This window comes from Sphingomonas sp. ID1715 (assembly GCF_013044515.1).
Lineage (GTDB): Bacteria > Pseudomonadota > Alphaproteobacteria > Sphingomonadales > Sphingomonadaceae > Sphingomonas_B.
The window spans coordinates 503,026-558,664 of record NZ_JABEPR010000002.1 but is presented as its reverse complement, the minus strand read 5'-3'; the positions used below and the strand labels follow the sequence as shown (position 1 = coordinate 558,664).

Below are 55,639 nucleotides of genomic sequence, written 5' to 3'. Positions count from 1 at the left end.
CCTGCGGCAATGGCGTGGATCGGCTGGACCAACGCTTCCGGCTCGGGGAGGATTTCCGGTTCCGCAGTGGGTGGTACGGCGTCGACCGGCGGCGGTACGTCGATCGGGGCTGTCGCCGGGCCGGTGATCACCGGCGAGATTTCCTGCTCGACGCCGTCACGAGTCGTTGCTTCGGGTGAGCGCGATGCGCTGCTGCCGATCAGCCACCACAGGGCGACGAGCGCAACCGCCGCACCCAGGACGAGCAATATCCAATTCTGCTGCAACCAATCCATCACCTGCTCCCGCTCTGATCCTCGCGCGCGACCTCGCGCCATCCGATGTCGCGACGGCAGAACCCGCCCGCGAAGCTGATCCGATCCACGGCCGTATAGGCCGCCCGCTGGGCCCAGCGTACCGTCGGCCCTTCCGCAGTCACCGCCAGGACCCGGCCACCTGCGGCCACCAGTTCGTCGCCGACAAGGCGCGTACCCGCCTGGAAGACCAGCGCGCCCGCGGCTTCGGCTGCGTCTATGCCTTGGATCGGCGCACCCGTGTCCGGTTTGCCCGGATAACCCTTGGCCGCGAGCACGACGGTAAGCGCGGTCCGCGCGGAGAAGCGCGGCGCGGGAAGGTCGGCGAGGCGCCCTTCGGCGCAGGCTAGCATCAGCTCCAGCAGGTCGCCTTCGAACCGCGGCATCAGCACCTGACATTCGGGATCACCGAAGCGGGCGTTGTATTCGATGAGCTTGGGCCCCTGCCTGGTCAGCATCAGACCCGCATAGAGCACGCCGACAAAGGGCGTGCCCGCTTCCGCCATGGCGCGAACCGTCGGTTCGATGATATCGCGCAGGGCGGCGCGTTCGAGTTCGGGCGTCAACACGCGCGCCGGTGAATAGGCGCCCATCCCGCCGGTGTTCGGGCCGGTGTCGCCGTCGCCGACGCGCTTGTGATCCTGGGCCGATCCGAACGGCACGACGGTCGTGCCGTCCGTCAGGGCGAACAGGCTCGCTTCCTCGCCCTCCAGGAATTCCTCGATAACGAGCGGGCCATCCGCTCCGCGCACGGCCTCCTCGGACTCGGCGTGGGTGAGGGCGATGACCACGCCCTTGCCGGCGGCAAGCCCGTCCGCCTTGATCACCACCGGCAGGCCGAACGGCTCAAGCTTTGCCAGCGCCTCTTCGGCATCGTTCGCCCGGACATAGCCTGCGGTCGGAATGCCGGCACGCGTGCACAAGTCCTTGGTGAAGCCCTTGGAGCCTTCCAGCTGCGCCGCCGCCTTGCCGGGGCCAAAGACCGGAATGTCGGCTTCGCGGAGATCGTCGGCGAGGCCGGCGACGAGCGGAGCCTCCGGGCCGATCACGACGAGGCCGATGTCGCGCTGTCGGCAGAAGTCGATTACCGCCCGATGGTCGGTCGCATCCAGCTTCACCAGCTCGGCGTGCCGGGCCATGCCCGGATTGCCTGGCGCCGCGTAAAGCTTGCCGAGCCGTTCGCTTTGCGCCAATTTCCACGCCAGCGCATGCTCGCGCCCTCCCGAACCGATCAGCAGGACGTTCATGGCCAACAGCTTCTCCCCAAGCGCCACGGCAGACGCCGCCGGGCGGCTGTTAGCCGACGCGCCTGCCGGGGACAACGCGCCGGCGCTGAGCGTCTCGGAACTGGCCTTTGCGCTGAAGCGGGTGGTGGAGGACCGCTTCGGCTATGTCCGGCTGCGCGGTGAGATCAGCGGCTATAAGCGCGCCGCGTCCGGACACGCCTATCTGACGCTCAAGGACGAGAATGCCTGCCTCGACGCGGTGATGTGGAAGACCGGAGTCGCCGCGCTGCCGTTCCGCCCGGAAGACGGGCTGGAGGTGATCGCGACCGGCAAAATCACCACCTACCCCGGCCGCTCCAAATACCAGATCGTGATCGAGCGGCTGGAGCTCGCGGGCGAAGGCGCGCTGATGCTGCTGCTCGAAAGGCTGAAGCAGAAGCTGACGGCCGAAGGGTTGTTCGCATCCGAGCGGAAGCAGAGGCTGCCCTTCCTGCCGCGCCGCATCGGCGTGGTCACATCGCCCACCGGCGCGGTGATCCGCGACATATTGCACCGGCTGGAGGACCGCTGCCCGAGCCATGTGCTGGTCTGGCCGGTTCAGGTGCAGGGGCAGGGCGCGGCCGAGCAGGTCGCCGCCGCGATCGGTGGTTTCTGTCGGATGCCCGAGGATCGACGCCCGGATCTGGTGATCGTCGCGCGGGGCGGCGGCTCGATCGAAGACCTCTGGGCGTTCAACGAGGAAGTGGTGGTGCGCGCCGTCGCCGGCTGCACCATCCCGATCATCTCGGCCGTTGGGCATGAGACGGACACGACCCTGTGCGACTATGCGGCCGACGTCCGCGCGCCGACGCCCACCGCTGCCGCCGAGATGGCGGTGCCGGTCAGGGCCGAGCTGCGCGCTTATGTCCGCGATCAGGGTTCCCGGATGGAACGCTGCGCCCGGCGCTACCATGAGCGCGGAACGGAGAAGCTGGTAGCTCTCGCTCGCCTGCTGCCGACACCGCAGTCGCTGCTCGATCCGCAGCGGCAGCGGATGGACGATCTCGGGGAGCGGCTGCGGCGGGGGCTGGGACGGCGCGTGGCCGACGCTCGCGGCGAGCTGGCCCGAGCGAGCGGGGCGCTGCGCCCGACCCTGCTCAGGGCGCGGCTCGATCGCGCCGGCGAACGGCTGCGCGCAGTCTGGCGGCTCGCCCAATCGGTCAATCCGGAGAGTCTGCTCGCCCGCGGCTACGCCTGGGTGGAAGGGAGGGGCGGCGCGGTGGTGACCAGCGCTGCCGCCGCCCGTGCGGCCGTCGCCTTGCGCCTCCACTTCGCCGACGGCACGGTTGACGCGCGGATCGAACGCGCCACATCGGGGGCCAAGCGTGAGGCTCCCGTTCAGCCCAGCCTGTTGTAGAGGTCCAAACGATGCTGATGTTCAACCGCAGCCAGCCGGCCCGGCTCCATTATCTGGCCAACAGCTTCCGCGTGCTGAGCAATGGCGATCATGTGGTCTGCGCGGTCTCGGGCGAGAAGATCCCGCTCGACGCGCTGCGCTACTGGTCGGTCGCGCGCCAGGAAGCCTATGCGACGGCGGAGATCGCGACCCAGGCGCTGAAGGACCAGTGACGCTGCTCCTCGGGGCGCTCCTGGCGGCACCTGCCGTCGTTCAGGTGAGCGCGGATTTTCATTTGATGGGGGTCGCGCAACAGGGCGGTGTCTTGATCGGTGTCGCGCCGGCCGGGACAAGCAGTCTCGTCCTCGACGGCAAGCCGGTGCCCCTCGCAGCGGATGGACGCTTTCTCATAGCGTTCGACCGCGATGCCGCAGCCGAGGCGCGGCTGACGGCGCGCCTGGCGGGTGGCCGGATTGTCGAGCGCATCGTCGGCATCGCGCCGCGCGCCTGGCGGATCGAGCGCGTCGACGTGCCCAAGCGGCCGAGCGTCAGCAACGAAGCGTTCGAGAGGCTGCGTGCACCTGAGATTGCGCGCATCAATGCCGCGCGTCGCGTCGAGGCAGCGAGCGACGGCTGGCGGCAGCGCTTCGCCTGGCCGGCCAAGGGGCGGATCAGCGGGCTTTTCGGATCGCAGCGCATCTATCGCGGCGGCGAGGCGGGCGCCTATCATTCGGGCGTGGACGTCGCCGGCGGCGCCGGTGCTCCGGTGACAGCGCCCGCAGACGGCGTGGTCGTGCTGGCGGCCGCGACGCCCTTCACGCTTGAAGGCCGTCTGCTGATCATCGATCACGGGATGGGACTGAACAGCGCGTTCCTGCACCTGTCATCAATAACGGTGAAGGAAGGCGACCGAGTGAAGCAGGGGCAGCTTGTCGGGGCGATCGGCAGCACCGGGCGCGCGACCGGGCCGCATCTTCATTGGGCCATCAAATGGCGGGACGCCCGGATCGACCCGATGGTGCTTGCCGGCGCGATGCCCGGTCAGCACCTGGGCAAGGTGCCGATGGCGGAGAATTGAGCGGCGGTATCAGCCGACCCGCATGCCCTTCACCGATCGGTTGCCTTCGAACTTGATGAAATAGCTGCCCATCACGCCTTTCTTGATCACCACCTTCTGCCCAACCTTGGGGAAGGCGTTGATGCCTTCGGTGGTTTCCCACAGCGCGCCGTCGTCGATGCTGAAGCGGAATTTGCCATAGCCGATGCTGCGCACCGTCTTGATGGGCGTCTCGATCTGCGTGAACTCGGGCTCTTCCTTCCCGTCGTCCTTGCCGCTGTTGAAGAAGGGCAGGCGGGGCAGCGAGAAGCCGAACAGCGAACGCTTGGTCTTGGTGACTTCCTGCTTGTCGAGCAGCACCGTTTCCTTCTTCTCGACCGAGGCGACCAGCGCGGCCGCTTCCCGATCGAAACAGGCGAGCCGTTGCGCGTCCTGGGCAATGGTCCGGCAGGCGGCCAAGCCGCGGATCGGCGCGGGCGCGTCGTCGGCGGCGACAGCGGGCGTCGCAAGCAGCAGGGCGAAGACAGACAAAGCGGCACGGATCATGGTGAGCGGAACCCCCGAAAGCAGGTGCCAAGCCTAGAGGTCCGCTGCGGAGTGGACAAGGCCGGGATCACTGTGACTGAAATGCTACACTTGGGGGCAAATTGCGCATTTGCCCCAGAGGAGCCGTTGTTCTGCTCCGTTCATTTCGCCTAGTAGCGCCGTAATAGCTTCGTTTGCAGCTATGCCACCACGTGTGTCCGGAAGGTGGAAAGCCGGGCCACGATAAAGGGGAAGAAAGACTATGCAGCTTGCTCTTCGTCGGCACCTGCTGGCTTCGACCGTGCTTCTCGGCACCTCGATGCTCGGCTCGGCCGCTTATGCGCAGACCCAGACGGCCGACGCCGCGCCCGCCGATGAGGGCACGATCGTCGTCACCGGCTCGCTCATCACCAACCCGAACCTCGAGCGCTCGACGCCGGTCAACGTGACGACTTCGGAAGAAGTCGAGCTGCGCCAGACCAACGTCGCCGAACAGCTGCTCCGCGAAGTTCCGGGCGTGGTGCCGTCCACCGGCTCGGCCGTGAACAACGGCAACGGCGGTGCGTCCTACGTCAACCTGCGTGGTCTCGGTTCCAACCGTAACCTCGTCCTCCTCGACGGCAACCGGATCGCGCCTTCGGGCCTGGTCGGCCGCGTCGACTTGAACAACATCCCTCTCGCGCTCATCGAGCGGACCGAAGTGCTGACCGGCGGCGCGTCCACCACCTACGGCGCGGACGCCGTGTCTGGCGTCGTCAACTTCATCACCAAGCAGAATTTCTCTGGCCTCGAAATCTCGGCGTCCGAGCAGATCACCGAGCGGGGCGACGGCAACATTTTCCGCGTCGACGCGACGATCGGCGCCAACTTCGACGATGGCCGCGGCAATGCGGTCTTCTCGATCGGCTACCAGGAAGCCGACCCTGTCTATCAGGGCGCGCGTGACATCAGCCGCTACAACATCAGCGCCTTCACGGGCAACGTCAGCGGCTCCGGTACGACCGTTCCGTCGCGCTTCAGCGTGCCGGGCGCCGGCACCCGCGTGATCAACCCGACCACGGGTGCGCTGGACGCCGGTTTCGTCCCGTACAACTTCAACCCGTTCAACATCTTCCAGACGCCGTTCCAGCGCTTCAACATCTTCGGTCAGGCGAATTACGAGATCACCGACGGTGTTGAAGTCTATACGCGCGGTCTGTTCTCGAAGAACACGGTTGACACGATCATCGCGCCGTCGGGTGCGTTCGGCATCGCCGTTCAGGTTCCGATCAGCAATCCGTTCCTGCCGGCCGCTGCTCGCGCGACCTTCTGCGCGAACAACGACTCCGATCCGCTGACGCCGGGCATCCAGACGCTCACCCCGGCGCAGTGCGCCGCGGCGGCAGCTGCAACCAGCGCTACCGACCCGAACTACCGCGAAGTCACGACTTCGCTGTCGCGTCGTACGCCGGAAGTCGGTCCGCGTATCAGCAAGTACACCACGACGGTGTTCGATTATCGCCTCGGCTTCCGCGGCACGATCACCGACTCGATCAACTGGGACCTCTCGGGCGGCTATGGCGAATCCGAGAACAACCAGCAGATCCAGGGCTACACGCTGAACTCGCGCTTCCGTCAGGCGCTCCGGGCGACCAACCCGAACACATGTCTCGACACCACCGGTGGCTGCGTCCCCGTGAACGTGTTCGGTCCGGAAGGTTCGATCACGCCGGCGATGGCCGCTTTCCTCAGCAGCGAGAGCACGTCGATCACGCGCACTTCGCTCGCGCAGGCTCGCGCCACCATCTCGGGCGACTTCGGGGCTTCGCTGCCCTGGGCCGAGGACGCGATCAGCTTCGCGATCGGTGGCGAGTATCGCAAGTACACCGCCTCGGTTCGCGCGGACACGCTCGGCCAGTCGGGTGACCTGGGCGGCGCCGGTGGCGCCACTCCGACCACCGTCGGTGCGTTCGACGTCTACGAAGCGTTCGGCGAGTTGATCGCTCCGCTGGTGCAGGACAAGCCGTTCTTCCAGAGCCTGACGCTCGAAGCCGGCATCCGCTACTCGCATTGCACGGTCGACGCTCCGGGCACTCCGAAGTTCAACACGACCACGTGGAAGGCGGGCGGTAGCTGGGAGCCGATCGACGCGCTCAAGTTCCGCGGCAACTACGCCCGTGCGGTGCGTGCGCCGAACATCAGCGAGCTGTTCTCGCCGCAGAACACCGGCCTGACGACCCTCGATGATGATCCCTGCGCATCGATCAACGATTCGAACCAGGTGGTTCGTCCGGCGCCGACCGGCACGCTGCGTGCGGTCTGCTTGGCACAGGGCGCTCCGGCGTTCACGCTCGGCAACATCCCGCAGCCGACCGCTGGTCAGGGTAACGCCACTTCGGGCGGCAACCTGGCCCTGAAGCCTGAGAAGTCGAACAGCTACACCTTCGGTGCAGTGATCCAGCCCGACTTCATCCCGGGCTTCTCGATGTCGGTCGACTATTACAACATCAGCATCACCGGCGCGATCACCACGCCGAGCTCGATCGACGCGATCACGGCCTGCTTCGGCACGCCGACGGGCACCACCTACACCCCGGCTGCCGGTGCGGAGAACACCGCGGCCTGTACCTCGATCCGTCGTAACCCGCTCACCGGCGGTCTGGCGGGCGACCCGGTGGCGGTGCCTGGCCTGTTCCTCGCGCTGACCAACCTCGGCCGCATCAAGACCGACGGCATCGACCTGACGATGAACTACAACACCGACCTCGGTTTTGGTAAGCTGGCGCTGAGCTTCGCCGGCAACTGGACCCGCAGCTCGCGCTTCGAAGCCTCGCCGGGTGCGGGCTTCCGTGAGTGCGTCGGTCTGTTCAGCGCATCGTGCGGTTCGCCGGGCGGCGCCGGTGCCGACGTGGGCTCGATCCAGCCGGAATTCAGCTGGACGCAGCGCACGACGCTCTCGATCGAGAATGTCGACCTGTCGCTGCTGTGGCGTCACATCAGCTCCGCACGGAGCGAGGATGGAGACTCCTACAGCGGCCCGATCCCGGGCACCAACTCGCCGGTTCCGGGTTCGCCGGCGGCCGGGTCGAAGGGGACGCGGGACCTCAACTTCATTCCGTCCTACGATTACTTCGACTTCGCGACGCGGATCGGGGTGGGTGACAACCTGACGCTGACGCTGACGGTGGCCAACCTGTTCGACAAGAAGCCGCCGCTGACCGGCCAGGACGTTGGTTCGTCCTCGTTCAACAGCGGCAACACCTATCCGTCGACCTACGACGCTCTGGGTCGTACCTTCCGCGTCGGTGCTCGCCTCCGCTTCTAAGGCGGTCGGAGCATCACCAACAAAGAGAGGGCGGGACCTGCGGGTCCCGCCCTTTTCTTTTGACTGTGGGACAGCTGCTCAGCCGAGCAAGCGGCTGCCGAGGTCGAGCGGGATGGCAGCCGCTTCCGCGACCTTCTCTGCCCAGACGATCACCTTTTCGATTTCGTCGCGATGAGCCGAGGCCGCGCCCGCATATTCCGCCTCGCGGTCGCTCCGGCCGAATGCCTCGCCAGTCTTCGAGTTGCGGCCGAAGGATGTGGCGACGATGTCGGCAATCTCGGCTTCGTCGGCCCCGAGTCCAAAGCGGCTCGCGAGCGCCGCAACTGCTCGTTGCGGGTCGTCAAGCAGCGTCTCGCTGTCGAGCGTCCGAACGCGGTCGCCGAGAAGGGGAAGCAGGTCCGCGAACAGGGCCTGTTGGGCTAGCCAGCCGGCTGCGGCAATTTGGAGATCGGTCTGGCCGAACAAGGCGGCGTCATCGAAGCCTAGGCGCTGGACCAGACCGTCGGTGCGAAAGCCTGCCATCAGCTCGCGGACCCAAAGCCTCCCATCCAGCCCCTTCTTCGCCACCGAAGTGACGAAGAGCGACAGCGGCGCATAGAGGAACAGCGCCTGCGCGTTAGGACGCAGCGCCATGATCATGCGGATATGGCCGTTGACGATGTTGGACGGCTTGACGATCACCGTCTCGCCTGTCGCGAATGGCCGGGCGAGCAACGTCAGCGCGCTGTCCGTCACCTCGGCAACATTGCGGCCGGGCGCGCCGCGGCGCCGCCAGCCGACCGTGTCGTTGAGGATCGCCGGCTCCTTGAGCCCCATGGCGAGCCCCTCTCGGTCGAACACCTGCGAGAGCAGGGTCGAGCAGCAGAAGGCGGAGTGAAAGATGAAGTGGATCGGCGCGGGCGAGGGCGCGAGGCCGATCGCAGCACGGCGATCGAATTCCAGGCGGGGCAGGCCAGGGTCGAGGTGATCCTCGGTGATGAAGGTCGCGCGGGCATGTTCCTCGCGCGGTACCTTCAGGAACTGGATCGCGTCCTTGCTCTCGACATAGCGGTGCGCCAGCCAGTTCGGGTCGCGGATGATGTCATTCAGGTCCAATGCCGCTCCTTCTCTCGTCATCCCCGCGAAAGCGGGGACCCAGTCATCTTAGCTGGGTTCCCGCTTCCGCGGGAATGACGAAGTAAGGGTCAGCCGACCGCCAGTTCCAGCTTGCCGTCGCCTTCGTCGACCCGCACCGTGCCGCCGTCGCGGATCGCGCCGGACAGGATCAGCTCGGCGAGCGGGTCCTGAAGGTAGCGCTGTACTGCTCGCTTGAGCGGCCGGGCACCATAGACCGGATCATAGCCGACCCGGCCGAGCCAGGCCCGCGCCGCGTCGGTGAGATCGAGCGTCACCTTGCGATCGGCGAGCAGCTTCTGGACGCGGCCGACCTGGATGTCGACGATCGGCGCCATATGCTCGGCAGCCAGGCGATGGAACAGGATGATCTCGTCCAGCCGGTTCAGGAACTCAGGCCGGAAGTGCCCGCGCACAATCTCCATCACCTGCGGCTCGACCGACTTCACGTCCTGGTCGTCCGCAACCTGGCTGAGGAACTGCGAGCCTAGGTTTGAAGTGAGGATGATCAGCGTGTTCGAGAAATCGACCGTGCGACCCTGGCCGTCCGTCAGGCGACCGTCGTCGAGCACCTGCAGCAGTACGTTGAACACGTCATTGTGCGCCTTCTCGACCTCGTCGAACAGCACCACCTGATAAGGGCGTCGGCGAACCGATTCGGTGAGCGCACCGCCTTCCTCATAACCGACATAGCCGGGAGGGGCGCCGATCAGCCGCGCGACCGAGTGCTTCTCCATGAACTCGGACATGTCGATCCGCACCATCGCGGACGAATCGTCGAACAGGAACTCGGCAAGTGCCTTGGTCAACTCGGTCTTCCCGACGCCGGTCGGCCCAAGGAACAGGAAGGAACCGAGTGGCCGGTTCGGATCCTGCAGGCCGGCCCGCGCGCGCCGCACGGCGGTGGAGACGGCATGCACCGCTTCCTTCTGGCCGATGACGCGCTTGCCGATCACCTCCTCCATGCGGAGCAGTTTGTCGCGCTCGCCCTCGAGCATGCGGTCGACCGGGATGCCGGTCCAACGCGACACCACGCCGGCAATGTCGTCGGAGGTGACTTCCTCACGGAGCATCGCACCGGCCGATGCGGTCTGCGCCTCGGCGAGCTGCTTTTCCAGCGCCGGGATCACGCCATAGCTGAGCTCGCCGGCGCGGGCGAGGTCGCCCTGGCGCTGCGCCTGCTCCAGGTGCAGCCGGGCCTGGTCGAGCTGTTCCTTGACCTTGGCCTCGCCCGCGATCTTTTCCTTCTCCGCCTGCCAGCGGGTGGTCAGCTCCGCCGACTGCTGTTCGAGATTGGCGAGCTCGGCATCGAGGTTCGACAGCCGGTCGCGGGAGGCTTCGTCCGTCTCCTTCTTCAGCGCCTCGCGTTCGATCTTGAGCTGCATGATGCGCCGGTCGAGATTCTCGATCTCTTCGGGCTTGGACTTGATCTCCATCTGCAGCCGCGACGCCGCCTCGTCCATCAGGTCGATGGCCTTGTCGGGCAGGAAGCGATCGGTGATGTAGCGGTTGGACAGCGTCGCCGCGGCCACGATCGCGCCATCGGTGATCCGCACGCCGTGGTGCAGCTCGTACTTTTCCTTCAATCCGCGCAGGATCGAGATCGTGTCCTCGACACTCGGCTCGTCCACGAAGACCGGCTGGAAACGCCGCTGCAGCGCCGCGTCCTTCTCGACATATTTGCGATATTCATCGAGCGTGGTCGCGCCGATGCAGTGCAGTTCGCCGCGGGCGAGCGCCGGCTTCAGCAGATTGCCGGCGTCCATCGCGCCTTCGGATTTGCCGGCGCCGATCAGCGTGTGCATCTCATCGATGAACAGGATGATGTCGCCTTCCGCCTGGCGCACTTCGTCGAGCACGCCCTTCAGCCGCTCCTCGAACTCGCCGCGATATTTGGCGCCCGCGATCAGCGCGCCCATGTCGAGCGACATCAGCCGCCGGTCGCGAAGCGAGTCCGGCACGTCGCCATTGGCGATGCGCAGTGCGAGCCCTTCCGCGATCGCCGTCTTGCCGGTGCCCGGCTCGCCGATCAGCACCGGATTGTTCTTGGTGCGGCGGGCGAGGATCTGGATGGTGCGGCGGATTTCCTCGTCGCGGCCGATGACAGGGTCGAGCTTGCCCTCGCGCGCCGCTTCGGTCAGGTCGCGCGCGAACTTCTTCAGCGCGTCATACCGGTCCTCGGCTCCGGCGGTATCGGCGGTTCGGCCTTTGCGCAGCTTTTCGATGGCGTCGTTCAGGCCGCCCGGCGTGAGATTAGCCTTGGCGAGCGCCTTGCCCGCTGCAGTCGTGGTGGCAAGCGTCAGCGCCAGCAGCAGCCGCTCGACGGTGACGAAGCTGTCACCTGCCTTGGTCGCGACCTGCTCTGCCTGGTCGAGCACGCGCACCACGTCATTGTCGAGTCCGGGAGCCTGCTGCGCGCCCGAGCCACTGACGGACGGATGCTTGGCCAGCGCCGCGTCCGTCTCCTTGAGCGCGACCGCCGGATCGCCACCGGCCGCGCGGATCAGGCCGGAGGCCAGGCCCTCATTGTCCTCCAGCAGCGCCTTAAGCAGATGCTCGGGCGAGATGCGCTGGTGCGACATGCGGATCGCAACGGTCTGTGCGGACTGCAGGAAGCCCTTGGCCCGGTCGGTGAGCTTTTCGAGATTCATGTGATCCCCTCAAATGTCTTGACCAGCATGTAGTGTGACTAAAATGCCACACAAGGGGTGACGTTCTCCGGCGTTCATTCTGCCATGGTCGGATGCTCCGGTTGCCGATTGTGACAGATTGTTTACAGCGCCTGCCTTGTCGGTCACATGCCGAAGGGCTCTCGTCGGCGTGGGCGATCCGGCGAATCTTCGCTCTTGAACAGGGTCATTGCTGCATGGCTGAGCGTTGGCGTGGCCCTATCCTTTGGGCTTTACTGCTTGGCCCAGCGGCGACTGCTATGCAGGCCCAGGCGGCCGTGGAGGACGAGCAGCTCTGGCTCCAGGCCAATACCAATGTTCCCGTCGCGCAGGATGTCCGGCTGACGCTCGAGCAGATCGCGCGCTTCAGCGATCGGCAGGGCGGGCTGTTCCAGTCGGAACTGGGCGCATTGCTTCAGTATCGGGCAACCAAGCGCATCGAGCTTGGCTTCGGCTACCGCTATGTCGGCTCGCACAACCGCAACAGCGCCGCGAATGAGAACCGGTTTCGGGTCCAGGCCGTCGGCAGCTTCGGCCGAGTCTCGACCAGGTTGAGAGTCGATGCCCGCTTCAACCCGCGCGGCGACGAGATCGGCTTCCGCATCCGGCCCCTCGTGCGATACAATCATCCGCTGGGCCGAGAGGGTGTCTTCCTGTTCGGAACCCATGAAAGCTTCCTGATTCCGAACAGCACCAGCTGGGGCCAGCGGAGCGGGTATGAGCGGATGCGGAACACGGTGGGACTTGCCTTTCCCATCGGCAAACAGGTCGCCGCCGATCTGGGCTATTTGAACGAATACAGATTTGGCCGAGGCGGAGCGCGGGACCAGGTCAACCACGCACTGAGTTTGCAGCTCACCGTCAACCTGCGCCCAGTCCACTTACGCCAGCGGCCGGACGACTCCTCCACTCACTAGCACGGCTGGTCCGCGGAGTGGGACTGGGATTTCCTCCCCTATCGTGACGCCTTGGGCGCTTTCGGGGCGAAGGCATCGCCGAAGAAGTCGCCCTTGTACCAGCGCGGTGCTTCGTCGGCATCAGCCATGGCGCGCGTGATGCGGTAGTTCACCTCCGCGAAGCGCGCGCCCGCCGCCCAGTCGATCTTCTGGTTCAGGTCGTCGCCGGGATGGTGGTAATTGCCTCCTAGGAAGCCGGTCCAGGCCTTTTCGCCGCCATTGGCGAAGCCGGTCGCCAGGAACACGGCGGGCACCCCTTGGCGCACGAACATATAATGGTCGGACCGGGTGAAGATGCCTTCCTGCGGCATCGGGTCGGGCGTGAGCGCGATGTTCATCGGCGCGGCGGCGTCGGCGACCACCTTGCCCAGCGTCGAATGCTCCGCGCCGAACGCGATCACATCGGTGAAGGGATAGAGCAGGAGCGGCATGTCGAGATCGACGTCCCCGACGATACGCTCGATCGGTACGGTCGGGTTCTGCGCGAAATAATCGGCGCCGAGCAGCCCCTTCTCCTCGGCGGTGGACGCAAGGAAAAGAAGCGTGCGGCGCGGCTTGTCCGGCGCGGTCGCGGCGGCGCGGGCCACTTCGAGCATGGTCGCGATCCCCGACGCATTATCGAGTGCGCCATTGTTGATCCGGTCCTTGCCGGACGCGTCGCCAGGCTTGGCCGGCGCCACGCCGATATGATCGAGATGGGCGGAGAGGACGACGACCTCAGGCGCGAGCTTAGGGTCGGCGCCGGGCAGGATGCCGATCACATTGGGACTGACCACGCGCTCGCTGGTCGTCGAAGCCTGAATGCGGACCGTGCCGGTGAGCGGAAATGCCCGCGGGCGACCGCCGGTGCGATCGGCTTCGGCGCGAACCGCTGCCAGAGTCGTCCGCGCGCCGGCGAACAGGGCCTCGGCAACAGTGTCGTTCACGCCTGCGCCGACGCGAATCCCAGGCGCATCGACATGTGGCGTGCCATCCTTCCCCACCCAGTTATACTCGGCCTCGCCCGCGCTGCGCTGGCGAACATTCCAGCCGGTCGTGCGGGCCGAGAGCAGAGTGTCGACCGCGATCACCCCGACCGCGCCCCGGGCCTGCGCTGCCTCGGCCTTCACGCTGTTCAGATGCGCGCCGACCTCGCTGCCCAGGCCCTTCGGATAGCCGCGCAGCATGACGGCGATCTTCCCGCGCACATCGACGCCGCGATAATCGTCGAGTCCAAGGCTTTTGTCGGCAATGCCATAGCCGACGAAGACGAGAGGCGCCGTTAGGTCGGTCGCCGGCTCCAGCGGGTTGAGGCCGATGACCACGTCTTGGCCATGCGTCCAGCGCTGCGTGCCGCCAGGCGCGGTGAGCGTCAGTGTGCCCGGCGTCGCGCCATGGCTCGTCTTCTGGAACGTGACCTGCTGATACCAACCGCCCGTGTCGCCGCCCGGCTTCAGTCCGAGCGCCTCGAACTGGGCAGCGACATAGCGGGCCGCGACCTCATGCCCGCGACTACCCGTGTCGCGGCCTTCGAGCAGGTCGTCGGCCAGGAAGGCGACGTGCGCGCGAAAGGCGTCTGGCGTGAAACTCTGGGCTGTGGCGGGCGCGGAGAGGAGGGAGGCGATCAGCAGCGAACGGAGGATCATTGGGCTTCCTGAAGAGAGGAGTGAGCGTCAGCTTGAGCGGCGGAAGTCCGGTCAGACCTTCAGCTCGCGAGCGATCGTCTTCGCCGTTGCTGCACCATAGGGCGGTTTGAGCCCGGCGAGGCGGGCAATATCGATTTTGGGCTGACGATACACGGAGCGGGCGTGGCTGAAGGTCTTGAAACCATCATGGCCGTGATAGGCGCCCATACCCGACGGTCCGATACCACCGAACGGCAGTTCTTCGGCGGAGATGTGGAAGATCACGTCATTTACGGTCACGCCGCCCGAGATGGTCCGTTCGAGCACCTGCCGCTCCTCGGCGGCATCCTGGCCGAAATAATAGAGGCCGAGGGGCCGGTCGTGACGGTTCACGAAGTCGATCGCCTCATCGATCCGGCTATAACGGCGGATGGGCAGGACGGGACCGAAAATCTCGTCCTGCATCACCGCCATGTCATCGGTCGGGTTGCGGATGATGAAGAGCGGCATCTTGCGGCCGTTCGAGGCGGAGAAATCCTCACCCGCCGGGTTGACGGCGATCACCTCGCCGCCCTTGGCGCGGGCGTCGTCGAGGTAGCCGGTCAGCCGGTCATGGTGCCGCTCGCCCAGCACCGACGTATAGTCATCATTGTCGAGCAGCCGCGGATAGAGCGCCGAGGCGGAAGAACGCAGGCCGTCGATCACCGCGGCCTCCTTTTCCTCGGGCACCAGCAGATAGTCCGGCGCGAGGCAGATCTGACCGGCATTCATCATCTTGCCGATCGCGATCCGCTCCGTCGCCTGCCGGATGTCGGCGGAGCGGCCGATGATCGTCGGCGACTTGCCGCCCAGTTCCAGTGTCACTGGAGTCAGATTGTCGGCCGCGGCGTGGAGGATGTGGCAGCCGATCGCGGTCGCGCCGGTGAAGATCAGATGATCGAACGGCAGCGCGGAAAAGGCGCGGCCGACCTCCGGGCCGCCGCCGACGAAGACGAGTTCGGTCGGTTCGAGATAGCGCGGCGTCACCGTCTCGAACAATGCAGCCGTGCGCGGCGTGTATTCGGACGTCTTGACCATCGCGCGATTGCCGGCCGCCAGCACGCCGGCGAGGGGGCCCATGGCCAGGTTCACGGGAAAGTTCCACGGCGCGATCACGCCGACGACGCCCTTGGGCTGATACCGGACCTCGGCCTTGGCGCCGAGCAGGGCCAAGGGAAATTGCAGGGGCCGCCGTTCCGGTCGCATCCAGCGCTCCACCCTGGCACGCGCGTGCTTCAGCGTGCGGACGCTCGCCAGGATGTCGGTGATCATCGACTGTTCGCGGCTGCGATGGCCGAAATCCTCTGACAAGGCGGCGCAGAAATCCTCGGCATTCTCGACGAGCATCCGGATGGCGCGGGTCAGGCGGTCCCGGCGGGTGTCCGCAGAGACGGGAAGATCGGCTTGGAAGGCCGCGCGCTGCGCCTGCAGCAAAGTGGTGAGGTCCATCGCCCGATCCTTCCCGAAAACCGAGCGTGCGACAAGCGGCAGCACCTGATCCTGGCTTCACCGGCCCCAGAGGCCGGCTTATTGCGCCGGTGGTTCTGCCGCCGGATAGTTGATCGGCGTTGGTGCCTCTACAGGGGCAATGGCGGGCACCGGCTCGGTCGGTTCCTCAGGCATCGCCGGCTCAAGCTCCAATTGCTCCGGACGGTAGGGCTCGGTGGGCTGCTCCGGCACAACCTTGGTGATCAGCAGCGGACCGCCAGAGCTCCCATAGGCGAGCTTCGGCCGCTCCTGCAGCGCCTTCATCTCCGCTTCGCATGCAGCGAGGAATTCGGCATTCATCGCGGGGCAACGGCGGAGCCCGCCTTCGAATGCCGTGCGCGCCCAGCTACGACCGGCATTGCCCTGGTCGATCGGCTCCGATGCGACTTGCTCCGTCGTCGGGAAGCGGGGTGGCGCCCGCCACGCGAGCGACGCCGTGGTGGCGCTGCTTGCGAGCATGCCCGCGGCAACGCCGCCCATGATCAGCAATGCGGCCATTGCCGCCAAAGAAGCCTTTCGGTGCACGCCGTGCATGCGTAACAAATGCTTTGCAGCCGGCGCCAGTTCCGGCGCGACAAGGGAGCAGGACATGAACTTCACCATCGTCCGCAACGGCGACGTCACGCTGAACGTCGCGGTAGAGGGTGAGGGGCCGCTGATCCTGTGCGTCCATGGCTGGCCCGAGCTCTGGTATAGCTGGCGGCATCAGCTGAGCCACTTCTCCGCGCTCGGCTACAAGGTCGCGGCGCTCGATGTGCGCGGCTATGGCGGCAGCGCCCGGCCGCAGCCGATCGAGGCCTATACGATGCGCAACATCGCGTCTGACCTCGCTGCGATCATCGATGCTCTGGGCGGGGGCGAGGCGATCCTGTTCGGCCATGACTGGGGCGCACCGATCGTGTGGAATACGTCGCTGCTGCATGCCGACAAGGTGCGCGCGGTCGCAGGCCTTAGCGTCCCCTATATGCCCCGCGGCGAGCAGTCCTTCCTGAAGCTGGCCGAGCAGATCTATGCGGGCAAATTCTTCTACCAGCTCTATTTTCAGCAGGAGGGCGTCGCCGAGGCGGAGTTCGAGCGCGACGTGCGCGATGCGCTCCGGCGGATCTATTATTCCGCCTCGGGTGATTTCCGCTCGGAGCATGCCGGTGCGTTCATGGCCAAGGCACCGAGTGCAGGGTTCCTCGACGGCCTGCCGGACCCGCAGCCATTTCCGTCATGGATGAGCGACGCGGATCTGGACGTGTTCACCGCCGCGTTTGAGAAGAGCGGCTTTCGCGGACCGCTCAATCGCTATCGGGCGCAGAATATCGATTTCGAAGAGCTGGCGGAGCTCAAGGGAAAGAAGATCGAGCAACCGGCCTGCTTCGTCGCCGGCGAGAAGGACCCGGTCCGCCGCTTCATTCCCGGCATCGACCTTTATGACCGCGCTGGCGATTTCCTGAGCGACTTCCGTGGCTCCACCATCATCCCGAACGTCGGCCACTGGGTTCAGCAGGAAGCGCCGGTGGAGACGAACCGGGCGCTCGAGGCGTTCGTGCGCTCTCTGTAATGCGCTTGTTTCGAGCGACGTCGAGAAACGCGCTTCTCGACTTCGCTCGAAGCGAACGGGTTAGGGGTTGGAGTCCCTTGCCAACCACTCCTCCAGCCACTTGATCGTGTAGTCGCCCGACTGGAAGTCCGGCTCGTCGAGTAGCGCCTGGTGGAGCGGAATGGTCGTCTTCACGCCTTCGATCACGAACTCCTCGAGAGCACGACGGAGCCGGCGGAGCGCGCCTTCGCGGCTGTGGCCCCAGACGATCAGCTTGGCGATCATCGAGTCGTAATAAGGCGGGATGCGATAGCCGGAGTAGAGCCCGCTATCCACGCGGACGTGCATGCCGCCCGGCGCATGGAAATGCTTGATCAGGCCCGGTGACGGCGCAAAGGTTTTCGCATCCTCCGCGTTGATCCGGCACTCGATGGCGTGGCCACGGAACTGCACATCCTGCTGGCGCAGCGTCAGCGGATGGCCATCGGCAATGCGGATCTGTTCACGGACGAGATCGAGGCCCGTAATCGCTTCGGTCACCGGATGCTCGACCTGCAGTCGCGTGTTCATCTCGATGAAGTAAAACTCGCCCGCTTCCCACAGGAACTCGATCGTGCCGGCGCCGCGATAGCCCATATCGGCCATCGCCTTCGTCACGATGCCGCCCATCCGCTCGCGCTCGGCGGGCGTGATGACGGGCGAGGGGGCTTCCTCCAACACCTTCTGGTGGCGGCGCTGCAGCGAACAGTCGCGCTCGCCGAGATGGATCGCATTGCCCTTGCCGTCGCCGAAGATCTGGAACTCGATATGGCGCGGATTGCCGAGATATTTTTCGATATAGACGGTGTCGTCGCCGAACGCCGCCTTCGCCTCGGACCGCGCCTGGCCCATGAGGCTTTCAAGCTGGTCGGCTGAGGGCACGACCTTCATGCCACGTCCGCCGCCGCCTGACGCCGCCTTTACGATCACCGGATAGCCGATCTCGGCCGCGATCCGCCGCGCTTCGTCGAACTCGCTGACGCCGCCGGGCGAACCGGGCACGAGCGGCAGGCCCAGCGCACCGGCGGTGCGCTTCGCCTCGACCTTGTCGCCCATCGTCCGGATATGCTCGGGCTTGGGCCCGATCCAGATCAGGTTATGGCTCTCGACGATCTCGGCGAAGCGGGCATTCTCCGAGAGAAAGCCATAGCCCGGATGGATCGCGTCGGCGCCGCTGATCTCGGCCGCCGAGATGATGTTCGGGACGTTCAAATAGCTTTCGGCAGCAGGCGGAGGGCCGATGCAGACCGCTTCGTCGGCCAGCCGCACGTGCATCGCATCGGCGTCGGCGGTCGAGTGCACCGCCACCGTCTTGATGCCCATCTCATGCGCCGCGCGGTGGATGCGCAAGGCGATCTCGCCGCGATTGGCGATCAGGATTTTCGAGATCGCCACCGGATTACTCGACGACGATGAGCGGCTGGTCGAACTCGACGGGCGCGCCGTTGCCGATCAGGATGGAGCGGACGGTGCCGCCATGCGGCGCGGTGATCGGGTTCATCACCTTCATCGCCTCGATGATCAGCAAGGTCGTGCCCGCATCGACCTTGTCGCCGACCGCGACAAAGTTGGCCGCGCCCGGCTCCGGCGCCAGATAGGCGGTGCCGACCATCGGCGAACGGATGGCGTTCGAATTATCGACCTGCGGCGGTGAGGGGGCGGCGGCGGGGGCCGGAGCCGCAGGCGGAGCAGCGGCGGGCGCGGGCTGGTAGGCGACGGCCGCCGCCGCCTGCACCTTGCGCGCGACCTTGATGCGGCGCTCACCGTCCTGCACTTCGATTTCGGTCAAGCTGGTGGCGTCGAGCAGCTCGGCCAGCTGGCGAACCAGGTCGGTATCGACCTGCATCGTCCCCTGTACGTGATCAGTCATGGGGGCGGTCCTTTTTCAGAGTTTCGCCGCCGCGTCCAGCGCGAGCAGATAGCCGAGCGCGCCAAAGCCGGCGATGGTTCCCCGGGCGGCCTTGCCGGCATAGCTGCGATGGCGAAAGGGCTCGCGCGCATGCGGGTTCGAAAGATGAACCTCGATGACGGGCACGGTGATCGACTTGATCGCGTCGTGCAGCGCAACGGAGGTATGGGTGTAGCCGCCGGGATTGAGGATGACGGCCTTTGCCTTGTCGGCATTGGCCTCGTGCAGCCAGTCGATCAGATGGCCTTCATGGTTGGACTGGCGGAACTCGACGTCGAAGCCCAGATCCCGCGCGCGATCCTCGCAGGCCCCGGCAATGTCGTCCAGCGTGTCGTGGCCGTAAATCTCCGGCTCGCGCAGGCCGAGCAGATTGAGGTTTGGGCCGTTCAGGATGAAGATGGTCGGCATTGATCCCCTTGCGCGCTCCCCATATTGCCGCCGCACTTACACGATTGGATTTGCGATGCACACCGACGGCACCATCACGATCAGCGTCAATGGCGAGCACAAGCGCGTGGCGGCCGGCCTGACCATCGCGCAGCTGGCGAGCGAACTGGGGCTGGTGCCGGAGAAGGTGGCGGTGGAACGCAACCTCGAAGTGGTGCCGCGCTCCACGCTGGGGCAGGTTGTGGTCGAAGATGGCGACGAGCTGGAGATCGTGCATTTCGTCGGCGGCGGCGACCATAGCGCCAGGATCGACGAGGACAGCTGGACCGTGGCTGGGCGGACATTCCGCTCGCGGCTGATCATCGGCACCGGCAAGTACAAGTCGTTCGAGGAGAATGCCGCCGCCGCCGAGGCATCGGGCGCGGAGATCGTCACCGTCGCGGTGCGGCGCGTGAACATCGCCGACCCGAACCAGCCGATGCTGACCGACTTCATCGACCCGAAGCGCTTCACCTATCTGCCGAACACGGCCGGTTGCTTCACCGCCGAGGACGCGATCCGCACGCTGAGACTGGCGCGCGAGGCCGGCGGCTGGGAGCTGGTGAAGCTCGAGGTGCTGGGCGAGGCGAAGACGCTCTATCCCAACATGGTCGAGACGCTCCGCGCGACCGAGGTATTGGCCAAAGAGGGCTTTCTGCCGATGGTCTATTGCACCGACGATCCGATCGCCGCCAAGCAGTTGGAGGATGCCGGCGCGGTCGCGATCATGCCGCTGGGTGCGCCGATCGGCTCCGGACTTGGCATCCAGAACGAAGTCACCATCCGGCTGATTGTCGAAGGGGCCAAGGTTCCGGTGCTGGTCGATGCGGGCGTCGGCACGGCATCCGACGCGGCGCGAGCAATGGAACTGGGCTGCGACGGCGTGCTGATGAACACGGCGCTCGCCGAAGCGAAAGATCCGATCCTGATGGCGCGGGCCATGAAGCTGGCGGTGGAAAGCGGTCGCCTTGCCTATCGCGCCGGCCGCATGGGCAAGCGCCGCTATGCCGACCCGTCGAGCCCGCTGGCCGGACTGATCTGACCGTTGCGCCTGCGCAACACTGTGCGGCGAAAGCAGCAACGCGGTGAGGGTCCCGCCTTCTCCCCTGTCAATCGGCTGAGTAGAAAAGCCGGCAGGGAATAAAGGTTGGGAGATTTCATCATGTCGGGACATGCAAGCCGTCAGGCGCTGCTGGCCGGGACCGCGTTGCTGCTGGGCGTGCTTGCCGCGCCCGCCTTCGCTCAGGCGGGGGCGCAGGGCGCCGGCGCCGAGGTCGCGGACAGCAATGACGACATCATCGTTACCGCGACCAAGCGCGCGACGTCGCTGCAGGACGTGCCGTTTTCGATTAACGCGCAGACGCAGCAGGACATTCAGCGCTCCGGCTCGGCGACGCTCGAGGACCTGTCGCGCAATGTCGCCGGCCTCACCATCCAGAACCTGGGGCCGGGCCAGAGCCAGGTCTCGATCCGCGGTGTGTCGGCCGGCCAGATTGTCCGCGACCAGCCGGGCGTGAAGGAGCAGGTCGGCGTCTATCTCGACGAAAGCGTCGTCTCGCTGTCGCTGTTCACGCCGGACCTCGACCTGTTCGACCTCAATCGCGTCGAGACGCTGCGCGGGCCACAGGGCACTCTGTTCGGCTCCGGCTCGGTCGGCGGCACAGTGCGCTACATCACCAACCAGCCGACCACCGGCCAGTTCGAAGGTCAGGTCGAAGCCAATATCAACACGATCGATGGCGGGTCGGAGGGCGGCTCGTTGAAGGGCGCAATCAACCTGCCTGTCAACGAGATGATCGCGGTGCGCGCGGTCGGCTATTACACCCGCTATGGCGGCTTCATCGACGCGCTGGGCGAAGGCGGCACGGTCCGGAAGGACGTCAATGACGGCGAGCGTTACGGCGGCCGCCTGTCGGTGCTGTTTCAGCCCACCGAGAACATCTCGATCACGCCGCGGGTCGTCTATCAGAAGATCACCACCGACGGCTTCAACCGGCAGGACGTCTATAACCTCTACGCCAACCCGTACACGACGACCCGTCCGGCCATTCAGCTCGGCGAGCGGCAGCAATATCTGCTGCTGAAGGAAGGCTTTCAGGACGAGACCTGGATCGCCGACCTGACTGCTAACGTCGATATCGGCCCGGTCACGCTGACCTCGGTCACGACCTATATCAACCGCGACATCCTCGTGTCGCGCGATGCCAGTGCGCTTACCGGCTCCGTATCGGTCGACCTGGCCTTCCCGACCGCCGGCGTGCTGTTGCCGTCCAACCTGCGCGACACCACGGACCTGGAGACCTGGACGCAGGAGGTGCGCGTCGGGTCCAACGGCTCGGGTCCGTTCCAGTGGCTGATCGGCGGCTTCTATTCGGATATCGATCGTGTCTATGCGCAGCGCCTGCCAACGCCCGGCTATGATGCGTTCACTGATGCGCGCTTCGGCGCCGGCACATCCGCTGCGGTGGCCAATGGCTTCCCGGCCAACTCGCCGTACAACGCCGACATTCCGTACAAGATCAAGCAAAAGGCCGTGTTCGGCGAGGCCAGCTACGATCTCGGTGAAGTGAAGTTCACTGCCGGCGGCCGCTATTACGACTTCAAGGAAAGCCGCAACTTCATCTCGGGCGGCCTGTTCGCGAACGGCGATCGCCGCATCGGCGATCGCACTAAGTCCGACGGCTTCACGCCGCGCTTCATCGCCACCTGGGAGCCGAGCTCGAACGTGTCGGTGAACCTGCAGGCGGCGAAGGGCTTCCGCCTGGGCGGGGTCAACGATCCCTTGAACCTGCCACTCTGCTCGGGCGGCGCCGGCGGCCCGGATGCGCAGGTCTACGGCAATCGCCCGACCTACAAGGACGAGACGTTGTGGAATTATGAGCTGGGCTTCAAGAGCCAGTTCGGCGGCCTGACCTTCAATGCGGCGGCCTTCCACAACGACATCAAGAACCTGCAGGTGACGGCAGACGCGGGCAGCTGCTCGTCGCGCGTCGTGTTCAACGTGCCCAAGGCGCATGCCACCGGCCTGGAGGTCGAGCTATCGGCACGCCCGGCGGAGGGCGTCAGCTTCAGCCTCAATGGCACCTATGTCGATTCCAAGTTCGACAGCAGCGTGCTCGATGCGAGCGGCGCGGTCATCGCGGGCATCCGCGACGGCAACCGGCTGCCGACGGTGCCCAAGTTCCAGATGTCGGCGAACGGCAATTACGAGTTCCCGCTCTCGGCCGACTGGAAGGGCTTCGTCAACGCCAGCGTCCAATATGTCGGCGACCGCTTCACCCAGCCGGCCGACCAGGAAAACAATCCGCGCACCTTCGTCCACGGCCTCCCGTTCGGCGGCGCGCCGGCCAATGCGTCCACCACGCTCAACCTGAAGCTGCCGGATTATACGCTCGTCAACTTCAGCATCGGCGTGGCGACCGAAGGCGGGCTCGAAGTGCAGGCCTATGTGAACAACCTGTTCGACGAAAACCCGCTGCTCTCGTTCGACCGCGAACGCGGCGGCCGCGCCCGGCTCGGCTTCAATGTCGGCCAGCCGCGCACCTTCGGCATCACCGCACGCCAGCGCTTCTGATCTAGGCGGCCGGGTCCTCGGGTGAGGACTCGGCCGTTATCCATTCTGCATAAGGCGCGTGCGCCACGCCGATCGGCCATGCCACGACCGCCGGCACGTCATAGCTGTGCAGCGCCGCGATGCGGGCGATCAGCGCGTTTGGGCGGCTGGTCTTGAACAACGCGGGGACTTCCTCCGCCCGCTCGACCTTGCCCTGCCAGCGATAGGTGGACCGGCAGGGCGCGAGGATGTTGGCGCAGGCAGCGAGCCGCTCGGCCACGACCGTTTCCGCGATGCGCTGCGCCTCCGCTGCGTCGGCGAACACGGCATAGACGGTGGCGATCACCGCCGCCGTCCGGCCACATGCGCGCCCCAGGCGGCGCTTGCGACGACAAGCGCGCCGACGGCTTGGTGCAGCACCGCCAGCACGATGTTCACGCCGGTCATCACCGTGGCGATGCCGAGCAGGATCTGCGTGCCGAAGGCCGAATGGATGGCGATGCTGGCGCGGCGGTCGCTGCGGCGGGCAATCCGGGCGAGAACGATCAGCGCGACGGCCGCCACCCACGCCCACCAGCGATGCGTCCAGTGAATGAGAAAGGGATCGTTGGTGAGCGTTCGCACCGTGACCGGCACTTCGGGGAAGAAACGGCCGTTCATCAACGGCCAGTCATTGGCGGCGAGCCCCGCGTTCAGCCCGGCAGTCCAGGCGCCGAGCATGATCTGCAGTGCGACGGCGATCAGGAGCAGCATGACGCGGCCGCCGAGCCGCGCCGGCCGCGCGTTCGCGTCGCGCGCGAGCAGGCGCAGGTCGAGTGACGTCCAGATCAGGCCCGCCATGATGAACAGCGCCGTCATCAGGTGGACGGCGAGGCGGAAATGGCTGACATCGGTCCGGACGCTGAGCCCTGACGCGACCATCCACCAGCCGATCGCGCCCTGCAGCCCACCGAGCAGCAGCAGGGCGGTTAGCCGCCAGCCATAGCCGCGCGGAATCTGCCGCCGAACGGCGAACCAGGCGAGCGGTAGCGCAAAGGCGAGGCCGATCACCCGGCCGAGCAGCCGGTGGAACCACTCCCAGAAGAAGATGAACTTGAAATCGCCAAGGCTCATGCCGCGGTTGATCTGCTGGTATTCGGGCGTCGCCTGATAGAGCGCGAAGGCACGCTCCCACTGCGCCTGGGTGAGCGGCGGCAGCGCGCCGGTGATCGGCCTCCATTCGGTGATCGACAGGCCGGACTCGGTCAGCCGGGTGATCCCGCCGACGACGACCATCAGAAAGACAAGGCCGGCGACGAAGAGCAGCCAGTTGGAAATCGCCCGCGGGCGCATGGTGTCGGACATCGGCCGCCCATCTGCTCCGGTCGGATCGAGGAAACAAGTCCGGTCATGTTATGTTGTAACTTAGCAGGCATGGTGCCATATGCCGGACATGGAGTCGCAGGTGCTGCAACGGCTGCCCGGAAGCGGAGCGCTGGACCGATGGGCGATCGCCCTGTCGGGCCTGTGTCTTGCGCACTGCGTGGCGAGCGTGTTCCTGCTGAGCCTGCTCGCGTCGGCGGGCGGAGTGCTGCTCCACCCGATGGTGCACGAGCTGGGCCTGGGACTGGCGATCGGACTCGGGATGTTCGCGCTGGTCCGCGGCGCGCGGGAGCATGGCTATATCATGCCCGCCGCGGTTGGCGGCCTTGGGCTCGGCGTCATGGCCGGCGCGCTAGCCGTGCCGCATGGATCCGCCGAGACGGTTTATACGATGCTCGGCGTCGCCATTCTGGCGCTTGGCCACGACCTTAACCGGCGCGCGAGTCTCTGACGACCCGCAGGCCGGCCGATCGGGTCAGGCGAAGCGCACTAAGGGGCTACGGCGAGTGCGGAGCGCTGCGCCAGCCAGCCCGAAACCACCGATCATCAGTACCCAGCTGGCCGGCTCCGGCACGCCCGCGACACGCTGCACGCTGATCTGCGATGCGTGCCAGATCGCGCCATTGCCGGAATAGAGGAAGCTCTGGATCTCCGGCGTGCCGCCCGGGTGGCGGAGGAAGAAGCCGAAGCCGGGGATCACGGGCGAGACGGTGAAGGCGGTCAGGCCGGTGATGTTGTCGCTGACCATTAGGAAGTCATTGCCCTTGTTGAACGAGAATTTCGCTTCCCGATCGAACGGCACGTTGAAGCCCGTGATCTTCAGCCCGACCGACGAGATCGGCGTGATGAACGCGGCATTGTCATAGGTGAAGCTGAACACGCCCGACGCGTTCTGCACCGGAGCGTCTGCCTCGAAGCCGGTCGCCGTGACCGCGAAATGCTGGGTAATGACAGCCGCATCGGCTTGCGCGCCGAGGGCAACGGCACTGGCCGCCGCAAGAAACATGGTGAATCGCACGAAACAAACCCCTGATCTGTTGAGAATGGGCCTTGCTCAAGAAGGCGGCCGCGCGGTTAACGTGCCGGTCGGGCGAAGCCTGCTCCGCTGCGACCCGCGCGGCGGCTCGTGCGACGCAGCATCATTGTGCGCGACCGAGGCAGCGCAACATGCGACCAAGCGACGCCAGCTTGTCGTGTGTGCCTGTCGCGCCTAGATTTAAACCATGGCCGGCCACTCTCATGCCCATCATGCGGGCGACGATCTCGTCGTCGCCGCCAAGGCCGCGCTGCAGCGGTCGGGCGAGCAATGGACGGACATGCGCCAGAGCGTGTTCGAGACGCTCGCATCGTTCGAACGCCCGGCATCGGCCTATGACATTGCCGAGGAAGTGTCGAAGCGGCAGGGCCGGCGCGTCGCGGCCAACAGCGTCTACCGGATCCTCGATCTGTTCGTCGCCGCCAACCTTGTCCGCCGGGTGGAAAGCGCCAACGCCTATGTGGCGAACGAGCATCCCGATTGCCTTCACGACTGCATTTTCCTGGTCTGCGACAGCTGCGGGCAGGCGACTCACGTCGATGACGATGCGGTCGCGTCGGGCGTGCGGATGGCGGCCAGCCGCAAGGGCTTTGCGCCGGTACGCCCGGTGATCGAGGTGCATGGCCGCTGTTCGGACTGCGCCGACGGCTGACAAGGCGATTGGCCGCAGCGGCCGGGATGGGTAAGGGACGGAAATGTCCGATCTTCCAGCGACACCTCTGCTCGACAAGACTCCCGATCCGCTCGCGCTGCGCAAGCTGGCGCCCGGCGAGTTGCGTCAACTCGCCGACGAACTGCGTGCCGAGACGATCTCCGCCGTGTCCGTCACCGGAGGTCATTTGGGCGCGGGGCTTGGTGTCGTGGAGCTGACCGTCGCGCTCCATTATGTGTTCGACACGCCGAACGATCGGCTGATCTGGGACGTTGGCCATCAGGCCTATCCGCACAAGATCCTGACCGGCCGCCGGAGCCGCATTCGCACGCTGAGGCAGGGTGGGGGACTGTCCGGCTTCACCAAGCGCAGCGAAAGCGAATATGATCCGTTCGGGGCCGCGCACAGCTCGACCTCGATCTCGGCCGCGCTGGGCTTTGCCATCGCCAACAAGATTGCAGGCAAGCCGGGCAAGGCAATCGCGGTCATCGGCGACGGCGCCATGTCGGCGGGCATGGCTTATGAGGCGATGAACAATGCGCGAGATGCCGGCAATCGCCTGGTCGTCATCCTCAACGACAACGACATGTCGATCGCGCCGCCGGTCGGCGGGCTGTCCGCCTATCTCGCGCGGCTGATTTCCTCGTCCGAATATCTGGGGCTGCGTTCGCTCGCCAAGCGCGTGACGCGCAAGCTGTCGCGTCGCGTCCACGACGCCGCGGAGAAGGCCGAGGAATTCGCCCGCGGCATGGCGACCGGCGGTACGCTCTTTGAAGAGCTGGGCTTTTATTATGTGGGCCCGATCGACGGCCACAATCTCGACCATCTGATCCCGGTGCTCGAGAATGTCCGCGACAGCGAACAGGGGCCGATCCTGGTTCATGTCGTGACCAAGAAGGGCAAGGGCTATGCCCCCGCCGAGGCGTCCGCCGACAAATATCACGGCGTGCAGAAGTTCGACGTGATCTCCGGCAAGCAAGCCGCCGCGCCGGCCGGCCCGCCACAATATCAGAATGTCTTCGGCGCGCAGCTAATCAAGGAAGCCGAGCGCGATCCGACCATTTGCGCCATCACCGCGGCGATGCCGTCCGGCACCGGCCTGTCGAAGTTCGCGGAAGCATTCCCCGAACGCTTCTTCGATGTCGGCATCGCCGAGCAGCATGCCGTCACCTTTGCCGCCGGCCTCGCCGCACAGGGCATGCGCCCGTTTGCGGCGATTTACTCGACCTTCCTGCAGCGTGCCTATGACCAGGTCGTGCATGACGTGGCGTTGCAGAACCTGCCGGTGCGCTTCGCGATCGACCGTGCCGGCCTGGTGGGAGCAGACGGAGCGACGCACGCGGGCAGCTTCGACGTGACCTACCTCGCGACCCTGCCGAACATGGTCGTGATGGCGGCTGCCGACGAGGCCGAGCTCGTGCACATGACGCACACCGCCGCCCTGCACGACTCAGGGCCGATTGCGGTTCGCTATCCGCGCGGCAACGGCGTCGGCGTGGCGCTGCCGGAAACGCCCGAGCGACTGGAGATCGGCAAGGGCCGGATCGTCCGCCAAGGAAAGACTGTCGCCATTCTTTCGCTCGGCACGCGGCTGGAAGAGGCGCTCAAGGCCGCGGATCGGCTGGAGGCCCAAGGCCTGTCGACGACCGTCGCGGACCTGCGCTTCGCCAAGCCGTTGGACGAAGAGCTGATTCGGCGGGTGCTGACCAGTCACGAAGTGGCCGTGACGGTGGAGGAGGGCGCGGTCGGCGGGCTCGGCGCGCATGTGCTGACCCTCGCCAGCGACTCCGGCCTCATCGATGCGGGGCTGAAGCTGCGCACCATGCGGCTGCCCGACATCTACCAGGATCACGACAAGCCGGAGCTGCAATATCGTGAAGCCGGGCTCGATGCCGACGGCATCGTCGACACGGTGCTGAAGGCGCTCAGGCGCAACAGCGTCGGAGTGGTCGAGGGCGCGCGCGCCTGACGGCGATCAGCGATCGACGTAGGCGATCTCGAAATTGCCCCAGCGGCGGCCATTGATCCACAGCGGCACATAGACGTTCTTGACCATCAGTGCTTCGTTGCCGCGGTCGAGCTGATACACCGCCATCATGAACGGCGCGTCGCTCCTGACGGCCCGCATGGTCGTGTCGTCGGCCAGGATCCGGCGATTGCGGCAGTTGCGGTCGTTCCACTCCCGATCGCCGGCCTTGGGCGGCTTCGAGCGGCGGCTCTGGTGGGTGGGCAGATAGCCGTTCACGTCCGAGATCACCGAACCCTCGATGGCGGGGTCACTATCGGTCACGCGATCGATGATCGGCTGCACGACGCGATCCGCCCAATCGCAAAAGTTGGTATCGAATCGCTCGGGATCGGAGCCGGGAATCAGCCGATAATCGGTGTCGAACACATCGGCTGAGCGGACTTCCCCGCGCTCGATCGCCCGCTCGATCAGTTGCTGGATTTCGTCGCGGGCGCTGAGGGCCAGTTCGACGAAGCGCTGATCGTCATGGGCGAAACCGCTGTGCACGAGCTGGTCGAACATGCGATTGGAGAGCAGCTCCATCTCGCTCATCTTTGCCTGAGCGTCGATCAGCAGAGCGCCATTGGCGCGCGCTTCGGCCACGAAGCCGGCCAGCTCGTCCTTCACGCGAATGGCATTGTCGTGGATGTGGCTGGTCGAACGCGCGATGCCGTCGGACTGCTGCTCGACCAGTTCGACGATCTGCGCGACCTCGGCGACGGTGTCGTTGACGCGTCCGAAGCTCGTCTGCGCCGCGCGGCTCTTGGCGACGCCGGCGCCGATCTCGGCGACGAAAGTCTCCGCCTCGTGCGCGAGCGAAGCGACCGTCTCGCTGATCTCTTCGGTGGCGCCGCGCGTGTCCTGGGCGAGCTTCTTCACTTCCGCGGCCACGACCGCAAAGGTGCGGCCCGCCGCGCCGGCGCGCTCCGCCTCGATGGCGGCGTTGAGCGCCAGCATGTTGGTGGTGCGCGCGATCGAGTCGATGCCGGCGGTGACGCGCTGCACCTGGGTCATGGCGGCGGCGAAGTTGGTGACCTGTTCGCCCAGGCGCACGACCAATTCGGTCAGCGCGGTGAAATCGCTCATCGACTGGCTGATGATGCGCGTGCCCTCGTCGAGCTTGGTGCGCGCCTTTTCGGCGAGTAGCCGGGCTTCGTCGGTCGAGTCGGCGGCGCGTCGCTGGTCCGCCTCCAAGAAGGCCGTTACCTTCTCGAGATCGGCGAGCACGGCCATTTGCCGGCCCAGGCTTTCGGCCACCCGCGTGACATGCGTCGCGGCGGCGGTGCAGCCGACCGCCAGGTCCCCGCACGACTTTGCCACCGCGTCGATCGCGCCCGGATCCGCTGCTTTGATTGCGCCCTCAAGCATGCTCTTCTTTCGTCTTGTTCGACTGGGACTTAGCCAGAATGGGTTGAAGATGGTTTAACCTCGAAAGCGGCTCATTAGCCGCATCTTAAGCACGTGCGCGGCATTGGGGGAGCATGCGGTCCCTCGCATTCCCCCCTCCTTCCCGCACGCTTGCCTGGATCGTCATCCTGACGCTCGTGGGAGCCATCCTGCGCATCGCGGCGTCGGCAGGCGCGCTGTGGCTGGACGAGGCCTGGTCGGCGGTCCTCGCTGACAATGTGCAGACGCCGCTCGGCGTGTTCGTGCAGATCAACCACGACAATAACCACCATCTGAACTCGCTGTGGCTGCAGAGCGTGGGGCTCGGCGCGCCGCCTTTGGTCGCGCGTGGGCTGGCGATCGTGGCGGGCTCCCTGTCGGTGCTGGTGGCTGGGCTGATCGGTGCGCGGCGCAACCCGGCGACCGGGATCATCACCGCGCTGTTGTTCGCGCTGTCGCCGGTGCTGGTAACGCTGGGGTCGGAGGCGCGCGGCTATGCGCCGATGACGCTGATGGTGCTGGTCGCCGCCTGGTATATCGACCGTTATCTCGACGGCGACGAGCGCGCCGACCGGCCGGTCACGTTGGCAGTGTGTTTCTTCGTCGGTGCCTTGTTCCAGCTGACGATGATCTTCGCCGCCTGCGCGCTGGTTGGCTGGCCCGCGCTGACATTGTGGCGTCGCCACGGCTTGAAGCGTGCGACCCTCGTCACGTTGCGTCTGCTGGGGCCGGCGATGGTGGCAATGGTGGTCGCGGTCGCCATTGTCTTCGCGCCTGCGGTGTTCGGGGGCGCCGAGTTCCGCTTCGGCTCCTATCAGGACTTCACGATTTTGCTGTTCCTGCGCGGTATCATCGACCTGCTCGGCTATGTCGTCGGCGCCCCCGTCATTTCCTTCTTCCTGCCCGCCGGCGCCGTGGTGCTGACGGTGCTGGCCCGCTCGCTCGGCACGCCGCGGCTCGCGCTCTATTGGCTGGCGATCGTCGCCTTTCCGCTGACGGTCGCGGCGCTGCATACGATGAACGCCGGCCATGCGCGCTATTATCTGCTCGCCGGCCTGGCGCTGCTGCTGCTCCTTGGCGAGACACTGGCGGCGCTGATCCGGGCCAGCGGCTGGAAGCGCATCGCAGGCGGCGGCGCGCTGCTCCTCTTCTCGGGCGCGAGCATGGCTGCCAATCTCGACCTGATCCGCAACCAGCGCGGCGATCCCGGTGCCGCCGTGCGCGCGATGGCCGCCCGTGCACCCGCAGGCACGCGCGTCATCATCGATCGGGAAACGGGCCTGGCGCTGCTCAAGGTCGCCGCCGCCGAAGCTGGCTACCCGCTGGAGATCGCGACCCGTTGCCCAGCTGCCCGCTTCGTGTTCGCCGACTGGTTCAACGGCGAAGACGACAGCCCGCCCGCGATTGAGCGCTGCGGCGCCCGATACCGCGCCATCGCCTCAGCCGATGGTATCGGAATGTCCGCGCAGAATTGGACCTTGTACGAACGGGTGCGCTAAGCTCGTCCCTATGTTCTTCAACTTCATGGACGAGCTACGGCATGCGGGCATTCCCGCGTCGCTGAAGGAGCATCTGGTGCTGCTGGAGGCGCTGGACCGCGAGGTGATCGAACGCAGCCCGGAGGAGTTCTATTACCTCGCCCGGGCGACCTTCGTGAAGGATGAAGGGCTGCTCGATCGGTTCGACCAGGTCTTTGCCAAGGTCTTCAAGGGCATCGAGACGAGTTACGGCACCGAGACCGCCGAAATCCCGGAGGATTGGCTGCGCAAGGTCGCCGAGCTCTACCTGACCGACGAGCAAATGAAGGAGATCGAGAAGCTCGGCTCCTGGGAAGAGATCATGGAGACGCTGAAGAAACGCCTCGAGGAGCAGAAGGAGCGCCACCAGGGCGGCAACAAGTGGATCGGCACCGGCGGCACCTCACCGTTCGGGGCCTATGGTTATAATCCGGAAGGGGTGCGGATCGGCCAGGAGGAGGGCCGGCACGGCCGCGCGGTCAAGGTCTGGGACAAGCGCGAGTTCAAGAACCTCGACTCGACCAAGGAACTCGGCACCCGCAACATCAAGGTCGCGCTCCGCCGCCTCCGCCGCTTTGCGCGCGAAGGTGCGGCCGACGAACTCGACATCGACGCGACGATCGACGGCACCGCTCGCCAAGGCTGGCTCGATATCCAGATGCGGCCGGAACGGCACAATGCCGTTAAGCTACTGCTTTTCCTGGACGTCGGCGGCTCGATGGATCCGCACATCAAGCTGTGCGAGGAGCTGTTCTCGGCCGCCACCGCCGAGTTCAAGAACCTGGAGTTCTTCTATTTCCACAACTGCCTCTACGAGGGTGTGTGGAAGGACAATAAGCGCCGGTTCACCGAGCGCACGCCGACCTGGGACGTGCTCCACAAATATGGGCACGACTATAAACTGATCTTCGTCGGCGATGCTTCGATGAGCCCTTATGAGATCACGCACCCCGGCGGCTCGGTCGAGCATTTCAACGAGGAAGCCGGGGCGGTGTGGATGCACCGAATCACCAACACTTATCCGGCGGCCGCGTGGCTCAATCCGGTGCCGGAGAAGCATTGGGGTTACTCGCAGTCGATCGCCATCATGCGCGAGTTGATGAACGGCCGCATGTTCCCGCTCACCTTGGACGGGCTCGATGACGCGACTCGGGAGCTAAGTCGGAAACTCTAGCTGCTCTCCGGCGCAGGCCAGGGTCCCATCGGCGCGGTTTCCAGACCCGGCCTGCGCAGGGGAGCAGAATCCTGCTGAGTCGCGATACGCTTTCACCTCACGCAACAAACTTCCGCTTTACCTCGCTACTGCCGCCTTCTTTTCGCCTCATTTCCCCCGCGTCCGGGCGCAAGCTGCTTTTCTACCTATCCAGTTGAGATACTCTCCGCCTGCCTCGCGAGAAGGCAGGCCGTGCGGACCGTCTCCCCAAGGTCCTCCGTCGATCCGCACGGTCTTTCTCGCCGGGATGAGCGGGGGCGCTCGCAAGGAGAGAGGTGATGACGCGTGGCATTCACGCAGGCGACCGCAGCCAGCCCATCGTCCTGACCGTGCCTGGGCTGAACGGCTCCGGACCGTCGCATTGGCAGACATTGTGGGAGCAATCGCGCCCTGACACGGCGCGGATAGAACTCGGCATGTGGTCACAGCCGCGGCGCAATGCCTGGGTGACCAAGATCGATCAGGCGATCCGCGGCGCCAAGCCTCCGATCGTACTGGCGGCCCATAGCCTCGGCTGTCTCGCGGTCGCGTGGTGGGCGGAACTGTCGGGGCAACCCTGGGGCTGGCCGGTCGCCGGCGCGCTGCTGGTCGCGCCAGCAGACGTTGGCCGCCGCCCCCTGCCGGCCGAGCTCGCCGACTTCGCCCCGGCGCCGACACGGCCTTTGCCCTTTCCGTCGATTGTCGTGGCGAGCGAAGACGATCCCTGGATCACTCCCGACGCGGCGCAGAGCCTGGCGGCATCATGGGGCAGCCATTTCGTCAGTGCCGGCCCCGCCGGACACATCAACGCGGCCAGTGGCCTCGGCTGGTGGGAAGAGGGGCAGGAACTGCTCGATCGGGTCATCCAGGCAGCAGGTGGCGCCGGCAGTGTCGGCGAAGCGCGCACGGTGCTCGCGGTGAACGGGACGGAGGCGGCTTCCGCACGCTTCCTGGGGCAGTAAATGCTCCGGCTAAGACCGGTCGGGTGTCATCCCACTGACTTCTGGGCCCCGGCTTTCGCCGGGGAACGAGAGGAACGAGTTACGCCGGACGCCCTTGCCGCTTCGCCATGAAGGCGAGGCGTTCGAAAAGCATCACGTCCTGCTCGTTCTTGAGCAATGCGCCGTGAAGGGGCGGGATGGCCTTGGTCGGGTCGCGATTCTGCAGCACGTCCAGGGGCATGTCTTCATTGAGCAGCAGCTTCAGCCAGTCGAGCAGCTCGCTGGTCGACGGCTTCTTTTTGAGGCCCGGCACTTCCCGCACTTCGTAGAAGATATCCATTGCGCGCTGCACCAGCAGCTTCTGGATGCCCGGAAAATGCACGTCCACGATCGCCTGCATTGTGTCGCGATCGGGAAACTTGATGTAATGGAAGAAGCAACGCCGCAGGAACGCGTCGGGCAGCTCCTTCTCGTTGTTCGAGGTGATGACGACGATCGGCCGCTCCGCAGCCTTCACCGTCTCCTTAGTCTCGTAGACATGGAACTCCATCCGATCGAGTTCGTGCAGCAGGTCGTTCGGGAACTCGATATCGGCCTTGTCGATCTCGTCGATCAGCAGCACCGGCAGCTGGGGTGACGTGAACGCCTCCCACAATTTGCCCTTACGGATATAGTTGGAGATGTCGTGCACGCGCGGATCGCCAAGCTGGCCGTCCCGCAGCCGGGCGACCGCGTCATATTCGTAGAGACCCTGGTGCGCCTTGGTCGTGGACTTGATGTTCCACTCGATCAGCGGCGCGCCCATGGCGGTGGCGATTTCCTGTGCCAGTACGGTCTTGCCGGTGCCGGGCTCGCCTTTGACGAGCAGGGGCCGGCGCAGCGTCGCCGCGGCGTTGACCGCCACCTTCAGGTCGTCGGTAGCGACATAATCCCGCGTGCCTTCGAAACGCATGCCCGGCCTTTCCTCTGCTGGAGGGGCCGGATTAGGTGACGTTTACGGGAAGGGCAATCCGTCAGAGGCGGGTACGTGCCGCCTCGCGTGCTTCGAGCAGATCCCAGAGGCCGCGGTGTTGGTTGAGCAACTGCTGCGCGCCGAAGCTCATCGCGCGCTCGAAGGACGGTGTGTCGGCGACCGTCATCGCGACGGTGCGGGTTTCCTCTTCGTCGGGCAGCACGCAGGCCTGCGGCTCGATCGAAACCCGGCGCGCGGCGGCGTCGAGCACGGCGCGGATCGCGCGCCAGTCGAGCGCCAGCGCGATCGCCGCGCCGAGCGCGCAGCCGGCGCGGTCGGATTGGGCAAGCATTTCGAGCGCGTGGCGCTGCTGCAGCACGGCCGCCTCGCACTCCGCCTGGCCAGGGGTGCTGGGCAGCGGACCGGTCGCGACGGCAAGCCGGGTGAGCAGCGATCGTTCGGCGGCGAAGGCTTCGGCGGCGGCGCTGAGCCAGCCTTGCGCGGCGGGATGGGAGGTGCGGTTCAAGGCGTGGTCGATGACGCCGGGAAAGCGGCCGTGCAGAACGCAAAGATAGTGAGCGGCATCGGCCAGATTACGCACGGCCTCCCGCCCGCTCGTCAGCGCTTCGGAACTGCAATAACGGTGGCTCGCACTGCCGTCCGCCAGGGCGAGCGAGACCAGAAGGTCCGCCATCTGCTCCGAACGTGCCGTTTCGATCGCCTGCATTACCTGCTTCCTGACTAGACCGGATGAGCGCGTGCGCTCGTGGCCTTGGTCTAGGGAAGAGCCGTAAAGAGGTCGTTTATGGTGGGACCGGGAAACGCGGTTAACGGCGCCATTTGGCTGCTACTTGACGTTTACGTAAATGGGATGCTTATTCCGGCCATGGCCACTCAGCACCACGCGACCGTCGATACGCCGGACATGAAGAACCGGCATCAATATTCGATTACCGACCTGTCGGAAGAGTTCGACGTGACGCCGCGCGCGCTGCGCTTCTACGAGGAAGAGGGGCTCATCAATCCAGTCCGCCGCGGTACGACCCGCATCTACACCAAGCGTGACCGGGCGCGGCTCGCCTGGATTCTGCGCGCCAAGCGCACCGGCTTCAGCCTGGCCGAGATCCGCGAGATGATCGACCTCTACGATCTGAACGACGGGCGTCACATGCAGCGCCGGGTGACCATCGAGAAATGCAATTCGCGCATCGAGCTGCTGAAGCGCCAGAGGCTCGACATCGATGCGCAGATCGACGAACTCGCCCGCTTCGTGAAGATGGTCGAGAAGGTCGAGGCCCAGGCAAGTCATTGACGCTTTGGTGCTCCGGCGCAGGCCGGAGCCTTGCGTCATACCGCTCCGGCCTTCGCCGGAGCACATCGGAGTAAGAGATGCCCAGTTACACCCCGCCCGTGCGCGACACGCGTTTCATCCTCGACCATGTGATCGGGATCGATCGCTATGCAAACCTGCCGGGCTTCGAGAATGCGACGCCGGACACGATCGACGCCGTGCTGAACGAGGGCGGCCGCTTCGTCGCGGAGGTGCTGTTCCCCCTCAACCAGGTGGGCGACCGTGAAGGCTGCACCCGCAATGAGGACGGGTCGGTCACCACGCCGACCGGCTTCAAGGATGCCTATCGTCAGTTCGTCGAGGCGGGCTGGCCGACCCTGAACGGGCCGGAGGAATTTGGCGGGCAGGGGCTGCCGCATGTGGTGATGACCGCGTTCGAGGAGTTCGCGATATCCGCCAACATGGCCTTCATGATGTATCCAGGCCTGACCGCCGGCGCGACTGCCGCGATCCTGGTCAAGGGCTCGGACGAGCAGAAGGCGCTCTACGCTCCGAAGATGATCTCGGGCGAATGGGGCGGCACGATGAACCTGACGGAGCCGCAATGCGGCACCGATCTGGGCCTCATCAAGACGCGCGCCGAGCCGCAGGCCGATGGCAGCTACCGGATCACCGGCACCAAGATCTTCATCTCGGCCGGCGAGCACGACCTGACCGAGAACATCATCCATCTGGTGCTCGCCAAGACGCCGGACGCGCCGGACAGCGTCAAGGGCATCAGCCTGTTCATCGTGCCCAAGATCCTCGTGAACGCCGACGGCTCGCTCGGTGCGCGCAATGCCGTCTCCTGCGGCTCGATCGAGCACAAGATGGGCATTCACGGCAACTCGACTTGCCTGATGAACTATGACGGGGCGACCGGCTGGCTGGTCGGCGAGGAGAATAAAGGACTCGCCGCCATGTTCATCATGATGAACGCGGCGCGGCTCGGCGTCGGGCTGCAGGGGCTAGGCGTCGCCGAAGTCGCCTATCAGAATGCCGTCGACTATGCGGCCGACCGCCGCCAGGGCCGCGCGCTGACCGGACCCGCAGAGCCCGAGCAGAAGGCGGACACGCTGTTCGTCCATCCCGATGTTCGCCGCATGTTGATGGAAGGCAAGGCGCTGACCGAGGGCTTGCGCGCGCTGTGCCTGTGGGCCGGGCTGCTCGTCGATCTGGCGCACAAGGCGCCGACCGAGGAGGAACGGGAGCAGGCGGATGCGTTGGTCGGGCTGCTCACGCCCGTCATCAAGGGCTTCGGCACGGACATGGGTTACAAAATTGCGACGGACTCGCAGCAGGTCTATGGCGGCCATGGCTACATCGCCGAATGGGGCATGGAGCAATATGTCCGCGATGCGCGGATCGCGATGATCTATGAAGGCACGAACGGCGTGCAGGCGATGGACCTGGTCGGCCGTAAGCTGCCGTCGAAGGGCGGCGCAGCGATCCAGGCATTTTTCGCCACGGTCGGCGAGGATATTGCCGCGGCGAAGGACGGGCCCAACGGCGCCTTGGCGACTGCGCTGGGCGAAAGCCTGGCGGAGCTGCAGTCGGCGACCATGTGGCTGATGCAGAACGGCTTTGCCAACCCGAACAATGCGGGGGCAGGGGCGGTGCCCTATATGCACCTGATGGGCCTGGTGACGCTGGGCCTCATGTGGCTGCGCATGGCTCAGGCCGCGCAGGCGCAGCTGGATGCGGGTGCCGGCGACAAGGCGTTCCTGGAGGCAAAGCTTGCGACCGCGCGCTTCTATTTCGCACGGATCGCACCGCGGGCAATCGGCTTGCGTAAGGAGCTGGAAGGCGGCGCCGAAACGCTGATGGCACTACCGCCCGAGGCGTTCGCCCGCGCAGCCTGACGCTCGGCGCGTCGGCAGGAAAATCGTCGCAAAATTGAGGGCCCCTCTTGCTTTCGGCGCGTCCGCCAGCAAGGGGCTCCGTCCGCTTCGGCTCCGTGCCCGTTAAAAGGGGAATTCTCGTGTTGCTTCGTTCGCTCTGCTTTTCGGCCGTTTCGGTTCTTGCTCTCGCAGCCAGCTCCGCCAGCGCCCAGGACACTGCCGGTTCTCCGGGCACCACCACCCCTGAACAGACCGGGCAGGCCAGCGCCAATCCGACACCATCCCAGGCACAGCCGGCCGCGGTCGACGATCTCGGCGGCAACGACATCGTCGTGACCGCCACCCGCCGCAACGAGACGGTGCAGAACGTGCCGATCGCGGTCACGGCGGTTCCCGCCGAGTTGCTGCGCGACGCCGGCGTGCAGGACGTGCGCGATCTCGAGCAGCTGGCGCCGAGCCTGCAGACCTCAACCGGCCAGTCGGCCGCGACCGGCACCACGCTCTTCATCCGCGGCATCGGCACGGCCGGTGACAATCCGGGCTTCGAGCCGGCCGTCGGCGTGTTCATCGACGGCGTGTTCCGCTCGCGCGCCGGCATCGCGCTCGCCGACCTGCCCGAAGTCGAGCGGGTCGAAGTGCTGCGCGGCCCTCAAGGCACGCTGTTCGGCCGCAACACCTCGGCCGGCGCGCTCAGCATCTTCACCGCCAAGCCGCAGTACGAGCTCGGCGGCTTCGTCGAGGGCGTGTATGGCAATCTCGACGCGATGGAACTGCGCGGGGCGATCACCGGCCCGGTCAGCGATCAGGTCGCGCTTCGCCTCGACGGCGGCATCCGCAAGCGCGACGGCTATATCAAGGACGCCAACAGCGATCGCCGCCTCAACGACATCGATCGATGGTTCGCGCGCGGGCAAGCGATGTTCGAGAATGACAGCACGACCATCCGCCTGATCGCCGACTATGCGCGAACCAATGAACATTGCTGCGGCGCCGTGAGCGTCGTGCGCGGTCCGCTCGCGCCAGTGATCCAGGGCGTCGCCGCGGCGCAGGGTCTGGTCGGCCTCTACACTGGCCCGGCATCCGACCGCACTCAGGCGATCTCGCCCAATCGCGATTTCCGCGAGCGGGTGCGCGACGCCGGCGCCTCGATCGAGGTCAATCACGAGCTCGGCTCGAACCTCAACATCACCTCGATCACAGCCTATCGCAACTGGCGAGCCCTGCGCGATCAGGACATCGACTTCTCGGGCATCGATCGCGCCTATCGTGACGACTACAAGACCGGGATCAAGGACTTCACCCAGGAGATCCGCCTGCAGGGCACGGCGTTTGACGACCGGCTCGATTTCCTGATCGGCGGCTTCTACCTGAACGAGACGCTGACGCTGCGCGACACGGTGCGGGTGGGCAACGACGCCAATCGCTATGTCGACAGCATCTTCGCCGGTGCGCTCGCGCCGACCTTCGGACGGCAGCTGCAATTCTTCGGCTCGCTCGGCCCGACGGTGCCGCTGTTCGGCCAGGCGCTGCTCGGTGCACCCGCGGCCGCTTTCCCGGCGCAGCTGCGTCCGCTGGTGCAACTGTTCCAGGCCCAGGCGGGCGTGGCTCCGGTCGCCGGCATTCCGGTCATCCCGGGCCTGGCGGCGCTTGCCACCACTCCGCTGCCCGGCGCGGCTGCGGGGCAGGGCAACAACAACGACGATTTCCGGGTGAAGACCAACGCCTTTGCCGCCTTCACGCACAATATCGTCCGCGTCACCGATCAGCTGTCGCTGACCCTCGGCGCGCGCTGGAACCACGAAGAAAAGACGCTGCGGGCGAACATTTCGAACAACACCGGCAGCTGCGGCTTCTTTAATCAAGTCCGCGGCGGCGACCCGGCGGCGACCGCCTATGCCAATGTGCTGCGTCAGCTGGGGCTGTTCAACAATCTCTACCTGCTCGGCTGCAACCCGGCAGTGAACACCGAGTTCAACGGCGCCTATCGCGACAAGCGCAGCGAAGACCGGATCACCGGCACCGCCAAGCTCAGCTACAAGTTCAGCGACCGGCTGCTCGCCTATGGCAGCTATGACCGAGGCTATAAGTCGGGCGGCTACAACCTCGACCAGGCGACCTTCGATTCCGTCCTGCTCGGCGGCAACGGCGCGCAGGGATCGGACCTGGAGTTTGGGCCGGAAACGGTCGACTCGTTCGAGATCGGTGTGAAGTCGAGCCCGAGCCGCGAGTTCACCTTCAACATCGCGGCCTTCTACGCCAAGTATAAGAACCTGCAGAGCCTGGTGTTCAGCGGCAATAATTTCGTCGTGCAGAACATCAAGGACTCGACGTCGAAGGGCATCGAGGCAGAGGCGATCATCCGTCCGGATCGCAACCTCACGATCCGGCTTGGCTACACCTATAACCTTGCCCGTTACGACGCGAGCAACGACTTCACCGGCACCCCGCTGCAGGGTGCGGAAGGGCGTCAGTTCACAAACCAGCCGAAGAGCGTCGTGACCGGCAGCGCCACCTGGAACCCGGCGCTGACCGACAATCTGCGCGGCATCTTCCATGTCGATACCCGCTTCAACAGCGAGGTCGACATTTTCGGTCTGCAACCGAATGGGCAGGCGGTGATCCGCAACCCGGCCTATGCGATCGTCAATGCGCTGGTCGGCGTGCAGACCGAGGACGGCAAGCTGCGCGGCGAGCTGTTCGCGAACAACATCACCAAGCAATATTTCAACGTGACCGGCTTTGCCGTGCCGGAGCAGACCGGCAATTTCGCCGGCTATCCGAACGAGCCGCGCACCTATGGCGTGCGCCTACGCGTCGGGTTCTGATCGAGTCGAAAGGGGCGGCGCCCGAGGTGCCGCCCCCTATCTCTTCTGCGCGAACCAGATGACGTGACGCGGGCCCTTGCCATTGGTACGGGCCCGCAGCGCCGTCTCCTCGACCTGGAAGCGCGCGGCCTTCAGCCGACGTGTGAAAGCCGGGTCGGGTGCGGCTGACCAGACCGCGAGAACACCGTTCGGGCGGAGCGCCGCGCGGGCGGATTCGAGGCCGGCGGGCGTATAGAGCCACTCGTTGCTGTCCCGCGTCAGGCCGTCGGGTCCATTGTCGACGTCGAGCAGGATGGCGTCATAGTGGCTCCGGGCAGCGGCGATAACGGTGCCCACATCCTGGATCCGAACGCGGACGCGCGGATCGTCCAGGCAGCCGGCGGTGAGCTCCGCCATTGGCCCGCGCGCCCAGTCGATGATCTCCGGCACCAGCTCGGCGACGTCGATCTTGCCGCCGCTTGGCAGCCGGGCGAGCGCGGCGCGCAGGGTGAAGCCCATGCCATAACCGCCGATCAGCAGGCGCGGGCCGGGTACGCGCAGTCGCTCCAGCGTCAGCGTCGCGAGAGCCTCTTCCGATCCGCTCATCCGGCTGTTCATCAGTTCGTTGCGATCGACGACGATCATGAAGTCGCGGCCGCGGCGAAAGAGCCGCAGCGGCTCGCCGCCGGGCACTCGGGCAGTGGCGATCAGTTCGCGGGGAATCATGTGCCGCCGCTAGCACGCAGCCGGGCGCAGGGCGATTGCCGCACTCCCGGCCCTCTGCTAGCTCGACGCCATGCGTTCACGGTATCCTGCGCGTCGGTCATCGGCCTCGCGGCTTCCCATCGTTCTCGTCCTGCTTCTCCTTGTCGTTCTGGGCGGGCTTTACTGGCTGTCGACGGTTGACACGGAAAAGCCGCTGACCCGCGTCGAGAAGACGATCCCGAATGACCGGCTGGGCAAGTAAGCGACTGCTGGGCGGCGCGGCCGTCGCGGTCGCGCTGGCCGCCTTTGCCATCCCCGCCATCGGGCAGGAACAGGCGCCCGAGTCGCTGCTGCCGCCGGGCTTTGGCGATCCGCCGCCTGCTTCGGCGCCCGCGCCGTCCGAGAGTCCTTCCGCTCCGGGCCAGCCCAGCTTTGCGCCGGGCGGCGAGATCGTGCAGCCGCTGCCGCCGGGCGAGGCGGCAACCGACGATCAGGCGACTGAGGAGACGGACGAAGAGGAAGAGGTCGCGCAGGCCGAGGCCTTCGATTTGCCCGAAGCCGCACGGCGGAACCCCGATCTGGTCGGCGTGCTGACGCCGGACAATGGCGGCTATGGCACCGACCAATGGGGCAGCGTCAACGCGCGCTTTGCCTCCGCCTTGATGCGCGACATCCAGGCGCCCATCGCGTCGCGCTGGGCACAGATCCTGCTCCGCCGCGTGCTGTTGACCCAGGCGCCGACGCCGGGCGGCGGTGTCGACGGCGCCGACTGGGTGGCCGAGCGCGCCTGGTTGCTGCTGCGCATGGGCGAGGCTGATGCGGCGCGACTGCTCGTCTCCAGCGTCGATGTGGATCGTTATACGCCCAAGATGTTCGACATCGCCCAGCAGGTGGCGCTCGCGACCGCGGATCCGGCAGCGATGTGCCCGCTTACCACGCGCGTGCCTGCAACTGCGGACCAGACCAGTTGGGACCTGGCGCGCGCCATGTGCGCGGCGCTGTCCGGCGATGCCGGCACGGCGAGCGCGATCGTCGATGCGACTCGGCGCCGCGGCAAGGTACGCGGCATCGACCTGCTGCTTGCCGAAAAGGTGGTCGGCGTCGGTGGCGGTCGCCGGGCGATCAACATCCAGTGGGACGGCGTCAGCAACCTAACTGCCTGGCGCTTCGGCCTTGCCAACGCTGTCAACGTCGCCATCCCCGCTCCCTTATTCGGGACGGTCGGGCCGCAGGTCCAGGCCTGGCAGTATCGCGCGCCGATGATCGAGCCGGAACAGCGCTTGGGTCCCGCGATGTGGGCGGCGAGCCTCGGCGTGCTGTCGAACGCCGCCTATGTCGATCTGGTGGGCGGCGCCTTCGAAGCGGCGGATCCGGACGATAATGAAGACACGCTCGGCTATCGCCTGCAACGTGCCTATGCCGATGACGAGGTCGGTAGCCGCCTGGACGTGATGCGCGACCTGTGGACCACCCCCAAGTCGGACGTGGAGCGCTATGCTCATCTCGTGCTCACGGCGCGCGCTGCCGCCCTGATCCGGCCCAGCGAGGATTACGGCGAGGATGCGCGCTTTCTGATCGCCGCGATGCTCACGGCCGGACTAGACGACGGTGCGGCCAAATGGGGTGCGGTCGCCGACCAGCTGGACGATGGCGATGACGCCTGGGCATTGCTGGCCGTGGGTGCGCCGCGCCGGGGCGTCACCATCTCGGCCGGACGGGCCGGCGCCTATGTCGGCGAGCAGGACGAGGACAGCCGCAAGGGTGCCTTTCTGGTGGCGGCGCTCGCCGGGCTGGGGCGGCTGTCGATGGAAGACGCGCAGTCGCTCGCGACCGAGAACAAGCTCCCGCTGGGCCTGTCGAACAGCTGGACCCGCGCGATCGATCGCGCCGCGACGAACGGCCAGCCGGCCACGGTCGTGCTACTTGCAGCCGCGGGCCTGCAGACGCGCTCCTGGCAGGCCGTGCATCCCGCCTATCTGATGCACATCGTCGCGGCGCTGCGCCGCGTGGGTCGCGAGCCTGAGGCGCGCATGATCGCGGCCGAGGCCATCACGCGGGCGTGAGCGGTGACGACGCCCGGCTGATCGAACGCTTTCTCGAAATGCTGGCGGCCGAAGGCGGAGCGGCGGCGAACACGCTGGCAGCCTATCGATCGGACCTCGATCTGGCCTCGGAGCAGCTGGAGGGCGGGCTCAGCACGGCCGACGAGACCGCCCTTGGCAAGCTGGCCGAGGCGTGGATGCCGCTCGCCCGATCAACCGTCGCGCGGAAATCGGCGGCGCTGCGCCGCTTCTTTGTCTTTCTTCAGGAGGAAGGGTTTCGCGCCGACGACGCAGGCAAGGCGCTGCCGCGGCCTTCCCCCGGCCGGCCGCTGCCCAAGGTGCTCGACCGCGCCGACCTGGACCGGCTGTTCGCCGAAGTCGAGCGGCGGCTGGCGCAGGCGCATCCGCCGCTCGCCGACATTCGCCTCGCGGCGCTGCTCGAGCTGCTCTACGGCTCCGGCCTGCGCGCGACCGAACTTGTTTCGCTGCCACGCACGGCAATCGCAAGCGACCGGCCGTTCATCATCCTCAAGGGCAAGGGGGGGCGCGAGCGGCTGGTGCCGATTTCCGATCGCGCGCGTGCGGCTGTCGCGCGCTGGCGGGAGCTGTTGCCCTCCGACCAGGCCTGGCTCTTCCCCTCCGGCAAGAAGCATCTCAGCCGGGTGCGGCTGTTCCAGATCGTCAAGGCGCTGGCCGCGGCCGCCGGGGTTCCGCCCGATCGGGTCGGACCGCACGGGCTCCGTCACGCCTTTGCCACGCATCTGCTCGAAGGCGGTGCGGACCTGCGTGCGCTCCAGGCCATGCTCGGTCATGCCGATATCGCAACCACCCAGATCTACACGCATGTCGACTCGCGTCGTCTCGTGGAGCTGGTGAACGCAAAGCACCCGCTCGTTGACGAGCGGCCTGCCCGCTCCTAACCCGCGGCGCACATGATCACCTTCCTCGATTTCGAAAAGCCGGTGGCGGAGCTGGAAGCGCGCGTCGCGGAGCTGCGCGAGACGGCAGCCGGCGGCGGCGTCGATATCGAGGCGGAAATCGGTCGCCTTCAGGCCAAGGCCGACAAAGCGCTGCGCGACACTTATGCGCGGCTGACGCCGTGGCAGAAGACGCAAGTGGCGCGGCACCCGTCCCGCCCGCATTTCAAACATTATGTCGCGCGGCTGATCGAAGACTTCATGCCGCTGGCCGGCGACCGCGCCTTTGCCGACGATCAGGCGATCCTGGGCGGCCTGGGGCGGCTCCACGGCCGCCGCGTGATGGTGATCGGCCATGAAAAGGGCGACGACACGGCGAGCCGACTCAAGCACAATTTCGGCATGGGTAAGCCCGAAGGCTATCGCAAGGCCGTACGGCTGATGCAGCTGGCCGACCGCTTCGGCCTGCCCGTGGTGACCTTGGTCGACACGTCGGGCGCCTTTCCGGGCGTGCAGGCGGAAGAGCGCGGCCAGGCTGAGGCGATCGCCCGGTCGACGGAGCAATGCCTTGCGCTCGGCGTGCCGATGGTGGCCGCGATCGTCGGCGAGGGAGGGTCAGGCGGCGCAATCGCGCTGGCGGCCGCCAATCGCGTGCTGATGTTCGAACATGCGGTCTATTCCGTCATCTCGCCCGAGGGGTGTGCCTCCATCCTGTGGCGCACCGCCGACCAGGCGCCGGCAGCGGCCGAGGCGATGAAGGTAACGGCACAGGACCTGAAGGAACTCGGCATCATCGACCGGATCGTGCCGGAACCGGTCGGCGGCGCGCATCGCGATCCCGACGCGGCGATCGATGCGCTAGGCGCGGCGCTCGACACCGCCCTTGCCGAGCTGGACGGCATGGACCGCGCCCGCCTGAGGGCCGATCGCCGCACCAAGTTCCTGAAAATGGGCGTTCTTTAACAAGCGTTTGCTTCCGGAATCCCGAAGCGGAACAAGTTACGGCCGCGTTAACCATGTTCAATCCGGGACGGAAACGTAAACGAATCGTTAAACAGTTTCCATGAAACGCCGTCTTGTCCTCAGCAACGAAGCAGCCCGGCATCCTTTCCGGCAACGGCTGCCCCGGTCCACCACCCGGACGATCGAAGCCGTTCGCGACGATGCAAACGACCTGAAGCTCTTCGCTTTGAGCTTCACGGCGTTCTTCGTCGCGATCTACGGCGTATTCGGCTGACCGGAACCGCCTGGCCGGGCGAGCCGTTCTCCTGATTGTCCGATCGGGAGTTCCGCAATGCCCGCCAAGTCCGCCGCTCAGCAAAAGGCCGCCGGCGCAGCCCTGTCAGCCAAGCGCGGCGACACGCCCAAGAGCAAGCTGAAGGGCGCATCGAAACAGATGGCCGACTCGATGAGCGAAAAGCAGCTGGAGGAGCTTGCCCACACGAAGCGCAAGGGCAAGCCGGAGCATGTATCGGGCGGCTAAGAGGCGGCCCGGTGCGGCCTGTCGCAGGCGAGGTGGAGCTTCCAGGCGAGCCACGCGGATATGAAGCACATCGCCGAGACCATCAGCAGCTGGTCGACGGCCGACACACCGAATGCGCTTAGGGTGAAGGCGAGCAGCGAACCGGCGACCATCGCGCCCGAGTTGACGATGTTGTTCGCCGCGACGGTGCGCGCGGTCTGGTCCTTGTCCACGGTCGTCGTGAGAAACGCGTAGAGCGGGACCACGAACATGCCGCCGGTCGCGGCGACGCCGAACAGGGCGACGAGCAGCCCAACCGCACTCGGATGATGGACGAACTCGCCGAGATGGTAGAGCTCTCCTGGATGATCGCCCTGCCAGCTCTTGGCGATCGCGTAGACGCCGAGCACAAAGCCCGCCATCGCGATCACTGATGCCGGCGAATAGCGCGCCGAAACTTCGCCCTTCAGCAGCCGGTTGATCGCCACCGATCCGACGGCCACGCCCACCGAAAAGACTGCAAGGAAGAGGCTTGCCACCTGCTCGTTGGAGGTGAGAACATTCTTCACCAGCGGCGGAAACTCGATCACCAGCACCGCGCCGATCGTCCAGAAAAAGCTGATCGAACAGATCGCCAGGAAGAGGCGCGGGATGTGCATGGTCGCGTTGACCAGGCGAAAGGACGAGCGGACGATGTGCCAGTCCACGCCATGTTCTTCATGCACTGGCGGCGCCGGCGGCACTTGGCGGCCTGCAAACCAGCCGAGCGTCGCGACGATCATCACCAGCGCCGCGGCGATGTCCGGGCGATGGGTGATGAAGCCGGCGGTGATGGTGCCCGCCAGAATCGCGATATAGGTGCCCGCCTCGACCAGCCCGGTGCCGCCCAGCACTTCGTCGGGCCCTAGATGCTGCGGCAGAATCGCATATTTGATCGGGCCGAAGAAGGTCGAATGCACGCCCATCGCGAGCACCGCGCCCAGCATCAGCGGGATCGACGGCAGCAGCAACCCGACCGCCCCGGCAGCCATGATGAAGATCTCTGCCGTCTTCACGATGCGGATGATCCGGGCCTTGTCGCGCGTGTCGGCGAGCTGTCCGGACAGGGCCGAGAGCAGGAAGAAGGGCAGGATGAAGAGGCCAGTCGCGAGCGCGTTGAACTGCATCTCCACTTTCGGATCGGAATAGACCCGGTAGGTGGCGAATAGCACCATCGCCGTCTTGAACAGATTGTCGTTGAACGCGCCTAGGAACTGGGTGGTGAAGATCGGCAGAAAGCGCCGCCGGCCGAGAAGCCGCATCGAAGTCTGCATGAGGTGCGGACGGCCCGTTGTTGATGCTGGCGCGGGCTTTAGCGGAGCATGGAGGCGAGGCAAAGCAAAAGGCGCCCGGTCACCCGAGCGCCTTTCACAGGTTCAGCGGATCAGGCGAAGGCCATCGTGCTGTGCGACCGGCGGCGGGCCGCCGCACCGGCGATCGCGAAGCCGCTGATCATCAGCGCCCAGCTGGCCGGCTCGGGCACGGCAGCCAACTGGATCGCGCCGAGCCGATTGGGCCCGTAGCTGGCGCCGCCTGCGACCGAATAGCTCAGGCTCTGCGACAGGCGCAGCGTGATCGTGCCCTCGAACGTCTGCCCGTCATAATAGGCCAAGCCGGCGATCGGGCTGGTGAACAGGCTCTTCGCAAGCGAGAATTCCAGACCGCCCCCGGGCACCAGCGCCACCGCATAATTGCTGGCCCCGAGCACTGTGTTGAAGCCGGGCTGACCATTCTTGCCGGGAATGAAGGCGGTGACGCCGTTCTGGCCAATTTCGAAACCCAGGTCGGACCCATCGCCGACGGTCGGGTTCAGGTCGAAATAGAGATTGGCGAAATTGCCTGCCGAGTTGCCGCCCGTCAGATCGACGAGGCCATAGACGTTGCTGGCGTCACTGCTCAGATAGATGTCGTAGCCCGCCAGCGCACGGTTCTCCGGCGCCTGGAAGTTGCTGTCGGGTGCATTCGGGTCGGTGGCCACGGTTGCGCTGGCCGCACCGTAGCCGGCGTCGATCTGCCCATCGACGGTGATGCTCGCAGAAGCGGCGGGCGCAGAGAAAGCGAGCGCCGCAGCGCCCAACAAATACTTGTTCATGCAGAACCCCCTGATTTCGCGACGAAACGAGTCGCGCCGCCACTTTATCGTTAACCATCCGATCGGCAATATGCTTCTCGTCGGCCGGCGCGGCCCGAACCGCGACTGCAGTTTGGTGACTGCGACCGCATTTGCTCTTGGCTGCTTTGGGGTTAGATCGATTGCCGTGCTGACGCTGCCCAACCTGCTCACCCTGTCGCGCATCCTGGCGGTGCCGATCCTGATGGTGCTGCTGTGGTATCCCGGCTGGCAACTGGGTTACGCGACCGGGTTCGTCCTCTACTGCATCGTCGGCATCACCGACTATTTCGACGGCTATCTGGCGCGCGCCCAGGGCACGGTGTCGAAGCTTGGCGTCTTCCTGGACCCCATCGCCGACAAGATCATGGTGGGCGCGGTGATCGTGATGCTGATTACCACCGGCGGTGGACCGGATGGCGACCCGATCATCCACGGCTGGAACGTCATACCCGCGCTCGTGATCCTGCTGCGCGAGATCGCGGTGTCGGGCCTGCGCGAGTTCCTGGCGCAGCTGAGCGTCTCGGTGCCGGTCAGCCGGCTCGCCAAGTGGAAGACGACGTTCCAGATGGTGGCGCTCGGCGCGCTGATCCTCTCGGGCGCGGTGCGCGATCAGCTTTGGGTGCATCAGACCGGCGTGATCTCCCTCTGGGCGGCGGCAGTGCTGACGCTGATCACGGGCTGGGATTATCTGCGCGTCGGCCTGAAACACATGGATTGAGCATGGTCACGATCCTCTATTTCGCCTGGGTCCGCGAGCTGGTCGGCATCGATGCGGAGCGCTTGGAGCCGCCCGCGACCAACACTACCTTGGGAGAGCTTGCCGACTGGCTGGCGGAGCGCAGCGAGCATCACCGCGCCGCGCTGTCGGACCGAGGCAATCTGCGGGCGGCCGTCGACCAGCGCTTCGCGAGCTGGGATACTGCCCTCGCGGGCGCGAAGGAGATCGCCTTCTTCCCGCCGGTGACGGGCGGATGATCACGATTGCCGTCCAGCCCGAGCCCTTCTCCCTTGATGCCGCGGTCGCGCCGCTCGAGGCTCTGGGTGGCGGCGCGGTGGCGAGCTTCGTCGGGCTGGTCCGCGCTGATGACGGCCTCGATGAACTGACCCTGGAACATTATCCGGGCATGACGGAGACGGCGCTGCGCGGGATCGCCGAAGAGGCGAGCACGCGCTGGTCGCTGCTCGGCGCGACGATCGTTCACCGCGTCGGCCCTATGCGCCCCGGCGAGCGCATCGTGCTCGCTGCCGCCTGCGCGTCTCACCGGGCGGACGCGCTTGCCGCCTGCGCCTTCATGATCGACCGGCTGAAAACCGACGCGCCCTTCTGGAAGAGCGAGACGCGCGGGAGTAGGCGGAACTGGGTCGCCGCGCGGGAGAGCGACGAGGCAGCGGCGAAGCGCTGGTCCCTTTGAGCGTCATCCCGAACTTGTTTCGGGACAAGCTTTCCGCCGCTAACCGGTTCGGGCGAAAACCCTCGGATCTCCCGCTGCTCCATCCTTGTCCCGAAACAAGTTCGGGATGACGGTACGTTAAGCCGCCGCCTTGCGCAGCAGGTCGGCCAGCAATTGGAAGTCCTTCTCGCGGGGGCTGTTCTTGCGCCAAATGAGCGCGATCTGGCGAGCGGTGTTGTCACCGGCAAGTGGCCGCGCGACGATGTTGGTGTGATCGAGAATGCCGGCATCGAGCGCCATTTCCGGCAGCATCGTCACGCCAAGGCCATTGTCGACCATCTGCACCAGCGTGTGCAGCGAAGTGCCGAGCATCGTCGCCTGAGCGCGCAGCTCCGGACGATTGCAGGCCGCGAGCGCATGATCGCGCAGGCAATGGCCGTCTTCGAGCAGCAGCAGTCGATCCGGCTCGATCGCATCGGCGCCGATATGGTCGGGCAGCTCGGCGTCGCTCTTAGGGAAGGCGACCATCAGCTGGTCGTCGAACAGCGGCTCGACCTCCACCTCTCCACAGGAATAGGGGAGCGCCAGCAGCACGCAATCGGCGCTGCCACGGCTGAGCGACTCGCAGGCGGCGGCGCTGGGTTCCTCCCGCAGGTACAGCTTCAGCTCGGGCCGCTCCTGGCGGATGAACGGCAGCAGCCGTGGCAGCAGGAACGGCGCGATGGTCGGGATCACACTCATCCGCAAGTCGCCGGACAGCGGCTTGCCGGCGGCGCGCGCGAGGTCTGCCAGCTCTTCGGCTTCGCGCAGGACGCGGCGTGCCTTTTCCGCGATCTTTTCGCCGACCGGCGTGAAGCGCACGACGCGCCTGGTGCGTTCGACCAGCACGATGCCGATCAGCGACTCCAGCTCCCGCAGACCGGCCGACAGCGTCGATTGCGTGACGAAGCAGGCATCGGCGGCACGGCCGAAATGGCCATAATCGTGCAGAGCCACGAGATATTGCAGCTGCTTCAGCGTCGGCAGATAGGTCGTGCTCATCTACATTGCCTCGTTCGATCAATAGTGGAGAAGTAATCTATTGGATCGATGAAGGCCAGACCCTATATCCGCCCTACTGAGGACGCCGACTCGGCGTCGACTCACGGATTCACACCAAGGAGACCCAACCATGCTGACTGTTGGCGACAAGCTTCCCGCCCTCACCCTTCCCGTTCAGCAGGGCACTTCGGCGCTGCCGGCCGGCGAGACCATCGATCTTGGCCAGACCAACGGCAAGTGGAAGATCCTGTTCTACTGGCCGAAGGACTTCACTTTCGTCTGCCCGACCGAGATCGTCGGCTATGGCAAGCTGAAGAGCGACTTCGCCGATCGCGACGCCGAACTGATCGGCGCGTCGACCGACACCGCCCACGTTCACTTTGCGTGGCGCCGCTCGGACGCCGAACTGGCGGACGCCGACTTCCCGTGGATCGCCGATAATGGCGCGAAGCTCGCGTCCGAACTCGGCATCCTCGACAAGGACGAGCATGTCGCGTTCCGCGCGACGTTCATCGTCGATCCGGACAATGTGATCCAGCACGTGACGGTGAACGGCCTGAATGTCGGCCGTAACCCGCAGGAGACTCTGCGCGTGCTCGACGCCTTGCAGACCGACGAGCTCTGCCCGTGCAACTGGACGAAGGGCGAGGAAGTCCTTCATCCGATCGCGGCGTAAGCCGCGCTTCCGTGGGCGCGGGATCGCCCCTCCCTTCGGTCCCGCGCTCACCAGCCTTCCCGACCACTGTTCCCCTGCGAAAGTAGGGGGCCAGCGGAGAACAAGCGACCCCTGGACCCCGGCCTTCGCCGGGGAACGGCTCGTCGCGTCTGGAGACCATCCATGCCCCTCAAGGAATTCGCGGACACGCTCCCCGATTTCGCCAAGGATCTGCGGCTGAACGTCAGCTCGATCCTCAATGACCAGCTGCTGGGCGACCAGCGCAAATACGGCCTGCTGCTCGCGACCGCCCATGGCACCGGCTATCGCCCGCTCGTCGCCGCGACCGAGGCTGAAGTGGACGGCAAGCTCAGCGATGAGGCCGCGAACGCTGCGCGGGCCGCCGCTGCGATCATGGCAATGAACAACGTCTATTACCGCTTCACGCACCTGGCCTCGAACCCGGAATACCGGACCATGCCGGCCAAGCTGCGCATGAACGTGATCGGCAATCCCGGCATCGACAAGGCCGACTTCGAGCTGTTCAGCCTTGCCGTCTCCGCCCAGAATGGCTGCGGCATGTGCATCGACAGCCACGAAAAGGTGCTGAAGCAGCACGGCATTTCCGCCGAGATCATTCAGACGGGCGCACGCGTCGGTGCCGTGATGACGGCCGTGGCGACGGTGCATTCGGCGCTGAACTAAGCATGTCGTTCCCCTGCGGAGGCAGGAGACCACCCCTGGGCTCCTGCTTTCGCAGGAGAGCCGGAGATTCTCAGTTCCTCGGCGCTTGCCGCCGATAGCTGAGCGCCTCGGCGATATGCACCCGACCGACGGTGTCCGCGCCCGTCAGGTCGGCGATCGTCCGCGCGACGCGCTGAATGCGGGTATAGCCGCGCGCCGACAGCCGCATTGCTTCGGCAGCCTGCGCGAGCAGCTTGCGACCCGGTTCGTCCGGAGTTGCCGCTGCTTCGAGCACCGGGCCGTCCGCCTCCGCGTTGGTGCGCACGCCATCCTTGGCATAGCGCTCGGTCTGGCGCGCGCGGGCGGCGCGGACGCGTTCTGCGACCTGCGTCGAGCCCTCGGTCGGCGGCGGCAGCACCAGGTCTGCCGCGCTGACCGCCCCTACTTCGACGTGCAAATCGATGCGGTCGAGCAGCGGGCCCGACACTTTCGCCTGATAATCGGCGGCGCAGCGTGGTGCGCGCGCACAGGCCAGTGCCGGGTCGCCGAGATGGCCGCAGCGGCACGGGTTCATGGCCGCGACCAGCTGCACCCGCGCCGGAAAGGTGACGTGTGCATTGGCGCGCGCAACGCTGACATTGCCCGTCTCGAGCGGCTGGCGCAGCGAGTCGAGCACGGCGCGCTGGAATTCCGGCAATTCGTCGAGGAACAGCACGCCCAAGTGCGCCAGGCTGACTTCGCCCGGCTTGGCGCGGATGCCGCCGCCGACCAGGGCCGCCATCGAGGCGCTGTGGTGCGGCGCACGGAAAGGCCGGGCGCGCGAGATGCGGCCGCCTTCCAGCGCGCCCGCGACGCTCGCGACCATCGACACTTCGAGCGCCTCGCCGGCGGTCAGTTCGGGTAGGATGCCGGGCAGGCAGGCGGCGAGCAGCGACTTGCCCGATCCCGGCGGTCCGATCATCACCAGATTATGGCCGCCGGCCGCGGCGATCTCGATCGCGCGCTTGGCCGTCTCCTGTCCCTTTACCTGGGCGAGGTCCGGGCCGTGCGCCGGATCGTCGGCGAGGCCGGGCGCAGGCGGCGACAGCAGGGCCTTGCCGCGGAGATGATTGAGCAGCGACAGCAGATCGGGTGCGGGCACGACCTCGACATTGCCCGCCCAGGCCGCCTCGCCGCCTTGCGCAGCCGGGCAGATCAGGCCGAGCTGCCGTTCCGAAGCATGCAGCGCCGCGAGCAGCACGCCGGGAGATGTCGCGACCCGGCCGTCCAGCCCCAGCTCGCCGACGATCAGATATTGGCTCAGCGTTTCCGCATCGAGCACACCCATGGCGGCGAGCAGGCCCAGCGCGATCGGCAGATCGTAATGCGATCCTTCCTTCGGCAGGTCGGCCGGAGATAGGTTGACGGTGATGTGTTTGGGCGGCAGCGAAAGGCCGAGCGCGGCGATCGCGCTGCGCACGCGCTCGCGGCTTTCGGCGACGGCCTTGTCAGGCAATCCGACGACGACGAATTTCGGCAAGCCAGGCGTCAGTTGCACCTGGACTTCGACGGCGCGCGCTTCCAGCCCCAGATAAGCGGCCGTCGCAACGATGGCGACCATGTTCCCCCCTTGGTTCAGGCGGATAGCCGGAGACCGGGTCGGCTGTCGAGGGTGGCGCTTGCGCGGGCGCGCACGACGCCCCATTTGCGCGGCTGTGAAAGCGCCGCCCGATTCCGTCCTGCGTATCATTTATCTTGGGACGGGGTGGGTCCTGGTGCTGGTGGTGACGCCGGTGGTGGGCGCGCTGCCTGGTCCCGGCGGCGTCTTCATCTTCGCCGGCGGCATGGCCCTGCTGCTGAAGAACTCGAACTGGGTGAAGCGGGTCTATGCGCGACACACGCGCCGCTATCCGCGGCAAGGTCGACTGGCGGACAAGGTGCTCCGCCGCCCGCCCGCGCCGCGTGGCCGGCCTAAGCCCGAGCTCGACGAGCAACCCTCGGGACTATGGGAAAAGCTGCGCGCGTTGCTTGACTTTTCCTCGCGCGCCCAATAACCGCTCGGCAACAGTCAGGCCGCCCTTCGTTGGCGGCCCTTTTTTGTTCAAGTTTTGAGGAATGAGCGATGAAGCGCACGTTTCAGCCGAGCAACCTGGTGCGCAAGCGGCGTCACGGATTCCGCGCGCGCATGGCGACCGTGGGTGGCCGCAAGGTGATCGCGGCGCGCCGCAACCGCGGTCGCAAGGTCCTGTCGGCCTAACGATCCTCACCCGCCGCGCGGATTTCCTCGCGGCGAATGGGGGGAAGCGGGCGCCGATGCCTGGCTTCGTCCTGCTGGTGCGCCCGCGTGGCGACGACAGCGCCGCGATGCGAATCGGCTACACCGTTACCAAGAAGATCGGCAACGCCGTCGTCCGCAACCGGATGAAGCGGCGCTTCCGCGCGCTCGCCGCCGAACTGCTGCCGGAGATGGGTGTGGCGGGCGCGGATCACGTGCTGATCGGGCGTGCGGGCGGGGTGGAGCGCGACTTCGGCCTGCTGCGGGCGGAGCTGGCGAAGGCGCTTAAAAGGCTTTCTCCTCGTCATCCCCGCGAAAGCGGGGACCCAGAGTTGCCGGGTGCCGAGCCACGGGCTGGGTTCCCGCTTTCGCGGGAATGACGATGGATAGGTTTGTCATCGCCCTCGCACGCTTCTGGCAGCGCTACCCGTCGGCCATGCTGCCGCCCTCGTGCCGCTACACCCCCACATGTTCGGCCTATGCAATCGAGGCGGTGGAGCGCTATGGCGCGGCGCGGGGCGGCTGGCTGGCGGTCAAGCGCCTTGCTCGGTGCCATCCGTTCGGCGGCCGCGGCTACGATCCGGTACCCTAGGAGTTCGACTTGGAAAATCAGCGCAACATGATCCTCGCGATCGTGCTTTCGGCCCTCGTGCTGTTCGGCTGGAGCGCGCTGTCCGATCGCTTCTTCCCGACCGCCAATCCTCCCGCGACCAAGGTCGTGAACGGCAAGCAGGTCGCGGTGCCGCAGCCCGGCGTCAATCCGACCCCGACCGCACCCGCCGCCATCCGCGACCGCAATCTCGTGCTGCGTGAAGCGCCGCGCGTGCGGATCGACACGCCCGCCATCGCCGGCTCGGTGAACCTGAAGGGCGCCCGGGTCGACGACCTGGTGCTGAAGCGGCATCGCGAGACGATCGCCAAGAACTCGCCGCCGATCCGCTTGCTGTCGCCCGAAGGCGGGCCGAAGCCGATCTATGCGCAGTTCGGCTGGTCGGGCGAGGGCGCCGCGCTGCCGGGCAATGACACGGTCTGGCAGGCCGACGGGCAGCTGCTCGCGCCGGGCAGGCCGGTCACGCTCAGCTGGACGAACGGCACCGGCCAGACCTTCCGCATCCGCCTGACGGTCGACGCCAATTACATGATCACGGCCGAACAGAGCGTCGCCAATGGCGGCTCGGCTCCGGTGGCGATCCGGCCGTTCGCGCTGATCAAGCGCACGGGCGTGTCCGCCGATCCGAGCAGCTGGACCCAGCACACGGGCCCCATCGGCGTGTTCGACGGCCAGGCCAATTACAAGATCAACTTCAAGGATCTGGATGAGGCGGGGCAGGGCGGCACCACCCTCGCGTCGACCGGGGGCTGGCTCGGCTTCACCGACAAATATTGGCTGACCGCATTGGCGCCGGCCGACACGGCGCGCGTGAGCGCGTCGTTCCGCGCCATCGGCGACAAGACCTATCTCGCCGCCTTCACGCCCGCCGATCAGTCGGTGCTGGCGCCCGGCAAGGCCGTCTCGAGCAGGACCCGCCTCTTCTCGGGCGCCAAGGAAGTTGGCGTGCTCCAAGCCTATGAGCGCGACCTGAAGATCGCGCAGTTCGACAAGGCGATCGACTGGGGGTGGTTCAGCTTCTTCGAGCGGCCGATCTTCCAGCTGCTCGACTGGCTGTTCCGCGCGGTCGGCAATTTCGGCGTGGCAATCATCCTGCTGACGCTGATCGTGCGCGGCCTGATGTACCCCGTCGCCCAGCGCCAATTCGCTTCCATGGCGGCGATGCGCGCCCTCCAGCCCAAGGTGAAGGCGCTGCAGGAACGGCACAAGGACGACAAGCAGAAGCTCCAGACCGAGATGCTGGCGCTCTACAAACAGGAAAAGGTCAATCCGCTCGCCGGCTGCCTGCCGATCCTGATTCAGATCCCGATCTTCTACGCGCTCTACAAGGTGCTGATGCTGACGATCGAGATGCGGCACCAGCCCTTCGCACTGTGGATCAAGGACCTGTCCGCGCCCGACCCGGCGACGCCGATCAACCTTTTCGGTTACCTCGATTTCACGCCGCCGAGCTTCCTCGCGCTGGGCGTGCTGCCGATCCTGCTCGGCATCACCATGTACATCCAGTTCAAGCTCAACCCGGCACAGATGGACCCGGTGCAGCAGCAGGTCTTCTCGATCATGCCCTGGGTGTTCATGTTCATCATGGCGCCGTTTGCCGC

General features: G+C 66.2%; 55 protein-coding genes (2 of these 55 running past the window's edge). 33 read left to right on the top strand and 22 right to left on the bottom strand.

The window, feature by feature from the left end; all coding sequences use genetic code 11:
- Positions 1–278, bottom strand: the 5' portion of a protein-coding gene (locus tag HJG53_RS07635; protein ID WP_368039532.1) for a helix-hairpin-helix domain-containing protein. It extends 244 nt beyond the left edge of the window; 278 of the gene's 522 nt are visible here — the first part of the coding sequence; its start codon is at positions 276–278; its stop codon lies beyond the left edge, outside the window.
- A complete protein-coding gene (gene purD / locus HJG53_RS07630; RefSeq protein ID WP_171129699.1) occupies positions 275–1,540 on the bottom strand; it encodes a phosphoribosylamine--glycine ligase in 1,266 nt (421 codons plus the stop codon). Before purD ends, HJG53_RS07635 begins: the two co-directional genes overlap by 4 nt.
- On the opposite strand from purD, the gene xseA reads away from it, so the two are divergent.
- From xseA to HJG53_RS07615, 3 genes are read left to right on the top strand one after another with little or no spacing between them, the layout of a single operon-like run.
- A complete protein-coding gene (xseA, locus tag HJG53_RS07625; RefSeq protein ID WP_171129142.1) occupies positions 1,539–2,915 on the top strand; it encodes an exodeoxyribonuclease VII large subunit in 1,377 nt (458 codons plus the stop codon). The genes purD and xseA overlap by 2 nt on opposite strands.
- Positions 2,916–2,926: 11 nt before the next feature.
- Entirely contained in the window at positions 2,927–3,127 is a 201-nt protein-coding gene (locus HJG53_RS07620; RefSeq protein WP_171129140.1) for a DUF2093 domain-containing protein, read from the top strand.
- A 20-nt stretch (positions 3,128–3,147) separates the two neighbouring features.
- A complete protein-coding gene (locus tag HJG53_RS07615) occupies positions 3,148–3,972 on the top strand; it encodes a M23 family metallopeptidase (protein WP_254447643.1) in 825 nt (274 codons plus the stop codon).
- Between the two features lie 9 nt (positions 3,973–3,981).
- On the opposite strand, the gene HJG53_RS07610 is transcribed toward HJG53_RS07615, so the two are convergent.
- Entirely contained in the window at positions 3,982–4,497 is a 516-nt protein-coding gene (locus tag HJG53_RS07610; RefSeq protein ID WP_171129138.1) for a hypothetical protein, read from the bottom strand.
- 241 nt (positions 4,498–4,738) lie between these two features.
- On the opposite strand from HJG53_RS07610, the gene HJG53_RS07605 reads away from it, so the two are divergent.
- Positions 4,739–7,780 carry a TonB-dependent receptor gene (locus HJG53_RS07605; RefSeq protein ID WP_171129136.1) on the top strand — a complete coding sequence of 1,014 codons (3,042 nt, stop codon included), beginning with the start codon at positions 4,739–4,741 and terminating at the stop codon, positions 7,778–7,780.
- Between the two features lie 78 nt (positions 7,781–7,858).
- Here the strand turns inward: HJG53_RS07605 and HJG53_RS07600 are convergent, their stop codons facing one another.
- Positions 7,859–8,875: a hypothetical protein gene (locus tag HJG53_RS07600; RefSeq protein ID WP_254447592.1), complete on the bottom strand. Its 1,017-nt coding sequence runs from the start codon at positions 8,873–8,875 to the stop codon at positions 7,859–7,861.
- An 89-nt stretch (positions 8,876–8,964) separates the two neighbouring features.
- The gene (gene clpB / locus HJG53_RS07595) at positions 8,965–11,544 is read right to left on the bottom strand and encodes an ATP-dependent chaperone ClpB (RefSeq protein WP_171129132.1); all 2,580 of its coding nucleotides are present in this window, start codon (positions 11,542–11,544) and stop codon (positions 8,965–8,967) included.
- 278 nt (positions 11,545–11,822) lie between these two features.
- On the opposite strand from clpB, the gene HJG53_RS07590 reads away from it, so the two are divergent.
- Positions 11,823–12,479, top strand: a complete 657-nt coding sequence (locus HJG53_RS07590; protein WP_254447591.1) for a DUF2490 domain-containing protein — start codon at positions 11,823–11,825, stop codon at positions 12,477–12,479.
- A 38-nt stretch (positions 12,480–12,517) separates the two neighbouring features.
- On the opposite strand, the gene HJG53_RS07585 is transcribed toward HJG53_RS07590, so the two are convergent.
- The 3 genes from HJG53_RS07585 to HJG53_RS07575 form a co-directional block, all read right to left on the bottom strand.
- Positions 12,518–14,143 carry a M28 family metallopeptidase gene (locus HJG53_RS07585; protein ID WP_171129128.1) on the bottom strand — a complete coding sequence of 542 codons (1,626 nt, stop codon included), beginning with the start codon at positions 14,141–14,143 and terminating at the stop codon, positions 12,518–12,520.
- 51 nt (positions 14,144–14,194) lie between these two features.
- The gene (locus HJG53_RS07580; protein ID WP_171129126.1) at positions 14,195–15,610 is read right to left on the bottom strand and encodes a coniferyl aldehyde dehydrogenase; all 1,416 of its coding nucleotides are present in this window, start codon (positions 15,608–15,610) and stop codon (positions 14,195–14,197) included.
- A 78-nt stretch (positions 15,611–15,688) separates the two neighbouring features.
- The gene (locus HJG53_RS07575) at positions 15,689–16,147 is read right to left on the bottom strand and encodes a hypothetical protein (RefSeq protein ID WP_217352681.1); all 459 of its coding nucleotides are present in this window, start codon (positions 16,145–16,147) and stop codon (positions 15,689–15,691) included.
- Positions 16,148–16,238: 91 nt separating this feature from the next.
- Between HJG53_RS07575 and HJG53_RS07570 the strand changes: the two genes are divergently transcribed.
- The gene (locus HJG53_RS07570; RefSeq protein ID WP_171129122.1) at positions 16,239–17,198 is read left to right on the top strand and encodes an alpha/beta fold hydrolase; all 960 of its coding nucleotides are present in this window, start codon (positions 16,239–16,241) and stop codon (positions 17,196–17,198) included.
- A gap of 60 nt (positions 17,199–17,258) precedes the next feature.
- Here the strand turns inward: HJG53_RS07570 and accC are convergent, their stop codons facing one another.
- Genes accC through aroQ form a run of 3 tightly spaced genes read right to left on the bottom strand, consistent with a single transcriptional unit; the run spans position 17,259 to position 19,533 of the window.
- On the bottom strand, positions 17,259–18,611 hold the full coding sequence (accC, locus tag HJG53_RS07565) for an acetyl-CoA carboxylase biotin carboxylase subunit (protein ID WP_171129120.1): 1,353 nt from the start codon (positions 18,609–18,611) through the stop codon (positions 17,259–17,261).
- 4 nt (positions 18,612–18,615) lie between these two features.
- The gene (gene accB, locus HJG53_RS07560) at positions 18,616–19,086 is read right to left on the bottom strand and encodes an acetyl-CoA carboxylase biotin carboxyl carrier protein (RefSeq protein WP_171129118.1); all 471 of its coding nucleotides are present in this window, start codon (positions 19,084–19,086) and stop codon (positions 18,616–18,618) included.
- A 15-nt stretch (positions 19,087–19,101) separates the two neighbouring features.
- Positions 19,102–19,533, bottom strand: coding sequence for a type II 3-dehydroquinate dehydratase (gene aroQ / locus HJG53_RS07555; protein WP_171129116.1), 432 nt, complete (start codon positions 19,531–19,533; stop codon positions 19,102–19,104).
- A 55-nt stretch (positions 19,534–19,588) separates the two neighbouring features.
- Between aroQ and thiS the strand changes: the two genes are divergently transcribed.
- Complete coding sequence (gene thiS / locus HJG53_RS07550; RefSeq protein ID WP_171129114.1) at positions 19,589–20,593, top strand: sulfur carrier protein ThiS; 1,005 nt, start codon at positions 19,589–19,591, stop codon at positions 20,591–20,593.
- A gap of 120 nt (positions 20,594–20,713) precedes the next feature.
- Positions 20,714–23,125, top strand: coding sequence for a TonB-dependent receptor (locus tag HJG53_RS07545; RefSeq protein ID WP_171129112.1), 2,412 nt, complete (start codon positions 20,714–20,716; stop codon positions 23,123–23,125).
- A 1-nt stretch (position 23,126) separates the two neighbouring features.
- On the opposite strand, the gene cutA is transcribed toward HJG53_RS07545, so the two are convergent.
- Positions 23,127–23,450: a divalent-cation tolerance protein CutA gene (gene cutA / locus HJG53_RS07540; protein WP_171129110.1), complete on the bottom strand. Its 324-nt coding sequence runs from the start codon at positions 23,448–23,450 to the stop codon at positions 23,127–23,129.
- Positions 23,447–24,448 carry a COX15/CtaA family protein gene (locus HJG53_RS07535; protein ID WP_171129108.1) on the bottom strand — a complete coding sequence of 334 codons (1,002 nt, stop codon included), beginning with the start codon at positions 24,446–24,448 and terminating at the stop codon, positions 23,447–23,449. Before HJG53_RS07535 ends, cutA begins: the two co-directional genes overlap by 4 nt.
- Positions 24,449–24,536: 88 nt before the next feature.
- On the opposite strand from HJG53_RS07535, the gene HJG53_RS07530 reads away from it, so the two are divergent.
- On the top strand, positions 24,537–24,917 hold the full coding sequence (locus tag HJG53_RS07530; RefSeq protein WP_171129695.1) for a MerC domain-containing protein: 381 nt from the start codon (positions 24,537–24,539) through the stop codon (positions 24,915–24,917).
- Between the two features lie 24 nt (positions 24,918–24,941).
- On the opposite strand, the gene HJG53_RS18665 is transcribed toward HJG53_RS07530, so the two are convergent.
- A complete protein-coding gene (locus tag HJG53_RS18665) occupies positions 24,942–25,484 on the bottom strand; it encodes a PEPxxWA-CTERM sorting domain-containing protein (RefSeq protein WP_368039531.1) in 543 nt (180 codons plus the stop codon).
- 205 nt (positions 25,485–25,689) lie between these two features.
- Here HJG53_RS18665 and HJG53_RS07520 point away from each other — a divergent pair, with 205 nt between their 5' ends.
- Together HJG53_RS07520 and dxs are read left to right on the top strand one after the other, a co-directional pair.
- Complete coding sequence (locus tag HJG53_RS07520; RefSeq protein ID WP_171129106.1) at positions 25,690–26,154, top strand: Fur family transcriptional regulator; 465 nt, start codon at positions 25,690–25,692, stop codon at positions 26,152–26,154.
- Between the two features lie 43 nt (positions 26,155–26,197).
- Positions 26,198–28,123 (top strand): 1-deoxy-D-xylulose-5-phosphate synthase, encoded by a 1,926-nt coding sequence (gene dxs, locus HJG53_RS07515; protein ID WP_171129104.1) that lies wholly within the window; start codon positions 26,198–26,200, stop codon positions 28,121–28,123.
- 6 nt (positions 28,124–28,129) lie between these two features.
- Here dxs and HJG53_RS07510 read toward each other — a convergent pair whose 3' ends face one another.
- Positions 28,130–29,530: a methyl-accepting chemotaxis protein gene (locus tag HJG53_RS07510; protein WP_171129102.1), complete on the bottom strand. Its 1,401-nt coding sequence runs from the start codon at positions 29,528–29,530 to the stop codon at positions 28,130–28,132.
- A 113-nt stretch (positions 29,531–29,643) separates the two neighbouring features.
- Between HJG53_RS07510 and HJG53_RS07505 the strand changes: the two genes are divergently transcribed.
- From HJG53_RS07505 to HJG53_RS07495, 3 genes are all read left to right on the top strand, one after another.
- Positions 29,644–31,047, top strand: coding sequence for a hypothetical protein (locus HJG53_RS07505; RefSeq protein WP_171129101.1), 1,404 nt, complete (start codon positions 29,644–29,646; stop codon positions 31,045–31,047).
- 10 nt (positions 31,048–31,057) lie between these two features.
- Positions 31,058–32,239 (top strand): VWA domain-containing protein, encoded by a 1,182-nt coding sequence (locus HJG53_RS07500; protein ID WP_171129099.1) that lies wholly within the window; start codon positions 31,058–31,060, stop codon positions 32,237–32,239.
- A gap of 317 nt (positions 32,240–32,556) precedes the next feature.
- Positions 32,557–33,219 carry an alpha/beta hydrolase gene (locus HJG53_RS07495; protein WP_171129097.1) on the top strand — a complete coding sequence of 221 codons (663 nt, stop codon included), beginning with the start codon at positions 32,557–32,559 and terminating at the stop codon, positions 33,217–33,219.
- A gap of 79 nt (positions 33,220–33,298) precedes the next feature.
- Here the strand turns inward: HJG53_RS07495 and HJG53_RS07490 are convergent, their stop codons facing one another.
- Together HJG53_RS07490 and HJG53_RS07485 are read right to left on the bottom strand one after the other, a co-directional pair.
- Positions 33,299–34,150: a MoxR family ATPase gene (locus tag HJG53_RS07490; protein WP_171129095.1), complete on the bottom strand. Its 852-nt coding sequence runs from the start codon at positions 34,148–34,150 to the stop codon at positions 33,299–33,301.
- A gap of 61 nt (positions 34,151–34,211) precedes the next feature.
- The gene (locus HJG53_RS07485; RefSeq protein WP_171129093.1) at positions 34,212–34,877 is read right to left on the bottom strand and encodes a hypothetical protein; all 666 of its coding nucleotides are present in this window, start codon (positions 34,875–34,877) and stop codon (positions 34,212–34,214) included.
- A gap of 159 nt (positions 34,878–35,036) precedes the next feature.
- On the opposite strand from HJG53_RS07485, the gene HJG53_RS07480 reads away from it, so the two are divergent.
- From HJG53_RS07480 to HJG53_RS07470, 3 genes are all read left to right on the top strand, one after another.
- Positions 35,037–35,462: a MerR family DNA-binding transcriptional regulator gene (locus HJG53_RS07480; RefSeq protein WP_171129091.1), complete on the top strand. Its 426-nt coding sequence runs from the start codon at positions 35,037–35,039 to the stop codon at positions 35,460–35,462.
- Positions 35,463–35,539: 77 nt separating this feature from the next.
- Complete coding sequence (locus HJG53_RS07475) at positions 35,540–37,342, top strand: acyl-CoA dehydrogenase C-terminal domain-containing protein (RefSeq protein WP_171129089.1); 1,803 nt, start codon at positions 35,540–35,542, stop codon at positions 37,340–37,342.
- A gap of 119 nt (positions 37,343–37,461) precedes the next feature.
- Positions 37,462–40,146 carry a TonB-dependent receptor gene (locus HJG53_RS07470; RefSeq protein WP_368039530.1) on the top strand — a complete coding sequence of 895 codons (2,685 nt, stop codon included), beginning with the start codon at positions 37,462–37,464 and terminating at the stop codon, positions 40,144–40,146.
- Positions 40,147–40,182: 36 nt separating this feature from the next.
- Here the strand turns inward: HJG53_RS07470 and HJG53_RS07465 are convergent, their stop codons facing one another.
- Entirely contained in the window at positions 40,183–40,851 is a 669-nt protein-coding gene (locus HJG53_RS07465) for a spermidine synthase (protein ID WP_171129087.1), read from the bottom strand.
- Between the two features lie 70 nt (positions 40,852–40,921).
- Between HJG53_RS07465 and HJG53_RS18350 the strand changes: the two genes are divergently transcribed.
- The 6 genes from HJG53_RS18350 to HJG53_RS07440 all read left to right on the top strand — a co-directional run bounded on the left by HJG53_RS18350 (position 40,922) and on the right by HJG53_RS07440 (position 45,272).
- Entirely contained in the window at positions 40,922–41,092 is a 171-nt protein-coding gene (locus HJG53_RS18350) for a hypothetical protein (RefSeq protein WP_217352680.1), read from the top strand.
- On the top strand, positions 41,073–42,893 hold the full coding sequence (locus tag HJG53_RS07460; RefSeq protein WP_171129085.1) for a hypothetical protein: 1,821 nt from the start codon (positions 41,073–41,075) through the stop codon (positions 42,891–42,893). Before HJG53_RS18350 ends, HJG53_RS07460 begins: the two co-directional genes overlap by 20 nt.
- Positions 42,890–43,792 carry a tyrosine-type recombinase/integrase gene (locus HJG53_RS07455; protein ID WP_171129083.1) on the top strand — a complete coding sequence of 301 codons (903 nt, stop codon included), beginning with the start codon at positions 42,890–42,892 and terminating at the stop codon, positions 43,790–43,792. Before HJG53_RS07460 ends, HJG53_RS07455 begins: the two co-directional genes overlap by 4 nt.
- A gap of 12 nt (positions 43,793–43,804) precedes the next feature.
- On the top strand, positions 43,805–44,752 hold the full coding sequence (locus tag HJG53_RS07450; RefSeq protein ID WP_171129081.1) for an acetyl-CoA carboxylase carboxyltransferase subunit alpha: 948 nt from the start codon (positions 43,805–43,807) through the stop codon (positions 44,750–44,752).
- A gap of 100 nt (positions 44,753–44,852) precedes the next feature.
- Positions 44,853–45,026, top strand: a complete 174-nt coding sequence (locus HJG53_RS07445) for a hypothetical protein (RefSeq protein WP_171129079.1) — start codon at positions 44,853–44,855, stop codon at positions 45,024–45,026.
- Between the two features lie 57 nt (positions 45,027–45,083).
- Complete coding sequence (locus HJG53_RS07440) at positions 45,084–45,272, top strand: DUF3008 family protein (protein ID WP_171129077.1); 189 nt, start codon at positions 45,084–45,086, stop codon at positions 45,270–45,272.
- On the opposite strand, the gene HJG53_RS07435 is transcribed toward HJG53_RS07440, so the two are convergent.
- Both HJG53_RS07435 and HJG53_RS07430 read right to left on the bottom strand, forming a co-directional pair.
- Positions 45,269–46,564 (bottom strand): MFS transporter, encoded by a 1,296-nt coding sequence (locus tag HJG53_RS07435; RefSeq protein ID WP_171129075.1) that lies wholly within the window; start codon positions 46,562–46,564, stop codon positions 45,269–45,271. The genes HJG53_RS07440 and HJG53_RS07435 overlap by 4 nt on opposite strands.
- Positions 46,565–46,674: 110 nt before the next feature.
- Positions 46,675–47,382 (bottom strand): PEPxxWA-CTERM sorting domain-containing protein, encoded by a 708-nt coding sequence (locus HJG53_RS07430; RefSeq protein WP_171129073.1) that lies wholly within the window; start codon positions 47,380–47,382, stop codon positions 46,675–46,677.
- A 166-nt stretch (positions 47,383–47,548) separates the two neighbouring features.
- Here HJG53_RS07430 and pgsA point away from each other — a divergent pair, with 166 nt between their 5' ends.
- The 3 genes from pgsA to HJG53_RS07415 are packed head-to-tail and all read left to right on the top strand — an operon-like array spanning position 47,549 to position 48,815.
- Positions 47,549–48,121: a CDP-diacylglycerol--glycerol-3-phosphate 3-phosphatidyltransferase gene (pgsA, locus tag HJG53_RS07425; protein ID WP_171129691.1), complete on the top strand. Its 573-nt coding sequence runs from the start codon at positions 47,549–47,551 to the stop codon at positions 48,119–48,121.
- A gap of 2 nt (positions 48,122–48,123) precedes the next feature.
- Entirely contained in the window at positions 48,124–48,378 is a 255-nt protein-coding gene (gene moaD / locus HJG53_RS07420; RefSeq protein ID WP_171129071.1) for a molybdopterin converting factor subunit 1, read from the top strand.
- Positions 48,375–48,815, top strand: coding sequence for a molybdenum cofactor biosynthesis protein MoaE (locus tag HJG53_RS07415; RefSeq protein WP_171129068.1), 441 nt, complete (start codon positions 48,375–48,377; stop codon positions 48,813–48,815). Before moaD ends, HJG53_RS07415 begins: the two co-directional genes overlap by 4 nt.
- Before the next feature lie 117 nt (positions 48,816–48,932).
- Here HJG53_RS07415 and HJG53_RS07410 read toward each other — a convergent pair whose 3' ends face one another.
- Positions 48,933–49,835, bottom strand: coding sequence for a hydrogen peroxide-inducible genes activator (locus HJG53_RS07410; protein WP_171129066.1), 903 nt, complete (start codon positions 49,833–49,835; stop codon positions 48,933–48,935).
- A 130-nt stretch (positions 49,836–49,965) separates the two neighbouring features.
- On the opposite strand from HJG53_RS07410, the gene HJG53_RS07405 reads away from it, so the two are divergent.
- Together HJG53_RS07405 and HJG53_RS07400 are read left to right on the top strand one after the other, a co-directional pair.
- Positions 49,966–50,511, top strand: a complete 546-nt coding sequence (locus HJG53_RS07405; protein ID WP_171129064.1) for a peroxiredoxin — start codon at positions 49,966–49,968, stop codon at positions 50,509–50,511.
- A gap of 162 nt (positions 50,512–50,673) precedes the next feature.
- Positions 50,674–51,195 (top strand): carboxymuconolactone decarboxylase family protein, encoded by a 522-nt coding sequence (locus HJG53_RS07400; RefSeq protein ID WP_171129062.1) that lies wholly within the window; start codon positions 50,674–50,676, stop codon positions 51,193–51,195.
- A gap of 70 nt (positions 51,196–51,265) precedes the next feature.
- Here HJG53_RS07400 and HJG53_RS07395 read toward each other — a convergent pair whose 3' ends face one another.
- Positions 51,266–52,774, bottom strand: coding sequence for a YifB family Mg chelatase-like AAA ATPase (locus tag HJG53_RS07395; RefSeq protein ID WP_171129060.1), 1,509 nt, complete (start codon positions 52,772–52,774; stop codon positions 51,266–51,268).
- Between the two features lie 154 nt (positions 52,775–52,928).
- Here HJG53_RS07395 and HJG53_RS18270 point away from each other — a divergent pair, with 154 nt between their 5' ends.
- From HJG53_RS18270 to yidC, 5 genes are all read left to right on the top strand, one after another.
- The gene (locus tag HJG53_RS18270) at positions 52,929–53,207 is read left to right on the top strand and encodes a hypothetical protein (RefSeq protein ID WP_174842747.1); all 279 of its coding nucleotides are present in this window, start codon (positions 52,929–52,931) and stop codon (positions 53,205–53,207) included.
- Between the two features lie 68 nt (positions 53,208–53,275).
- Entirely contained in the window at positions 53,276–53,410 is a 135-nt protein-coding gene (gene rpmH / locus HJG53_RS07385) for a 50S ribosomal protein L34 (protein ID WP_046348096.1), read from the top strand.
- Positions 53,411–53,412: 2 nt separating this feature from the next.
- The gene (gene rnpA, locus HJG53_RS07380) at positions 53,413–53,808 is read left to right on the top strand and encodes a ribonuclease P protein component (RefSeq protein ID WP_171129689.1); all 396 of its coding nucleotides are present in this window, start codon (positions 53,413–53,415) and stop codon (positions 53,806–53,808) included.
- A 2-nt stretch (positions 53,809–53,810) separates the two neighbouring features.
- Positions 53,811–54,020: a membrane protein insertion efficiency factor YidD gene (gene yidD, locus HJG53_RS07375; protein ID WP_217352679.1), complete on the top strand. Its 210-nt coding sequence runs from the start codon at positions 53,811–53,813 to the stop codon at positions 54,018–54,020.
- 9 nt (positions 54,021–54,029) lie between these two features.
- On the top strand, positions 54,030–55,639 hold the 5' portion of the coding sequence (yidC, locus tag HJG53_RS07370) for a membrane protein insertase YidC (RefSeq protein WP_171129056.1). The gene runs 112 nt beyond the window's last position; the window shows 1,610 of its 1,722 coding nt (coding positions 1–1,610); its start codon is at positions 54,030–54,032; its stop codon lies beyond the right edge, outside the window.

Excerpts from the sequence above, each read along its gene's own strand:
- HJG53_RS07460 (WP_171129085.1), top strand. The coding sequence starts at position 41,073 with ATGACCGGCTGGGCAAGTAAGCGACTGCTGGGCGGCGCGGCCGTCGCG.
- HJG53_RS07395 (WP_171129060.1), bottom strand. The coding sequence starts at position 52,774 with ATGGTCGCCATCGTTGCGACGGCCGCTTATCTGGGGCTGGAAGCGCGC.
- xseA (WP_171129142.1), top strand. The coding sequence starts at position 1,539 with ATGGCCAACAGCTTCTCCCCAAGCGCCACGGCAGACGCCGCCGGGCGG.
- HJG53_RS07465 (WP_171129087.1), bottom strand. The coding sequence starts at position 40,851 with ATGATTCCCCGCGAACTGATCGCCACTGCCCGAGTGCCCGGCGGCGAG.
- purD (WP_171129699.1), bottom strand. The coding sequence starts at position 1,540 with ATGAACGTCCTGCTGATCGGTTCGGGAGGGCGCGAGCATGCGCTGGCG.
- HJG53_RS07605 (WP_171129136.1), top strand. The coding sequence starts at position 4,739 with ATGCAGCTTGCTCTTCGTCGGCACCTGCTGGCTTCGACCGTGCTTCTC.
- HJG53_RS07490 (WP_171129095.1), bottom strand. The coding sequence starts at position 34,150 with ATGCGTTTCGAAGGCACGCGGGATTATGTCGCTACCGACGACCTGAAG.
- HJG53_RS07440 (WP_171129077.1), top strand. The coding sequence starts at position 45,084 with ATGCCCGCCAAGTCCGCCGCTCAGCAAAAGGCCGCCGGCGCAGCCCTG.
- aroQ (WP_171129116.1), bottom strand. The coding sequence starts at position 19,533 with ATGCCGACCATCTTCATCCTGAACGGCCCAAACCTCAATCTGCTCGGC.
- dxs (WP_171129104.1), top strand. The coding sequence starts at position 26,198 with ATGTCCGATCTTCCAGCGACACCTCTGCTCGACAAGACTCCCGATCCG.
- HJG53_RS07480 (WP_171129091.1), top strand. The coding sequence starts at position 35,037 with ATGGCCACTCAGCACCACGCGACCGTCGATACGCCGGACATGAAGAAC.
- HJG53_RS07510 (WP_171129102.1), bottom strand. The coding sequence starts at position 29,530 with ATGCTTGAGGGCGCAATCAAAGCAGCGGATCCGGGCGCGATCGACGCG.
- HJG53_RS07400 (WP_171129062.1), top strand. The coding sequence starts at position 50,674 with ATGCCCCTCAAGGAATTCGCGGACACGCTCCCCGATTTCGCCAAGGAT.
- moaD (WP_171129071.1), top strand. The coding sequence starts at position 48,124 with ATGGTCACGATCCTCTATTTCGCCTGGGTCCGCGAGCTGGTCGGCATC.
- HJG53_RS07590 (WP_254447591.1), top strand. The coding sequence starts at position 11,823 with ATGCAGGCCCAGGCGGCCGTGGAGGACGAGCAGCTCTGGCTCCAGGCC.
- HJG53_RS07495 (WP_171129097.1), top strand. The coding sequence starts at position 32,557 with ATGACGCGTGGCATTCACGCAGGCGACCGCAGCCAGCCCATCGTCCTG.
- HJG53_RS07620 (WP_171129140.1), top strand. The coding sequence starts at position 2,927 with ATGCTGATGTTCAACCGCAGCCAGCCGGCCCGGCTCCATTATCTGGCC.
- HJG53_RS07500 (WP_171129099.1), top strand. The coding sequence starts at position 31,058 with ATGTTCTTCAACTTCATGGACGAGCTACGGCATGCGGGCATTCCCGCG.
- HJG53_RS07575 (WP_217352681.1), bottom strand. The coding sequence starts at position 16,147 with ATGGCCGCATTGCTGATCATGGGCGGCGTTGCCGCGGGCATGCTCGCA.
- HJG53_RS18350 (WP_217352680.1), top strand. The coding sequence starts at position 40,922 with ATGCGTTCACGGTATCCTGCGCGTCGGTCATCGGCCTCGCGGCTTCCC.
- HJG53_RS07450 (WP_171129081.1), top strand. The coding sequence starts at position 43,805 with ATGATCACCTTCCTCGATTTCGAAAAGCCGGTGGCGGAGCTGGAAGCG.
- HJG53_RS07580 (WP_171129126.1), bottom strand. The coding sequence starts at position 15,610 with ATGGACCTCACCACTTTGCTGCAGGCGCAGCGCGCGGCCTTCCAAGCC.
- rpmH (WP_046348096.1), top strand. The coding sequence starts at position 53,276 with ATGAAGCGCACGTTTCAGCCGAGCAACCTGGTGCGCAAGCGGCGTCAC.
- accB (WP_171129118.1), bottom strand. The coding sequence starts at position 19,086 with ATGACTGATCACGTACAGGGGACGATGCAGGTCGATACCGACCTGGTT.
- HJG53_RS07570 (WP_171129122.1), top strand. The coding sequence starts at position 16,239 with ATGAACTTCACCATCGTCCGCAACGGCGACGTCACGCTGAACGTCGCG.
- HJG53_RS07535 (WP_171129108.1), bottom strand. The coding sequence starts at position 24,448 with ATGTCCGACACCATGCGCCCGCGGGCGATTTCCAACTGGCTGCTCTTC.
- HJG53_RS07485 (WP_171129093.1), bottom strand. The coding sequence starts at position 34,877 with ATGCAGGCGATCGAAACGGCACGTTCGGAGCAGATGGCGGACCTTCTG.
- HJG53_RS07435 (WP_171129075.1), bottom strand. The coding sequence starts at position 46,564 with ATGCAGACTTCGATGCGGCTTCTCGGCCGGCGGCGCTTTCTGCCGATC.
- HJG53_RS07415 (WP_171129068.1), top strand. The coding sequence starts at position 48,375 with ATGATCACGATTGCCGTCCAGCCCGAGCCCTTCTCCCTTGATGCCGCG.
- yidD (WP_217352679.1), top strand. The coding sequence starts at position 53,811 with ATGGATAGGTTTGTCATCGCCCTCGCACGCTTCTGGCAGCGCTACCCG.
- HJG53_RS07410 (WP_171129066.1), bottom strand. The coding sequence starts at position 49,835 with ATGAGCACGACCTATCTGCCGACGCTGAAGCAGCTGCAATATCTCGTG.
- HJG53_RS07520 (WP_171129106.1), top strand. The coding sequence starts at position 25,690 with ATGGCCGGCCACTCTCATGCCCATCATGCGGGCGACGATCTCGTCGTC.
- HJG53_RS07445 (WP_171129079.1), top strand. The coding sequence starts at position 44,853 with ATGAAACGCCGTCTTGTCCTCAGCAACGAAGCAGCCCGGCATCCTTTC.
- HJG53_RS07475 (WP_171129089.1), top strand. The coding sequence starts at position 35,540 with ATGCCCAGTTACACCCCGCCCGTGCGCGACACGCGTTTCATCCTCGAC.
- HJG53_RS07530 (WP_171129695.1), top strand. The coding sequence starts at position 24,537 with ATGGAGTCGCAGGTGCTGCAACGGCTGCCCGGAAGCGGAGCGCTGGAC.
- HJG53_RS07545 (WP_171129112.1), top strand. The coding sequence starts at position 20,714 with ATGTCGGGACATGCAAGCCGTCAGGCGCTGCTGGCCGGGACCGCGTTG.
- HJG53_RS07405 (WP_171129064.1), top strand. The coding sequence starts at position 49,966 with ATGCTGACTGTTGGCGACAAGCTTCCCGCCCTCACCCTTCCCGTTCAG.
- HJG53_RS07430 (WP_171129073.1), bottom strand. The coding sequence starts at position 47,382 with ATGAACAAGTATTTGTTGGGCGCTGCGGCGCTCGCTTTCTCTGCGCCC.
- clpB (WP_171129132.1), bottom strand. The coding sequence starts at position 11,544 with ATGAATCTCGAAAAGCTCACCGACCGGGCCAAGGGCTTCCTGCAGTCC.
- HJG53_RS07610 (WP_171129138.1), bottom strand. The coding sequence starts at position 4,497 with ATGATCCGTGCCGCTTTGTCTGTCTTCGCCCTGCTGCTTGCGACGCCC.
- HJG53_RS07585 (WP_171129128.1), bottom strand. The coding sequence starts at position 14,143 with ATGATCCTCCGTTCGCTGCTGATCGCCTCCCTCCTCTCCGCGCCCGCC.
- thiS (WP_171129114.1), top strand. The coding sequence starts at position 19,589 with ATGCACACCGACGGCACCATCACGATCAGCGTCAATGGCGAGCACAAG.
- HJG53_RS07505 (WP_171129101.1), top strand. The coding sequence starts at position 29,644 with ATGCGGTCCCTCGCATTCCCCCCTCCTTCCCGCACGCTTGCCTGGATC.